Origin of the sequence: Myxococcus sp. AM011, from assembly GCF_013372595.1 — a bacterium.
Taxonomy (GTDB): Bacteria; Myxococcota; Myxococcia; order Myxococcales; family Myxococcaceae; genus Myxococcus; species Myxococcus eversor.
The window spans coordinates 1-41,705 of record NZ_JABXEM010000067.1 but is presented as its reverse complement, the minus strand read 5'-3'; the positions used below and the strand labels follow the sequence as shown (position 1 = coordinate 41,705).

Annotated in this window: 36 protein-coding genes and 1 pseudogene; 13 read left to right on the top strand and 24 right to left on the bottom strand. The window is 68.6% G+C overall.

Going from position 1 to position 41,705, the window contains the following annotated elements:
• Window positions 1–339: 339 nt before the first annotated feature.
• From HUW62_RS16335 to HUW62_RS16325, 3 genes are all read right to left on the bottom strand, one after another.
• Window positions 340–807 carry a nuclear transport factor 2 family protein gene (locus tag HUW62_RS16335; protein ID WP_176434989.1) on the bottom strand — a complete coding sequence of 156 codons (468 nt, stop codon included), beginning with the start codon at window positions 805–807 and terminating at the stop codon, window positions 340–342.
• 86 nt (window positions 808–893) lie between these two features.
• The gene (locus HUW62_RS16330) at window positions 894–2,342 is read right to left on the bottom strand and encodes an aldehyde dehydrogenase family protein (protein WP_176434988.1); all 1,449 of its coding nucleotides are present in this window, start codon (window positions 2,340–2,342) and stop codon (window positions 894–896) included.
• Window positions 2,332–3,978 carry an acetolactate synthase large subunit gene (locus HUW62_RS16325; protein ID WP_163865733.1) on the bottom strand — a complete coding sequence of 549 codons (1,647 nt, stop codon included), beginning with the start codon at window positions 3,976–3,978 and terminating at the stop codon, window positions 2,332–2,334. The genes HUW62_RS16330 and HUW62_RS16325 overlap by 11 nt, the downstream gene beginning before the upstream one ends.
• 102 nt (window positions 3,979–4,080) lie before the next feature.
• Here HUW62_RS16325 and HUW62_RS16320 point away from each other — a divergent pair, with 102 nt between their 5' ends.
• From HUW62_RS16320 to HUW62_RS16300, 5 genes are all read left to right on the top strand, one after another.
• Entirely contained in the window at window positions 4,081–4,965 is an 885-nt protein-coding gene (locus HUW62_RS16320) for a LysR substrate-binding domain-containing protein (protein ID WP_163865734.1), read from the top strand.
• 121 nt (window positions 4,966–5,086) lie between these two features.
• Window positions 5,087–5,470 (top strand): VOC family protein, encoded by a 384-nt coding sequence (locus HUW62_RS16315; RefSeq protein WP_176434987.1) that lies wholly within the window; start codon window positions 5,087–5,089, stop codon window positions 5,468–5,470.
• A gap of 162 nt (window positions 5,471–5,632) precedes the next feature.
• Window positions 5,633–5,965, top strand: a complete 333-nt coding sequence (locus HUW62_RS16310) for an AgmX/PglI C-terminal domain-containing protein (protein ID WP_176434986.1) — start codon at window positions 5,633–5,635, stop codon at window positions 5,963–5,965.
• Window positions 5,966–6,051: 86 nt separating this feature from the next.
• Window positions 6,052–6,306 carry a hypothetical protein gene (locus tag HUW62_RS16305; protein ID WP_163865737.1) on the top strand — a complete coding sequence of 85 codons (255 nt, stop codon included), beginning with the start codon at window positions 6,052–6,054 and terminating at the stop codon, window positions 6,304–6,306.
• Between the two features lie 92 nt (window positions 6,307–6,398).
• The gene (locus tag HUW62_RS16300) at window positions 6,399–6,647 is read left to right on the top strand and encodes a hypothetical protein (RefSeq protein ID WP_176434985.1); all 249 of its coding nucleotides are present in this window, start codon (window positions 6,399–6,401) and stop codon (window positions 6,645–6,647) included.
• 262 nt (window positions 6,648–6,909) lie between these two features.
• On the opposite strand, the gene HUW62_RS49985 is transcribed toward HUW62_RS16300, so the two are convergent.
• Window positions 6,910–8,016 (bottom strand): DUF6600 domain-containing protein, encoded by a 1,107-nt coding sequence (locus tag HUW62_RS49985; protein ID WP_368670424.1) that lies wholly within the window; start codon window positions 8,014–8,016, stop codon window positions 6,910–6,912.
• A gap of 303 nt (window positions 8,017–8,319) precedes the next feature.
• Between HUW62_RS49985 and HUW62_RS16295 the strand changes: the two genes are divergently transcribed.
• Window positions 8,320–9,009 (top strand): hypothetical protein, encoded by a 690-nt coding sequence (locus tag HUW62_RS16295; RefSeq protein ID WP_163865739.1) that lies wholly within the window; start codon window positions 8,320–8,322, stop codon window positions 9,007–9,009.
• A gap of 215 nt (window positions 9,010–9,224) precedes the next feature.
• On the opposite strand, the gene HUW62_RS16290 is transcribed toward HUW62_RS16295, so the two are convergent.
• Window positions 9,225–13,271: a CARDB domain-containing protein gene (locus tag HUW62_RS16290; RefSeq protein WP_217911362.1), complete on the bottom strand. Its 4,047-nt coding sequence runs from the start codon at window positions 13,269–13,271 to the stop codon at window positions 9,225–9,227.
• A 299-nt stretch (window positions 13,272–13,570) separates the two neighbouring features.
• On the opposite strand from HUW62_RS16290, the gene HUW62_RS16285 reads away from it, so the two are divergent.
• Window positions 13,571–14,368 carry a phytanoyl-CoA dioxygenase family protein gene (locus HUW62_RS16285; protein ID WP_176434984.1) on the top strand — a complete coding sequence of 266 codons (798 nt, stop codon included), beginning with the start codon at window positions 13,571–13,573 and terminating at the stop codon, window positions 14,366–14,368.
• Between the two features lie 296 nt (window positions 14,369–14,664).
• Here HUW62_RS16285 and HUW62_RS16280 read toward each other — a convergent pair whose 3' ends face one another.
• Window positions 14,665–15,366 (bottom strand): sigma-70 family RNA polymerase sigma factor, encoded by a 702-nt coding sequence (locus HUW62_RS16280; RefSeq protein WP_176434983.1) that lies wholly within the window; start codon window positions 15,364–15,366, stop codon window positions 14,665–14,667.
• A 32-nt stretch (window positions 15,367–15,398) separates the two neighbouring features.
• Between HUW62_RS16280 and HUW62_RS49980 the strand changes: the two are divergent.
• The 3 genes and pseudogenes from HUW62_RS49980 to HUW62_RS16270 all read left to right on the top strand — a co-directional run.
• Window positions 15,399–15,494, top strand: a pseudogene (locus tag HUW62_RS49980) (zf-HC2 domain-containing protein); the annotation flags it as partial.
• Between the two features lie 120 nt (window positions 15,495–15,614).
• Window positions 15,615–18,296: a serine/threonine-protein kinase gene (locus HUW62_RS16275; RefSeq protein ID WP_255203462.1), complete on the top strand. Its 2,682-nt coding sequence runs from the start codon at window positions 15,615–15,617 to the stop codon at window positions 18,294–18,296.
• A gap of 48 nt (window positions 18,297–18,344) precedes the next feature.
• The gene (locus tag HUW62_RS16270; protein WP_163865744.1) at window positions 18,345–18,938 is read left to right on the top strand and encodes a GNAT family N-acetyltransferase; all 594 of its coding nucleotides are present in this window, start codon (window positions 18,345–18,347) and stop codon (window positions 18,936–18,938) included.
• On the opposite strand, the gene HUW62_RS16265 is transcribed toward HUW62_RS16270, so the two are convergent.
• From HUW62_RS16265 to HUW62_RS16190, 16 genes are all read right to left on the bottom strand, one after another.
• Complete coding sequence (locus HUW62_RS16265; protein ID WP_163865745.1) at window positions 18,916–19,530, bottom strand: DUF3052 family protein; 615 nt, start codon at window positions 19,528–19,530, stop codon at window positions 18,916–18,918. The two genes, HUW62_RS16270 and HUW62_RS16265, sit on opposite strands and share 23 nt — an antisense overlap.
• A gap of 18 nt (window positions 19,531–19,548) precedes the next feature.
• The gene (locus tag HUW62_RS16260; protein WP_163865746.1) at window positions 19,549–20,085 is read right to left on the bottom strand and encodes an SRPBCC family protein; all 537 of its coding nucleotides are present in this window, start codon (window positions 20,083–20,085) and stop codon (window positions 19,549–19,551) included.
• Between the two features lie 51 nt (window positions 20,086–20,136).
• Window positions 20,137–21,105, bottom strand: a complete 969-nt coding sequence (locus HUW62_RS16255; RefSeq protein WP_163865747.1) for a sigma 54-interacting transcriptional regulator — start codon at window positions 21,103–21,105, stop codon at window positions 20,137–20,139.
• An 87-nt stretch (window positions 21,106–21,192) separates the two neighbouring features.
• Window positions 21,193–22,362, bottom strand: a complete 1,170-nt coding sequence (locus HUW62_RS16250; RefSeq protein ID WP_176434981.1) for a multicopper oxidase family protein — start codon at window positions 22,360–22,362, stop codon at window positions 21,193–21,195.
• A gap of 3 nt (window positions 22,363–22,365) precedes the next feature.
• A complete protein-coding gene (locus tag HUW62_RS16245) occupies window positions 22,366–23,604 on the bottom strand; it encodes a beta-ketoacyl synthase (protein WP_176434980.1) in 1,239 nt (412 codons plus the stop codon).
• Entirely contained in the window at window positions 23,601–24,656 is a 1,056-nt protein-coding gene (locus HUW62_RS16240; RefSeq protein ID WP_176434979.1) for a c-type cytochrome, read from the bottom strand. The genes HUW62_RS16245 and HUW62_RS16240 overlap by 4 nt, the downstream gene beginning before the upstream one ends.
• The gene (locus tag HUW62_RS16235; protein ID WP_176434978.1) at window positions 24,653–25,432 is read right to left on the bottom strand and encodes a cyclase family protein; all 780 of its coding nucleotides are present in this window, start codon (window positions 25,430–25,432) and stop codon (window positions 24,653–24,655) included. Before HUW62_RS16235 ends, HUW62_RS16240 begins: the two co-directional genes overlap by 4 nt.
• On the bottom strand, window positions 25,429–27,297 hold the full coding sequence (locus HUW62_RS16230; RefSeq protein WP_176434977.1) for a hypothetical protein: 1,869 nt from the start codon (window positions 27,295–27,297) through the stop codon (window positions 25,429–25,431). The genes HUW62_RS16235 and HUW62_RS16230 overlap by 4 nt, the downstream gene beginning before the upstream one ends.
• Window positions 27,279–28,376: a S9 family peptidase gene (locus tag HUW62_RS49675; RefSeq protein WP_163865753.1), complete on the bottom strand. Its 1,098-nt coding sequence runs from the start codon at window positions 28,374–28,376 to the stop codon at window positions 27,279–27,281. Before HUW62_RS49675 ends, HUW62_RS16230 begins: the two co-directional genes overlap by 19 nt.
• A gap of 7 nt (window positions 28,377–28,383) precedes the next feature.
• Window positions 28,384–30,606, bottom strand: a complete 2,223-nt coding sequence (locus tag HUW62_RS16220; RefSeq protein ID WP_163865754.1) for an SMP-30/gluconolactonase/LRE family protein — start codon at window positions 30,604–30,606, stop codon at window positions 28,384–28,386.
• The gene (locus HUW62_RS16215; protein WP_163865755.1) at window positions 30,593–31,096 is read right to left on the bottom strand and encodes a hypothetical protein; all 504 of its coding nucleotides are present in this window, start codon (window positions 31,094–31,096) and stop codon (window positions 30,593–30,595) included. The genes HUW62_RS16220 and HUW62_RS16215 overlap by 14 nt, the downstream gene beginning before the upstream one ends.
• A gap of 3 nt (window positions 31,097–31,099) precedes the next feature.
• Window positions 31,100–33,529: a hypothetical protein gene (locus HUW62_RS16210; protein WP_163865756.1), complete on the bottom strand. Its 2,430-nt coding sequence runs from the start codon at window positions 33,527–33,529 to the stop codon at window positions 31,100–31,102.
• Window positions 33,526–33,804 (bottom strand): acyl carrier protein, encoded by a 279-nt coding sequence (locus HUW62_RS16205; RefSeq protein ID WP_163865757.1) that lies wholly within the window; start codon window positions 33,802–33,804, stop codon window positions 33,526–33,528. The genes HUW62_RS16210 and HUW62_RS16205 overlap by 4 nt, the downstream gene beginning before the upstream one ends.
• 13 nt (window positions 33,805–33,817) lie before the next feature.
• Window positions 33,818–34,858, bottom strand: a complete 1,041-nt coding sequence (locus HUW62_RS16200) for a beta-ketoacyl synthase N-terminal-like domain-containing protein (RefSeq protein ID WP_163865758.1) — start codon at window positions 34,856–34,858, stop codon at window positions 33,818–33,820.
• Between the two features lie 16 nt (window positions 34,859–34,874).
• Window positions 34,875–35,702, bottom strand: a complete 828-nt coding sequence (locus HUW62_RS16195) for a hypothetical protein (RefSeq protein ID WP_163865759.1) — start codon at window positions 35,700–35,702, stop codon at window positions 34,875–34,877.
• A gap of 38 nt (window positions 35,703–35,740) precedes the next feature.
• Window positions 35,741–36,550, bottom strand: a complete 810-nt coding sequence (locus HUW62_RS16190; RefSeq protein WP_176434976.1) for a hypothetical protein — start codon at window positions 36,548–36,550, stop codon at window positions 35,741–35,743.
• Between the two features lie 797 nt (window positions 36,551–37,347).
• Here HUW62_RS16190 and HUW62_RS16185 point away from each other — a divergent pair.
• Window positions 37,348–37,689, top strand: a complete 342-nt coding sequence (locus HUW62_RS16185; protein WP_176434975.1) for a hypothetical protein — start codon at window positions 37,348–37,350, stop codon at window positions 37,687–37,689.
• A gap of 81 nt (window positions 37,690–37,770) precedes the next feature.
• Here the strand turns inward: HUW62_RS16185 and HUW62_RS16180 are convergent, their stop codons facing one another.
• A complete protein-coding gene (locus HUW62_RS16180) occupies window positions 37,771–38,292 on the bottom strand; it encodes a hypothetical protein (RefSeq protein WP_176434974.1) in 522 nt (173 codons plus the stop codon).
• A gap of 162 nt (window positions 38,293–38,454) precedes the next feature.
• Between HUW62_RS16180 and HUW62_RS16175 the strand changes: the two genes are divergently transcribed.
• Window positions 38,455–39,768 carry a DUF4105 domain-containing protein gene (locus HUW62_RS16175; RefSeq protein WP_176434973.1) on the top strand — a complete coding sequence of 438 codons (1,314 nt, stop codon included), beginning with the start codon at window positions 38,455–38,457 and terminating at the stop codon, window positions 39,766–39,768.
• Here HUW62_RS16175 and HUW62_RS16170 read toward each other — a convergent pair.
• Window positions 39,680–40,984, bottom strand: a complete 1,305-nt coding sequence (locus tag HUW62_RS16170) for a sensor histidine kinase KdpD (protein ID WP_176434972.1) — start codon at window positions 40,982–40,984, stop codon at window positions 39,680–39,682. The genes HUW62_RS16175 and HUW62_RS16170 overlap by 89 nt on opposite strands.
• On the opposite strand from HUW62_RS16170, the gene HUW62_RS16165 reads away from it, so the two are divergent.
• Window positions 40,977–41,531: a response regulator gene (locus HUW62_RS16165; RefSeq protein ID WP_176434971.1), complete on the top strand. Its 555-nt coding sequence runs from the start codon at window positions 40,977–40,979 to the stop codon at window positions 41,529–41,531. The two genes, HUW62_RS16170 and HUW62_RS16165, sit on opposite strands and share 8 nt — an antisense overlap.
• The last annotated feature ends 174 nt before the right edge of the window (window positions 41,532–41,705 follow it).

The window sequence follows — 41,705 nt, the reverse complement described above, 5'->3', positions numbered from 1 at the left end:
CCAGCACGCCCAACCCCGCCCACTGCCACAGCTCCAGTCCACCCCAGGAGCCCTCCGGCACCGGCACGGGCAACGGTGGCGCGGTCCCCGCCGCCGCCTCTGTGGGCGCGGCGGACAGCAACGACAGCAGGGTGCTTGAACGAACCATGGCTCGGACCTCTCGTGGCGGGACGCGTGCGAGCGGGAGCGCACCGGACGGTGTGCCCTCGCGGATGCCTCCACCCTCGGGTGAAAGTTTGAGGTCAAACCTACTAGCGGTATGCGCCGGTTCGGTCCAGCAACTTCTCCGGGCCTGGGTGCCCCACGGCCCACGGGGCACGAAGCGCGACGGCGAGCGAGCTACGGCTTGCCCGTCGGCGCGGGGGGCGTGGGCTTGGGGAGCCGAGAGATGTGGCTCGCGGCAATCCGCCAACGCCCTTCCCGCTTGATGAGCGTGTCGGTGAAGCGGAAGTCCGCATCGAAGGTCGAGCCGCCGGAGACGCCCTTGACGGAGGTGATGCCAATCACCACCGCGGTGTCGCCGTAGAAGCGGACCTTCATGTCGTGGTTGCGGAAGACCTCGTAGCGAGGCTCCTTCGCGCGGACCTCGGCCAGGGTGGCGGCGCGGTCCGTCACGTTCCCCGCCGAGTCCATCTGGGTGAAGCCGTCCGCGAGGAAGCCCTCCAGGAAGGCGACGTCACTCTTCCGGAAGGCCTCACATGCGGCCTGGAGTCCATCGAGCACGGCCTTCTCCTCCCCGCTCGGAGAGGCCGCGACGGACGGAGAGGACAGCGCGAGAACCACGAGCGTGAGCATCGACTTCAACATGGAGGGCCCTCCTGGGAAGGCCCCTGGCGTACAGGGGATGGCTCCTGCTGTCGAACCGTCGTTGCTCCTTGAAGTCCAGGCGTCGCTCAGTCGTCGCTCGAGGCCCGCTGACGCAGCACGAGCAGCCTGGGCTCGGTCATGTCCTCGATGGCGTACTTCACGCCCTCGCGTCCCAGCCCGGAGCCCTTCACGCCCCCGTAGGGCATGGTGTCGACGCGGAAGCTCGGCACGTCACCCACCACCACACCGCCGACCTCCAGTTCGTCCCACGCCCGCATCGCGCGCGACAAATCGTTGGTGAAGAGGCCGGCCTGCAAGCCGTAGCGGCCCTCGTTCACCATGCGAAGGGCCTCGGTGAAGGACGTGAAGGGCTGGAGCAACACCACGGGCCCGAAGGCCTCCTCCGCGCAGAGCGGCTCGTCGGCGGGCACGTTCTCCACCACCGTGGCCTCCAGCAGCGCGCCCTTGCGGCCACCGCCCGTGAGCACGCGAGCCCCGCGCGCCACCGCACCCTGAATCCAGCCTTCGAGCCGCCGTGCCGCGGTCTCGTCAATCATGGGACCGAGCGTCGTCGCCTCGTCCCGGGGATTGCCCGCGCGCAGTGCCCGGGCCCGCGTGACGAGCCGCTCCTTGAGCGCGTCGTAGTGCGACACGTGCACGAGCACGCGCTGCACGGAGATGCAGCTCTGCCCCGATTGGAAGAAGGCCCCGTGCGCCACCCGGTCGGCGATGACGTCCAACGAGGCGCCGGGCTCGCGGTCCACCACGCAGGCCGCGTTGCCGCCCAGCTCCAGCACCACCTTCTTGCGTCCGGCGCGGGCCTTGAGGTCCCAGCCCACCTTCTCCGAGCCGGTGAACGACAGGAGCTTGAGCCGCTCGTCCTCGATGAGCGGGCCGATGTCCGCGAGCGAGGGGGTGATGACGGAGAAGGCGCCTTCGGGCAGGGCCGTCTCCGCGAGCACCTCCGCGAGCAGCATCGCGCTCACGGGCGTGCGGTCCGACGGCTTGAGGATGAAGGGGCACCCCGCGGCGATGGCGGGAGCGACCTTGTGGGCCACGAGGTTGAGCGGGAAGTTGAAGGGAGTGATGAGAGACACGGGCCCCACCGGCACGCGACGGGTGAAGCCCCGGTAGCCCTCCGCGCGCGGCGACACTTCCAGGTCCATCACCTCGCCACCACCGCGCACCGCCTCCTCGGCCGCGGCCTTGAAGGTCTCGATGAGGCGCGTGACTTCTCCCCGGGCGTCGCGCAGGGGCTTGCCCGCCTCGATGCAGAGCACCTGGGCCAGCTCCTCCGCGCGCTCCTGGAAGCGGCGCACGCAGTGCTCCAGCACGGCCTGACGCGCGTGGGCTGGCAGCTTGCGCATGGGCTCGGCGGCGCGCACCGCCGACGCGATGGCCTCCTCCACGGCGGCGGCGTCCGCGAGCGCGACGCGCGTCACCACCTCCCCGGAGAACTTGTCGACGACGGGAAGGGCCGCGTTGGGTTGGCGGGGCCGGTTCGCCAGATAGTACGGGTAGCGTTCAGCCAACATGGAGCACCTCGATGTCCTTGTCCCCGACGCCGAGCGCGCGGGTGTTGTCCGAGTAGTCGATGGGCAGGTCGATGACATGCACGCCGCCCGCCTCGAGGCTGCGCGCCAGCGTGGCGCCGAACTCCGACGCGCTCGTGGGCCGGTGGCCCTTGGCGCCGTAGGCCTCCGCGTAGCGGACGAAGTCGGGGTTGCCCAGGGCCATGCCGAAGTCCGGCAGGCCCATCTCCCCCTGCTTCCAGCGAATCATTCCGTAACCATCGTCGCGCACGACGATGACGACCAGGTCCAGGCCCAGGCGCACCGCCGTCTCCAGTTCCTGCGAGTTCATCATGAACCCACCGTCTCCGCAGACGGCGACCACCTTGCGACGAGGATTCACGAGCTTGGCGGCAATCGCGGACGGCAGCCCCGCGCCCATCGTCGCCAGCGCGTTGTCGAGCAGCAGCGTGTTGGGCCGCCGCGTGCGGTAGTAGCGGGCGAACCACAGCTTGTACATGCCGTTGTCCAGGCAGACGATTCCGTCATCCGGCAGCGCGCGGCGCACCTCGGCCACCAGCCGCGCGGGGTAGATGGGGAAGCGGTCATCCGCGAAGCCCTTCGCGAGCTGCGCCTCCAGTCCGGCCCGAGCCTTCTCGAACGGCGCGAAGTCCCAGTTCGTGCGCGAGCCCAGCCCCTCGGCGATGCGCCACACGGCGTTGGCGATGTCGCCCGTCACCTCCAGCTTCGGGAAGTAGACCGGGTCGACCTCCGCCGAGGAGAAGTTGAGGTGAACGACGGCGCGGCGGCTGTCGCGCATGACGAAGGGCGGCTTCTCGATGACGTCATGGCCCACGTTGATGATGCAGTCGGAGGCTTCAATCGCGCGGTGGACGAAGTCGCCGTCGGACAGCGCGGCGGTGCCCATCCACAGCGGGTGGGACTCGTCGACGACGCCCTTGCCCATTTGAGTGCTGGAGAAGGGAATGCCCACCCGGTCCACGAGGACGCGGAGCATCTCCGACGTGAGCTTCCGGTTGGCGCCCGCGCCAATCATCAACAAGGGACGCTTCGCGGAGGCGATGGTCTCCACGGCCTGGGCGATGGAGCTCTCGTCCGCCACGGGCCGTCGCCAGGCGCTGGGGGCCAGGAGCGAGGCCTCGGTGGAGTCACGCGCCACGTCCTCGGGCAACTCCAGATGCGTGGCGCCGGGCCGCTCCTCCTCGGCGCGTCGGAAGGCCTCGCGCACCGCCGACGGGATGTGCTCCGCGGAGACGAGCGTGCGCGTCTGCTTGGTGAGCGGGCGCATCATCCCCACCACGTCGACAATCTGGAAGTGGCCCTGCTTGCTCGCCTTGATGGGCTTCTGCCCGGTGAGCATCACCATCGGCATGGCGCCGAGCTGCGCGTACGCGGCGGGTGTGACGAGGTTGGTGGCGCCCGGCCCCAGCGTCGCCAGGCACACGCCCGCGCGGCCCGTCAGCCGCCCCCACGTCGCCGCCATGAAGCCGGCCGCCTGCTCATGTCGGGTGACGACCAGGCGCAGGCCGGAGGCGCGCATCGACTCCAGCAGGTCCAGGTTCTCCTCTCCGGGGAGTCCGAAGACGCAGCGCACGCCCTCCGCTTCGAGTGCTTTGACGAACAGGTCCGAGGCCTTCATCGCAGTCCTTCCTTCCGTGACAAGGGAAGTTCTACGAGCCAGGGTCGATTCGTACATTCGTTTGTTCACATGGAGTCGATAGGCACCATCTATGATGGCCCCATGGAGCTCCGGCACCTGCGCTACTTCACCGCCGTCGCCGACACGCTGCACTTCGGCCGTGCCGCGCGGCGGGTCCACGTCTCCCAGCCCACGCTGTCGCAGCAGATCCGCCAGCTCGAGGAGGAGCTGGCCACGCCGCTCTTCGAGCGCGCGCGGACCGGAGTGCGGCTGACACAGGCCGGGGAGTTGTTTCGCACCTACGCCTCGCGGGCCTTGGAGGACGTGGATGCGGGGCGGATGGCGGTGGGCGCGCTGCGGGGGTTGGCGACAGGCGCGCTGCGCGTGGGTTATCCGCCGAGCATGCGGGGCCTCGTGGTGCCGGCGCTGGCCTCGGTGCTGCGTCGCCACCCGGGGCTTGTGTTGAGCGCGGAGGAGGCGGTGGTGCGGCGGCTGGAGCGGCGCCTGGCGGATGGAAGGCTGGACGTGGGGCTGGGGTATTCGCCGGCCCGCTCGCCGGACCTGGACACCGAGCCGGTGTTCGACAGCCGGCTCGCGCTCGTGGTGTCGCGAGGGCATGCGCTCGCGTCGGCGGAGTCGGTGGGGGCGCGTCAGCTCGCGAGCGAGCCGTTCGCCCTGCTCTCTCCAGGGCTGCGCGTGCGCTCGCGCGTGGATGCGTACTTCGCGACGCTGCGACTGTCTCCGCGCATCGCGCTCGAATCGAACGCGGTCGCCACGGTGCTGGCCATCGTCCGCGCGGGCCTGGCCGTCACGGTGCTCCCCGAGCCCCGGCTCGCGGACGTGGAGCGACTGGTGGTGAAGCGACTGGCGCCCGCGCCCCGCTCGGAGCTGGCCGCCCTCCTCTGGCGCAAGGGCGCGCCCCGCGCTCCCGCCGCCGAGCTGTTCGCCTCCGAGGTCCACACTCGCGCGAAAGAAACCGGCGACTGAGTGGAGCCACTTCAACGCACAACCAGATGGTTGACTGTCACGATGCCATCGCTATGCTCAACGAAACGGTTGAACGTCGTCCGGATGTCCCGTGGCGACGCACTCCATTCCCGAGGGAACGATGCGAATCCCCTTCTGCAGTCTGTTCGTCGATGACCAGGAAAAGGCGCTCAAGTTCTACACGGAGAAGGTGGGCTTCGTGGAGAAGGTGAACGTCCCGGCGGGGGGGGCGCGGTGGATAACGGTGGTCTCCGCCGAGGACCCCGAAGGCACCCAGCTCGTCCTGGAGCCGAACCAGCATCCAGCGGCGGCGACGTACCAGAAGGCGCTCGTCGCCGACGGCATTCCCGCCACGGCGCTCATGTCCTCGGACATCCAGAAGGACTATGAGCGCATGAGCGCGCTGGGCGTGGTGTTCCGGGTGAAGCCCATCCAGATGGGGCCCGTCATGGGGGCCATCTTCGAAGACACCTGTGGAAACCTCATCATGCTCAACCAGGTCTGAGGCAGGGCTCCGGGGGCGCACGTCGCGCCCCCGAGAAGGCCAGGCCATGGCAGCATCGCGACGATGAAGCGAATCGTCGTCCCTCTCTTGTTGCTCGGCACCGCTTGCCACGCTCCATCCACGAGGCCGCGTGTCTATGCTGCCACGTCCATGGAGGAGTTCATGAACGTAGGGGACCCAGAGGGACCTCTCGACAAGGACTCGATACGGCGAACCATCCATCTGAATCGCGGGCAGATCGTGACCTGCTACCGGCATCACCAGGTCGACCTCCCTGCGACGGGGGGCAAGGTCGTCATCCGCTTCGTCATCGCGACGAACGGCACGGTGTCGGAAGCAAAGGTCGCGACGACGACGACCCTCCATGATCCAGCGCTGGAGGCGTGCATCGTCGACAGCATGATGACGTGGAGGTTCCCCAAGCCGACGGAGACGCCTCAAGTCGTCGTCACTTATCCCTACATCTTCAAGCCAGAGTCACCGACAAAGCAGTGACCTTGACCAGCCCTGGTCAGTCCTGGATTTGTCTATTCCCGTCAGCTCTACTCCGACAGGCAACGAGTCAACCTGTGGAGGAACCCATGGCCAAGCAGCTTCTGACCTCTCTCGCTGTCGCGTCCATCTTCCTGACTTCCAGCCCGGCCAGCGCAAGCTATCGGGAGGCCGCTTACGTGACGACGCTCTACAGCGACGCCACCTACACGACAGTGGTCGGGCACATCTATCCCGATTGCGGGCTGCGCTACATCCAGTACCACCTCGTGGGCACCTACTCCTACTTCGGCACCGACGAGTTCGTCGGGTATTGCACCGAGAATGGCTGGGAGCCGCTCTGAGAGCGGGGGCATCCGGGCGCCAGATGAAATTGAATGAACACGGCGCCCGCCCATCGGTGGAATTGCCCCCATGCCCCGAGGCGAAGCTCCTGATGCTCATGCTCCCTGTCGCCGCGCCGAACCACCGCGCGCTCACCACCGTTCTCGCCGCAACCCTCCTGAGTGCATGTGCCAGTGGACGCATTGCGGCACGGGATGAGAGCGCGGAACGCATCGAGACGGCGATAGGAGTCCCCGCCCTCGAGGAGCCCTTCCCGGACGGCCTCCCCTTCTATGCCGAGAGTCCGCCCATAAGCGACGCGCTGGCGATGAACGAGGCAGAGGAGGAAGAGGAAGAATAGGCCGAGGAGCCGCCTCCCTCGGAGTTCATCGGCAAGGGCCATCCGCGCGGGAGCATGTGCACGCCAGCGAGCGATATTGGAACGTCAAGGGACTCCGGGAACCCAGCGTGCACCGTGATGCCTACCATCCGGTACATCTACGGCCCCGGGGCCTATCAGGGCCCGCGGCCGTGACGCGCGCTCCGGAGGCTCGCGAACGGCCTCCGGAGTTTCTCGTGGCGATTGGGCCGGCAGCGCATGTCTTTCGCCGCGGGAGACACGCTCAACGACCGTGATGTGGCTCGGAGTGTGGAGCGGGTGATGAGTGCGGAGCGGACTCTGGGCGAGGAGCAGGCTCCGAGTGCGGAACCGGCTCCGGGCGTGGCGCGGGCTCCGAGTGTGGAACCGGCTCCGCATGTGGCGCGGGTTCTGGACGTGGCGCGGGCTCCGCATGTGGCGCGGGTTCTGGACGTGGCGCGGGCTCCGCGTGCGGCATGGGCTCTGGGCGAGGCGCGGGCTCCGCGCGTGGCGCGGGCTGGTAGCCATCGGGCTTCGGCGCGTTATGCGTGGGAGTCTCGGGCCTCGGCGCGTTATGCGCAGGAGCCTCGGGCCTCGGCGCGGCATGCGGGGGTGAACCGGGCCTGGGCGGGGGCTGTTGTGGGCGCGGCATCGCCGAGCTCCCTCCCCTCGGTGTCTGCGGACCGCTGCGCGCCCGAGGCGGATGAGCCGTGGGAGGCGGCGCTATCCTCGACCGAGGCACGGCTCGCCCCGTCGTCTGCGCGACCCTGTTCGGCGCCGGGCCTCGGTTCCACTCGCCGACACGAGCCGGCACGCGCTCACCCACTCCCTGGGTCCGCCGGAGCAGCACTGGCACGCGCGAGCGGGGAACCACGAACTGGCCCACATGGGGACGCACGAAGTCGTTCACCCCCACGAAGTTCCACGACAAGCCGAGGTTGATGTCGATGCCTGGAGGACCCAGCGGCTGCCAGCCGACGAAGCCGTCCCCCCAGCGCCAGTCCACCCAGGAGGGTGCCCATTCATTGTCGGGCCACCACACCCAGTCGTTGGCCGCACTGAGGAACCAACGGCCATAGTGGAACGGCGCCCAGCCCCAGTTCCAATTCGTCTCGAACGTCCATCCCCAGTCGCTGTAGGTCCACTGGCCGCCGGTGGCGTAGGGAACGAAGTCGGAACCGACGATGGTCGGATTGGGGCGCCAGACCCAGCCGACGTCCGGGAGCTGTACCCATGTCCCGTAAGGCGACAGCGCGTCGTAGAACGTCGAGACGGAGTTCGTGGAGCTCGCGGTGACTTGCGGCCCGTAGGCGTCCTGGGCGCTCGCGCCGCCGAGAGGTACCAGGAGGGCGCTCGCGCCCACGCCTCCCATGCGCAGCCATCGCCAGGTTCGATGCCAGGACCTCATGTCTCCTCCTTCGGGGATGGAGGTACTGCCTCCTCGAAGGGTGAGGCTTCTCTCTCCAGAAGGGAGTGCCTCGTGCCGGCGCCGACAAGCCCTGGTTGCCTGTCGGCTTGCGTCACGCCATGGCCTCCAGGACGGGGCGTGCGCCGCGGCCAGGCCGCATTGGGCTCGCCCGCATGGAAAGCATGAAATTCATGTTAATATCGAATTTCGGCGCTCAGACTGAAGATGTCAGACGAGCGCTGTCGCGCCTTGCGCGGAAAGGCACCCATGTTCAAGCAACTCGGCAGTGTGCTGTGGATGGCGTCGCTTCTGGTGGGCTGTGGCAACCTGGAGCCGAAGCTGGAGGACGAGGCGTCCTTCGAGGCGTCGTCGGAGCAGGGCATCTGTGGCCTGGGCTGTCCGTCCGGTCAGTACCCCACGCGGTATTACTGCAACCTCGCGTGCAGTGCGACGTGCTTCTCCCCCAACGCGACGGACTGCTCGGCCGTACCGTCCTGTGGAAACATCTCGACGTGTGGCATTGGCTGTCCGACGGGGTACTCGTCCAACGGGACGTACTGTGACCTCAACTGCGGCTCGACGTGCTTCTCCAACAATGCGACGCGATGCGTGAAGACGTGCCCTCCCAATCCCTGCCCGGGCCTGCCGACGGGGAGCGTGGTGGACATGGGCTCCTCCGGAGGACTGCGCTACTTCGAGATGTACTACTCCTCCTTCACCAGCGGGAACCCGAGCATCGGGACGGCGAGCTTCAATTCGCTGAGCTGCGTCAACGGCTTCACCGTCGGGCAGATCTACTGCGACGGCTCGCCGGTGTCGGCCACCGTGACGTTCTCCAACACGCAGCAGATCAACATCACCATCCCCACGTCGGGTGTGGCGCGAAACTGCGTGGCCTACAGTTCCAGCACGAACACGCAGTACATCCGGTTCGACTTCGTCGCGCCCGCGAACTGAGCAGGGAGCCACGAGCCGGGGCGGGAGGTGCACCCTGCCCCGGCTGCGCCGTGCCTCCAGCGAAGCGCTTGGGCCCGGGGCCATCAATGATTCCCACCCGCCTCCGGCGCCTCGCGCACGGAACCCAGGGCCAGCGACAGCCAGCGCGCGCGACTGGCGTGTCCCGTCCTCGCTGGAGGGCCCCGTGTGGAAGCGGGGCCCTCGGAGATGCGTTGCTACGGGATGACGGCGAAGGGGACCACCACGAGATTGTTCGTCTCGTCCGTCTCGGCGACCCCGTTGTACTGGTCGACGGACAGGATGAGGTTGTAGCTGCCTGCGTCCAGCGTCGTGGGCAGCGTCACCGTCTGGGACACCGTATAGCTGGCCATCGGAGCCAGCGACGAGGTGCGATAGAAGGCCGTGAGGAGTGTGTCCCCCGAGCAGCACGTGGCGTCCGTGGAGAGGTACACGAAGTCAAAGGTGGACTCGGGCGCGCCGGTGTCCGCCGAGCTGTTGGTGACAGTCCACGACAGGGGGATGGACGTCCCTGCCCGGGCCGAGGCCGGTGCCGTCAGGCCGCCCGGGACGAGTTCGCTGGTTGTGAGGGTGATGGGCAGTGCGGTCCACCCGTTGTTCGTCTCGTCCGATTCGTAGAGCTGCTCGTAGAAGTCGCTCCGCAAAAGCAGGTAGTAGGTGCCCGCGGGAACGCCCGGCAGGCGCGCGGTCGTCGTCGCGGTGTAGCTGGCACCCGGGGCCAGGGAGCTGTTGCGCCCCTGGCTCGTCACTTCCTTGTCCCCGCTCCCATAGGTCGCATCCGTGGACAGGTAGACATGGTCATACCAGCCCGGTATCGCGGAGCCCGCGCCCGCGTTCGTGACGGTCCAGCTCAAGGGCACCATGCTCTGGCCCCCCGCGGCCGTGGGCGCCGTGAAGGCGGTGGGCTTCAGGTCGGGGTTCGTCACCGTGAGCGGAACAGCGCTCCAGGCGTTGTTCGCGTCGTCCTTCTCCCCCATGACGCCGGTGTTGTCGGCCCGGAAGAGCAGGTACCAGTCGCCGGCCGGCACCCCGGGCAGCGCGGCGGACTTCGTGGTGGTGTAGCTGGCGCCAGGCGCCAGCGTCGTGACGTGGGGCTCTTCAAACAGCAGCTTGTCGTCGTGGCTGTAGTACCTGTCCTGGGACAGGTAGACGCCGTCCCGCCACGTCGCCGGCGCGGGCTGCGTGCCCCCGTTAGTGACGGTCCACGTGAAGGACAGCGACTGCCGGGTCACCGCCGCCGTGGGCGCACTGAAGGCCGTGGGCGCCAGATCCGGGGCGAGGCTCGTGTCCGGCGCCCGCACGCAAACCACGCGCCCCTGGGCCGTCTTCGCTTTGTACAGGTTGCCGCCCGAGGACAGGTCGACGCCCATGGCATCGGTCGTCCAAAACAAACCGGTGGTCGCGCTCCAGAAGGACTCCGACGTCTTGAAGGCGAAGTACGCCGTCGCCAGGGTGCTGCCACTCACTGCTCCCAGCTCGGTGTCCGTAGGCAGCCGCCAGTCGCTGAAGCCGCCTTCGACCAGGTCGTGGCAGTAGTTCTCCGTCGAGATGTCCGGCCTGTCCGGCACCATTCCCTCGGTGTAGTCATTCAGGCGGGCGCCATCCGCGGCATCCGGCTGCGCGTTGCCCGCCAGCTCCGAGCCCCAGACGGCGGCGTTCCAGCTCTTCGACGCCACGGAGGCCTTGCTCCAGACCAGGCCGCTGGGGCGTGTGTCCATGCACCCCCCGCTCGCGGACACGAAGGTCTGCCCGCCATCCACGGGGATGCGGCAGGTGTGTTCGGGAGGGGGCGGCGCGCTGCGCACGCACACGGCCAGGTACTGGCCGGTGGCCTTGGAGGCGTAGTCACACGCACCGGACTGGAGGTTGCACACCACGGCGATGGTGGAGGTCACGCTCGTCGCGGTCCACGCATTGGCCGTGGAATAGGGGAAGTATGCGCCTGCCTTGGACGCGCTCGCGACGGTGAGCAGTTCATCCTCCGCGGGCAGCCGCCAGTCGCTGAAGCCTCCCTGGATGAGGTCATGGCAGAAGGCCGCAGGCGCGCTGTCCGCCCCCTCGGTGACGGGGTAGCCGCCCGGGTAGTCATTGAGCCGGCCGTAGTCACTGGCATCGGGAGCGGGACTTCCCGCGAGCGCCGAGTCCCACATGGCGTCGTTCCAGTTCATCGTGCTCGGGATGACGGCGAAGACGAGGCCGCTGCCGATGTCCTCACAGCCTCCGTTGGCCGACCGCATGAGCGGAGCGTCCGTTCCATACACGGGGCGGCAGCTGTAGCTCAGCGCCGGATCGGGCGGTGCGCCGGGCGCCGGGAGGTCAATGGCGATCTCCGCGCCCGCGAGCGGCAGCTTCAGCGCTCCCGAGCCCACCTCCATCCGCGGCGAGATGGGGACCGTAACCCCGGTCGCGTAGACCTTCACATCCCGGCTCGTCAGGACGTACGAAGTCGTCTCCGGCGCCATGCCCGGCGACGCGTGGAACTGGAGCGTGACTCCCTTCAGCCTCAGCTCGCGGAGCGAGACCTCGGAGCCGTCGTAGTGGGCCGGCTTCAGGCGCAGCGACCGGATGTCCTTCAGGTCGCGGTTCGTCAGCCAGCCGGTGAGCGGTGCCGTGGCAGTGGTTCCATACGCGCCGGACAGCTCCACCCAGTGATAACCCAGCGAGTGGACCTTGCCCTGCACGTCCGTGGCCGACACGTCCACGCGCACACGCCCGTGCGTGCTGCCGGCGGTGACGGCGGCCTCGAGGTCGAACCGGACGCTGTCGACGGAGCGCGCCACGGGCACGCCGGAGCCCTCGGTGACGGTCACCTGCGTGGTGGTTTCCCCCACCAGTCCGGATGTGTTGATGACCCGGGCCGTCACCGTGTACGTGCCCGCGATCTCATACGTGTGCGGCCACGCGTGGGTTGCCGGGTTGGACACGATGTAGAGCCGACCTTCCACGCGCCCGTCGCCCCAGTCGAGCTGCACCACGTAGTTCCCCGCGGCGTTGTGGCTTTCGTCCGGGTCGGTGATGCCGGGGAACAAGGAGACGGTGGCGCCCGCCACGCTCGTCGTCGCCGTGAGCGACGGCGCCGAGCACATGGCGACTCCGCCCACCCAGCCCACGCGGCAGTCCGGCTGGGTCTCTCCCTCAAGGGGGGCGGCGAGGAGCCGGTAGTGCGCCGGATCCGCGCGCTGGAGCATCCGCACGCCGAACTCTCCCACGCACGCTTCCAGCGTGGCATCCGGGTCCGGAACGTTGGCGAGGTACGCCGCCTTCTCCGTCTCGGTCCAGGTCCGCGAGGCGATGGCGTTCCACCGACCATACAGGTTTGGAATGCCGGAGAACACGCGCTGGACGGCGAGCGTCACCAGCCCGCGCAGGTAGCGCGCGTCCGGGTCGTTGTCATTGGCGTGGTACTCGTCGCTCAACGTGTAGCCGGCGGGAAACTCGTCGGGCTTCGCGTAGGGCGCGGACTGCAGGAAGACCTGCTGGTGGGCGCAAGCCCCGACAAAGCTGACGTAGTCGACGAAGTCATCGGGGGCCTGCTGGAAGAGCGAGTTGCCACCCTGCTCGACGGCGCTCGACAGCATCACGCCGAGCTGGTTGCCATGCCAGGGGGCGGCCTCCGGGTTCGGGGAAACCGGGCTCCCGCACTGGGGGAGGTAGTCGCAGACGCAGCCCATGGCACCGGGACTGGGGGGAAGGCACGGACCATAGGATTTCGCGAATGGGGCAGAGGAGTTGCCCTCGCAGTTGATAGGCCTCTCCGTATTGAAGGCTGAATGGCAGTACAGCTCGGTCAAGGGATTGTACTTGCAGCACTTCAACGTAGGTTCACCATTGCAGATCTTCTCGAAGGGAAGGCCCGGGTCGAAGAGCAGAATGTTGCTGTAGCTCCAGCTGAGCAACATGCAGCTGCCCTTCCAGATGATGTCCTTGTGGGAGCAGCCAGGCTCATTGAACCCACCGTCGCTGCACTTGTTGGCCTCCTTGACGAACATGGCCACGTCCCTGGCCCTTTCCATCCAGTCCATGACTTCGTGAGGCCAGGGCAGACTGCCCTCATCGGACGCGTCCAGGTCGGCGTACCCCGGCCCGGAGCGGCCGCCGAGCCCGGCCCTGGCCGTAGTGGCCGGAGCCGCTGGAGCCTCGGTGTCGGGGGCGGGCATGTCCGTGGTCGGCTGGCAGCCCAGGGCGCTCAGCAGGACGAGGACTGTCAGCGGGATATTTCGTTGGAGTTGTTGGAAGGGGGGCATGGGAGCCCCCATTTCTAGCGCACGGAATCACCCCGAGTGAGACCCGTTTGGCCTCCTCCCCCTGGCTTTCCTCGTGAGCCGGCAGGCGCTTCCTGTAGGGGCAAGTGACTGTCGATTCTGCGACAGTCGCCAGCGCGCGCGTGCTCTGACCGGGAGATGCTTGGTGGGTCATAGCCAAACCTCGCCCGGGACTTCGGCACGGCGAATCGCCAGCGAATCCTGAGCCGCTGGCAGTCTGTCAGGCCCAACGAACCTCATTCGTCGCGACGCTATCCATGACCACTCCCCACCCTGCCCCCATGTCTGTTCTGAGCGACGCCCAGGTCCAGCGATTCATCGAGGAAGGCTTTGTCCGACTCGATGACGCCTTTCCCGGACAGGTCGCGGACGCCGCGCGCGACATCCTCTGGCGCGACACGGGCTGCTCCCCGGATGACCCGGCCACCTGGACACGTCCCGTCATCCGGCTCGGCGAATATGCGCAGGAGCCCTTCCGACAAGCGGCCAACACCCCACGCTTGAGAGCCGCGTACGACCAACTCGTCGGCCCTGGGCGCTGGGCTCCTCGGATGAGCCTGGGCTCGTTTCCCGTCCGCTTCCCCAGCACCGAGAACCCCGGTGACGATGGCTGGCATGTCGACACCAGCTTCCCTCCCCCAGATGGAGGCACCGGCTCCTTCTTCGAGTGGCGCGCCAATGTCGCCTCACAAGGCCGCGCGCTCCTCATGCTGTTCCTGTTCTCCGACGTCGGAGAGCAGGACGCGCCCACGCGCATCCGCATCGGCTCCCACCGGCACATCGCGAGGCTCCTCGCACCGGAAGGCACGAAGGGACTGAGCTTCATGGAGCTCGCCCAGAAGCTCGAAGGAACCACCACCTGTCCTGAAGCGCTGGCCAGTGGTGACGCGGGAACCGTCTACCTGTGCCATCCCTTCATCGTGCACGCCGCGCAGCCCCACCGGGGCACCCGGCCACGCTTCATGGCCCAGCCGCCACTGTTCCCCTCCGGGCCCATGACGCTCGACGGCCACGCGGGTGACGACTTCCCCATCACTCAAGCGATTCGCCGCGCACTCAGCGAAGCCCCGTCGCGCTGACGAAGTCCGCCATCGACTCGACTTCGGAGAGCACGGACGCACGTCTCGCGGCGTTCGAACAGGGAGCGTGGAGCGACCCCCCGCGGGTCGGCTCCACGCTCCCCTCGAATCCCAACCGCAACGCTCAGCCCGCCCCGGACCCGCGCGTGGGGTGTGAGGAAACAAGGCGCGCTCCGGGGTGCATCTCCCTGGAGACACAGCCCGCGAAAAGGTGGCGCATTTCTCGCGAGCGAATCTCCTCCCGCGTCACAACCCCCTGGTTTCCCAGCGCTTCCGCCCCGAATCCTCCGGAGAAATCACGAGGGCGTCGCGTCCTTCATCACGCTGCGGATGCTCAAGTCCAACTGACTCTGCAGCACCCGAAGCAAGCTGCTGAGCCCCTGCGAGTCCTCCCCCAGGCGGGCAGCCAGACGCTGGCGCACATCATCGCGCAGTTGCTCCCGGGCCTGGGCCAGCCACCGCTTCACCGTGGAGCGGTCCACCTGGTACGCGCGGGCAATCTGCGCCGTCCCCAATCCTTCCACCAGATGCAGGCGCAAGAGCGTGCGCGCCCGAGGCTCCAGCGCCTTGAGCGCCTCCTGGAATACCGCCGCGAAGTCCTCGCGGTAGTGCTCCTGGATGAACCGCCGGTCCGCGTCCACCTCCTGCACGCTCGTTTCCACGAGCTTGGAGTCATCCAAGTCGAACGAAATCTTTCGCTCCCGCATCAGGTTGAGCGCGGTGCGCAGCGCGGCGACACGCAGCCATGCCAGCAGTGCGCCCTGTCCCTCGTAATCCACGATGCGCGGGGCTCGCTCGCCGCTGGGGAGAAAAAGCTTCACGCGCAGCACCTGGAGCGCCTCGTCCGCCACCGAGACGTCCAGCCCCCGGTGCAGCAGCGCCTTGCGGAGCTGCGGGGTATAGCGCGCCTCGAACTCCGCGAGCGCCTGGGTGTCGCCGCGCGCACAAGCCCGCGCGAAAGCCACATCGTCTTCATGGTCGGCGCCATTCATCGTCATGACCGCCCCCGTCGGTTATCGTCGCCGGCGAAATGGAATGCCTCGAGACGCGACGACTCTTCGCCTTCGCACAGGGTGAACTGGACGCCGAAGCGACGCGCCAGGTGGAACAGCATCTTGATTCCTGCGCCTCCTGTCGAGCACTCGTGGCGGAGGCGGCTCGCGCGGAGGACGGGGAGGCAAGCCCGGAGTCCCCACCTTCGTCACCCACCGGCGTGGCGCTGTCGTGGCTCGAACGAGGCGCCCTGATGGGTCGCTATGTCGTGCTCGAGCGCATTGGCGCGGGAGGCATGGGCGTCGTCCACGCGGCATACGACCCGGAGCTGGACCGCCGCGTCGCGCTCAAGCTGATTCGCATCGACTCGACGACTCCCGCGCACCTGGAGCGCGCGCAGGCCCGGCTGCTGCGCGAGGCCCAGGCCACCGCGCGCGTCATCCACCCCAACGTCATCACCATCCATGACGCGGGCCGCTTCGGCGAGCATGTCTTCCTCGCCATGGAGTTGGTGGACGGCACCACGCTGCGCGCGCACATCCGCTCGCGCAAGGGGCGCGGCGACTGGCGCGAGACGCTGAGCCTGTTCATGCAGGCCGGACGCGGCCTCGCCGCCGCCCATGCGCAGGGACTGGTCCACCGCGACTTCAAGCCGGACAACGCGCTCGTCGGCAAGGACGGCCGTGTGCGCATCACCGACTTCGGGCTGGCGCGCATCGTCGAGGGCGTCGACGACACGCCCACCCCGCCGGGCCCCACCGTGCCCGCGCCCCTGCGCTCGGAGTGGCACACGCGCTCCGACATGGTGCTGGGGACGCCGGCGTACATGTCTCCCGAGCAGAAGCGCGGCGAGCCCTCGGACGCGCGCAGCGACCAGTACAGCTTCTGCGTCGCGCTCCATGAGGCGCTCTACGGCCAGCGGCCCTTCGTCACGCAGGCGGTGGCGAAGCCCGCGCCAGACGCGCCCCGAGCCGCGCCAGGCCCGCGCCCGCCGCAAGGCTCGAACGTTCCCGCCTGGGTGCATCAGGTGATTCTCCGCGGCCTGTCCGCCGCGCCCGACGCACGCCACGAGTCCATGGAGGCGCTGCTGCGCGGGCTCTCCCGCGCTCCGGGGGAGACATGGCGTCGCGCCGTCTTCGCCGCGAGCGCGGGGCTGTTGCTCCTGGCGGGAGGCGCGGCCCTGCACCGCTCCACCTCCGGAGACCCGTGCGCGGGCAGTGAGCAGGCGCTCATCGGAGTCTGGGACCCCGCGCGCAAGGACGCGGTGCGCGCGGTCTTCACCGGCAGCGCCCTGCCCTATGCCGCCGGTGCCTGGAGCGAGGTGCAACACACGCTGGATGGCTATGCGGGAAGCTGGGTGGCGGAGAGCCACGAGGCCTGCATCGCCACGCGCGTGAAGGGCCAGCAGACGGAGCGCCTGCTCGAGCGCCGCGTCATCTGCATGGACCAGCGACTCAAGGATTTGGGCGCCGTCGTGGACACGCTGGCGACCGGCGACAAACAGGTCATCCAGAACGCGTCACGCATGGTGCACGGCCTGGAGAACCTGTCGGTCTGCGCGAACCTCTCCGCGCTCGCCGCGCCGGAGCCGCCGCCCACCGATGAGGCGAGCCAGAAGCACATGGAGGCCATCCGGACGCAGCGCGCGCAGGTCCGCGCGAAGCTCACCGCCGGGCAGGTGGCCCTCGCGCTCAAGCTCGCGACCGAGGTGGCCCGCGAGGCCCACGCGCTGGGCTACGGCCCCCTGGAGGCCGAGGTGCTGGATTTGCTCGCGGAGTCCCAGGGGAAGAACCTGGCCCACCGCGAAGGCATCAAGACGTTGCATCAGGCCATCCAGGTGGCCACCGCGAGCCGACATGACCGACAGGCCGCCGAGTCGTGGGCGGGCATGATTCGCCTGCTCAGCCTGGTGGGCCCGGAGGTGGACCCCGACGGGATGGCCCCCGCCCACGCGGAAGCCGCGCTCAGGCGTCTCGGAGGCGACGCGCGCATCGAGGCGAGGTACTTCCGGAACCTCGCCAGCCTGCACCGCGTCCGGGGCCGAAGGGAGGAGGCCCTGGCCGCGAGCGAGCGGGCGGTGGAGCTGGCCCGGAAGCTCTACACGGGGAACGACCCGGAGCTGGGCACGGCGCTGCTCACCATGGGCCATGCCCTCTACGAGTTCCAGCGACACTCGGAGGGCTTGCGCTACCTGCTCGAGGCGGAGGCCGTCTATCGGAGGACCTATGGCCCCGAGCATCCCTATCTGGCCACCGTCTTGAGCAACCTGGCGGTCTTCAGCGTGCGGCTCGGCGACCACGAGAGCGCGCTGAAGTACGGACGTGAGTCCCTGAAAATCAATGCGCGCGTCTACGGAGAGGAGAGCGAGCCGACGGCCAGCGTGTACTTCAACCTGGGGGGCTTCCTGATGGAAGCGGGCCGCCCGGAGGAGAGCATCCAGCACTACGAGAAGGCCGTGCGCATCCGCGACAAGGTGCAAGGGACAGAGCACGCGGACCTCGTCGTACCCCTGTCGAAGATGGGAGAGGTGCAGGCCTCCGTGGGGCGCTTCGACGAAGCGCTGAAGACACACCAGCGAGCCCTCGCCATCGCGGAGAAGACCTCCGGGCCCGACAGCGCCTTCGTGGCGAGGGATTTGAAGTGCCTCGGCGAAGACTACCTGGGGCTCCAGCAGCCGCGGAAGGCGCTCCCCCTCCTGGAGCGAGCGGTCCTCCTCTTCGAGCGGCTGACCGCCGAGAAGGACCGGGACCATCAGTCCGATGCGCGCTTCGCGCTCGCACGAGCACTGGTGAGCACCTCCGGAGACCGCAAGCGGGCAGTGCGGCTGGCCACCGCCGCGCAGGCCTACAACCAGGGCGACCTCAAGTCCCGTGAGAACGAGTTCAAGACCGTCTCACAGTGGCTGGCGACCCACGGAGCGCCCGGCTCCCACTGAAGCGCTGGGGAAGACACATGCGCCAGGACTCCACTATCCTCCCACGGCATGGCCAGCCCCTATGACGTGACGTCGGTGCGCAGCCCCTCGGAGCTGCCGCGCATCCTCGACCTCCAGCGAAAGAACCTGCCCAAGGCCATCAGCACGGATGAGATGCGCTCGCAGGGCTTCGTCACCGTGGAGCATGACGTGTCCGCCCTGGAGCGGATGCACGCCCTGGCCCCCAGCATCATCGCGAGCCACGAAGGTGAGCTGGTGGCCTATGCGCTGACGATGCCTCGGGAGTGCCGCGCGCTGATGCCCTTGCTCGTCCCCATGTTCGACCTGCTGGACACGCTGGAGTACCAGGGCCGTCCGCTGACGGAGCAGCGGTTCTACGTCATGGGGCAGGTCTGCATCGACAAGGCCCACCGGGGCAAGGGCGTGTTCGAGCAGCTCTATGCCAAGCACCGCGAGCTGTATCGCGAGCGCTTCGACCTGCTCGTCACCGAGGTCTCCACCCGCAACACGCGCTCCATGCGCGCCCATGAGCGCGTGGGCTTCAAGCCGCTGCACACCTACCGCGACGCGACGGACGAGTGGGCCGTGGTGGCCTGGGATTGGAGCGAGCCCGCGCCCGTCAGCGCTGGCTCAGCGGGATGACGAGCTTCTCCGCGGTGTGAGTCTCGGAGAACTTCGCCACCTTCACCACCGACAGGCCCTGCGCCTTGGCGGCGGCGATGACCTCTCCATCCGCCAGCTTCGACGCCTTGCCCTTGGGCCGTATGACCCAGATGCCCCCGTCGCGCTTGATGCTCCGCTGCAGCGTCCCCAGGCGATCCAAATCCTCGGGGCCGTCCACGGCGACGAAGAGCAGGTCACACTCCTTGGGCGCGCGGCCCGTGTGGACCTCGCCCACCTTGCGCTCCAACTGCGCGAGGAAGTCCTCGTCCTTCACCCCGAGCACGCACAGCTTCTGGCCCGCCTTCACGCCCAGCTTGTCCAAGAGGCCGCGAGGGTTCTTCAGCTTGTTCGCCCACTTCTCCGCCAGCTCCGGCCCCAGCGAGAAGCTGGCCAGCCCCTCCGCCGTGGACACCTTCAGCACGCCTCGGGAGACCTCCACGTTGGACACCGCCTTCACCGGGATGTCGAACCGGAACGTCCCCCGGAAGGTGACCTTCTCGCTCTCCAGATAAGCCTTTCCCTCCGACGTCTGGCCCTGGAAGGACACCTTGCACAGCACTTCGGACCCCATGCGCGCTCCTCGCTCCGCTCAGCCCGGCTCGACGGCCTCGCCAAACCGCTGCCCCAACGCCTTCAGGTACGAGTCCATGTTGCGGTGATGGCCAAAGACGAACTTCGACATGAAGCGGAAGAACGGGTTGTACACGGAGCCATTCTCCGTGATGGACACCCGCACGCCCGACTCCACCGGCTCCGCCTTCCACGTCCACGTCCCGCCGAAGGGCAGCCCCGCTTCCTGGATGCGGGTGACGAGCGTGGCCTTCGGCGGAGGTGCCTCCTCCAACACCTCCGAGGGCAACGAGCCGTTGGAGTCCTCCACCATGAACACCGCGTGCCCGTCACGGTCCGGCTGACGCTCCACCCGCTTGAGGCCCTTGTTCCAAGAGGGCCACGCCGCGATGTCGGAGATGACCGGCCAGACGGTGTCCAACGGCTGCTTCAAGATGATGCTGCGAAAGGCGACGTGGTCTCTTGGCAGCAATGTCCCGATGCCAACAACCACCGCCGCGAGCCCCGCCACCGAGCCCAGTGCGCCCACTATCCACATGCTCTTCCTCGTCTTCACGGCGAGTGTACTAAGTCGTCCCAACTCCAGACGTCAACCATTCCCACCCTGTCAGCGCATCGCACTGCCATGCAGTCCATGTTTGCGCATCAGCTCGAAGAAGGCCCTGCGGGCCTTTCCACTCGCGCGCGCGGCGCGTGAGATGTTGCCTCCATTGCGTCGCAGCGCCTCGGTGATGTAGCGCCGCTCGAAATCATCGATGAGATTGCGTTTCGCGCGCTGGAAGGCCAGGTCCAACCGGAGCCTTGGGGCCAGCTCTGGATGAGAGGACTCCGGGTCCAACAAGTCGATGTCCGGCGGTTCCACCGGACGGCCCAACTGGAGCGCCGTCAGGTAACGGACACAGTTCTCCAACTCGCGGGCATTGCCCGGCCACGCATAGTCTTCCAACCAGCGCAGGGCGCCTCGTGAGTACTCGACGGGCGGCAGGCCATAGGCCGCCGCGTAGTGGTGGGTGAAGGAGTCCAGGAGGGGGAGGATGTCCGCGGGGCGCTCGCGCAGGGGCGGCACGCGGATGGGCACTACGCGCAGGCGGAAGAACAGGTCCGCGCGGAAGCGCCCGTCCCTCACGGCCTCCAGCAGGTCCGCGTTCGTCGCGGCGACGATGCGCACATCCGCGCGCCGCATGCGGTTCTCTCCGAGCCGTCGGTACTCGCGCTCCTGGATGAAGCGCAGCAGCTTCACCTGGCTGGCGAGGGCCAGCGAGTCCACCTCGTCGAGGAAGAGCGTCCCCGCCTCGGCGCTGGCAATCAAACCCTCGCTCTTGAGGTGCGCCCCGGTGAAGGCTCCGGCGACATGGCCGAACAGCTCGTTCTCCAGCAGGTCCGGAGGCAGCGCGCCGCAGTTGATGGCCACGAAGCCGCCGCCGTGCTGTCGGCTCTGTTCATGCAGGTAGCGGGCGTAGCGCTCCTTCCCCACGCCCGTGGGTCCGGTGATGAGGACTTCCGTCATGGTGGGAGCCACCCTCGCGAGCTGGGCGAGCAACCTCTGGTGCTCCAGACTCCGGCCAACGATTTCCATGATGGCCATCCATTCAATGGGCCCGCCGCGCGGCGGGGGCCGTGGGCGTCACGAGCAAGTCTTGATGGATAGAACGTTCGAATCTGATCACGGACGTGCCGACTTTTCCAGGTCGGCCCTCAGCGCGCGCGCGGCCGATGCCCGCCAGACCTCGCGCAGTGAACGTATGCCGGGCCTCACGGGCCCCTCGCCTTCGCGGGGGAAGCGATCATCCCCCACCTGGAAGTGGGCCATCATCCCTCCGGGGTACTTGCCCGCATTGGTGACATGGGGCGAGGAATGACAATGCAGGGGCCAGTCCCCGGGATTGTTCGCCACGAAGACGACGTCCACGCGCTCCCCCGGCCCCAACGACACCGTGTCCATCAATGCGGGCTCCGACAGGGGCTGGCCGTCCTTGTGGGTGACCAGGAACTCGTGGCCATGCAGATGCATGGAGTGCATCAGCGCGCCGGCATTGATGAAACGCAGCCTCACCACGTCGCCCAGGCGCGGCTGGAAGGACTCCGTCTCCGGGTAGGAGCGACCGTTGAACGTGAAGATGTCGTAGCCCGCCATCTGCTTGGGATGACCCGGTGTCCCCAGCTCCGCGTAGTCGCGGTTCCACTCGTCGAGCAGCAGGACGATGTCCTGGTCCACGCGCGGCTCGGGAAGCCGGGGCAGGACGATGAGCGCGCCGCTCATGCCCCGGTCCAGGTGCTCGTTCGTGTTGACGTGACAGTGATACCAGTGCGTCCCCGCGGGGCGCGCGATGTAGTCATAGGTGTAGCTGCCACCAGGAGGGATGGGATTGGCCCATGCGGGCAACGCCTCGGCCTTGGCACCGCCGTGGCCCGCGTGCTCGCCCGCGCCGGGAGGATGCGGGTGCGGGGCACCGTCCATGCGGTGCGGCACCCACAGGCCATGGGAGTGGAGCGAGTGTGGGTTGGACGTCTCGTTCACCACGCGGATGCGGACCCTGTCCCCTTCCCTGGCGATCAACGTGGGGCCGGGCGTGCTGCCGCCGAAGGACCAGACCTTGTAGTACGTGCCGTCCACCAGCCGGAGCTTGCGCTCGCTCACCACCAGCTCGTATTCCCAGACGGCCTGTCCCTGCTCCAGCCTGGGCTTCACCTTCTGCAGCAGCAGGTCCACCCGCGCCGAGGGAGGAGGAAGCGTCTCCTCCAGCACCGCGTCTTCCTGCGCGTGCCCCGGTCCCCCGGGAAGCAGCAGACCCATCACTGAGACCAGCACCGCCACTGTCTCGAGGGCGCGCATGGCTCAGAGCGCCGCCATGAGCAACGCCGAATGGATGCCGGAGAAGCCGTTGCTCAGCTTCAACAGGTGGCCGCAGGAGGCGACTCGTTCGACCTGGGGCACGTAGTCCAAATCACACCCCGGACCCGGCTCCTCCAGGTTGATGGTGGGGAAGTGGCGCTGGTGGTGCAGGGACAGCGCGCTCGCGGCGACCTCCAGCGCGTTGGACGCGCCCAGCGCATGGCCCAGCATCGACTTCAGCGAGTTGACGGTGATGCGTCGGGCGCGCGGGCCGAGCACCGCCTTGACGGCGTTGGTCTCACACAAGTCATTCTGCGGCGTGGAGCTGCCATGGGCATTCACGTGGTCCACCGCCTCCGGAGCCAGGCGGGCATCGTCGAGCGCCTGATGGATGCACCTCGCGAGCGACAGCCCGTCCGGCGCGAGGTTCGTCATGTGGAACGCGTTGCTCGTGGACGCGGCGCCCACCAGCTCCGCGAGGATGCGCGCCCCCCGTGCCCGCGCCCGCTCCAGGTCCTCCAGCACGAGCATCGCGGCGCCCTCGGCCAGGACGAAGCCGTCCCGCTGCGCGTCGAAGGGCCGTGACGCCGCGGTGGGGATGTCATTGCGTCGCGACGTCGCGCCGATGACGTCGAAGGAGGCGAAGACCATGGGGGTGAGTGGAGCCTCGGCGGAGCCCGTCACGGCGATCTCCGCCACGCCGGAGCGCACCAGGTCGAACGCGGTGCAGATGGCATCGAGCGCCGCGGTGCAGCCGGTAGACACCGTGAGCACCAGCCCGTCGGCGCCACAGCGGGCTGCCAGCTCGTCCGCCACGGTATGGAAGGAGAGCTGCCGGAGGAAACCACCGGGCCCGTGTCTCTCCTCACCCCGTGTTCGAAAGACATACGCGGCCTCGGTCTCCATGGGCGCGCCCACCGCGTTGCCCACGACGACCGCCGAGCGCGCTCCCTCCAGATTCCGCAAGTCGGCGTCGCGCAGCGCCAGGTCCAACGCGAGCTCGGCCAGGAGTCCGCGACGGTCCGTGGTGCGCCGCTCGTCCTCGGGCAGCAGCGTGTCTGGAATCACGCCCGCCATGCGGGAGCGCAAGGTCTCCAGGGGAAAGCCTCCCGGCAATGACGTGAGCGCCCGCGTTCCCGAGCGGCCCGCGAGGAGCGCCTCCCAGAAGCGCTGTCGCCCCACGCCCACGGGCGACACGGGACCCACTCCGGTGACGACGACACGACGGCGGCGCGAGCTCATGGACGACGGTCTCCCGGAGAGGCGGACTCTCCGCTCAAGGTGAGGACATGCTCCGCGAGCAGCTCGATGTCCGCGCGCCCCAGCACCGAGCCCCACGGCGGCATCAACGTGGACTTGCCCACCGCGCTGCCTCCCGAGCGGATGGCGGTGATGACGCTGTCGCGAGTCAGCCCGCTCATCTCCTGCGACGAGCGATGGTTGCGGGGAGCGACGAAGAGGGAGCGCGCGTTGATGCCCCGGCCATTGCCCAGCACGCCATGGCACTGCGAGCACAGCAGGCGATACAGGTGCTCCGCCCGGCCCTTCGGCTTCGGCACCGGAGCGATGGCGACAAGAGGCAACACCTCCACGGTGGCCCGCGCCGGAGTCGCCGCCTCCTCACGAGGCCGCAGGAGGAACTGGACGATGGCGGCGAGCTGGTCCGCTCGAGCATCGGTGCGAGGCATCAACCCCTGCTGCCAGTACCCAGGCTCCGACAGGAAGGCGCCCATCCACTCGGCATCCAGCCGGGCTCCGGACGTATGCAGCTCCGGCCCCGACATGCCGCCCTGCCCCGGCGCCGCTTGATGACACCCGCCGCAAGGCAGGAGCTTGGAGAAATGAACCTGCGCGCGGATGGAGGGATTGGGCTCCACCAGCGGATGGGGATTGGGCTCGCGCTTCAGCGTGGCGAGGTACGCCGACGCCTTCCGCGCCTCCTCGGGTGACAACGGGGGGTGCGCGGGAAGCCGGGCCACGTCGACGCGGTCTCCCGCCTCGGTCGGGACGACGTAGCGATAGGGCAACCACCCCGCGGGGCGAATCCTCGCGGGCGCCGTGAGCCAGGACTCCACCCACTCCGGCCGAAGCCTCGAACCCGCGAAGGAGAGGTCCGGGCCTTCCACCTCCTCCAGAGACAGCAGGTCGTCACCGCCGGGTGGACGGGCCAGGTGACACTTCTCGCAGCGGGCCTTGAAGAGCCGCGCGCCCTCCGCCTCGCCTCCTGATGAAGGGCTCGCGGCCTGGGCACCCGCCGCCATCAGTGACACCACCAGCGCCACGACGCGCTTCACGGCGTCACCCCAGGCCGGAGAAACGCCACGGGGCGAACCCAGCCTCCGCTGCCCCGGTGGACCTTGATGGGAAAACACGCCACCCAGAAGCCGAGGGGCGGCAGCGTCTCCAGGTTGCAGAGCTTCTCCAGGACACAGAACTCCACCTCGCGACCCACGAAGTGCGCGGCCCACACGGACTCCGGGCCCAGCGTCCCCATTCGCTCGCGCATCACGTCGTAGGGCGGGTCGATGCTCCACGCATCCGTGCCGAACACCCGCACGCCCCGCTCATGCGTGAGCAGGCGCACCAGCTCCACCGACAGGCCGCGGCCCTTGTCCGAGTAACCCTCCTGCCCGAAGTACGCTCCCGCGCCCGTGTGGAAGAGGACGATGTCGCCCTCCCCCACCCGATGGTCCACGCGCCGCTCCCACGCCAGCAGCTCCTCTGGCGCCACGGGCTGTCGTTGAGGCCCCTCTTCCACGGGGATGCAGCAGCCCGGGCGGTAGAACCAGTCGAGCGGCATCTCGTCGATGGTGCGCGCGGGCCGCCCCGCCACGGTGGGCGCGTAGTGGAACGGCGCATCCATGTGGGTCCCCGAATGGGTGATGGCGGTGATGCGCTCGCTGGCCCAGGCACGGCCCCCTTCGAGACAACACGGGTCCATGCCCACGAGCTGCGCCAGGTGCGCGCCGCCGGCCTCGTGAGACAGGCGCTCAATGGCGACAGGCACCCGCTCCCCGGGATTGGGGCCGAACGGCACACCCAGGTCCACGAGCCGGGGGGCGACGTTCATGGCGCGCTCACCCGCACCGCGAGCACCGCGCCCGGGCTCTCCGGAGCCTTCACCACGTACTGCCCCGGGTTCTCGAAGCGGAAGGTGAAGCGCTCCCCCGCCTTCAGCACGCCCGAGGACAACATGCGTCCCTCGGCCGCCTCCACCACCAGCTCGTGCGTGGCGGTGGACACCGTGTGGCCCGTGTTGGGCGAGTCATACCGCCACCGGACGCTGTCGCCACTGCGGATGACCAGCTCCTTGCGGTCGAAGTACGGCGGCTCGTCGAGCACACGCACGTCCACGCTGCCCACGGAGTTCTCCGCCAGGTAGTCGATGAGCCGCTGATAGGACTCCAACGGGAAGGGACGGAAGCGACCGCTGACCTCCGCGAGCGAGCCCCGGATGCGCACCAGTCCGTCGCGCGCATCCTGTTCGCCCAGGCGCTCCGCGTCCGTCACCAGCTTCTCCTTCGCGGCGCGGCCCTCGTCGTCCGAGGGCTCCAGGCGGCGCAGCGCGTGCAGCAGCGCCAATCGCCCAGGCCGATACTCGAAGGAGGACTCCACGGAGGACTCCTGGCCGGCGCCGTCCACCGCGCGCACGGTGAGCTTGTGCGGCCCGGGGGCCAGGTCCACCAGCTCCAGGAAGCCCTGCACGGGCTTCACCGCGACGGAGTCGATGGCGTACTCGACGCGCTGCACGCCGGAGACCCGGTCGGTGATGCGCGTGGACAACATGGTGCGCCCGCCCTCGACGACACCAACGGGAGACAGCACGACGACGGTGGGCGGCGACAGGTCCAGCACGCCCAGCTTCCCCGCGTACTGCTCGGAGAACCAGAGGTTGCCCTGCTTGTCGAAGCCGAGGCCGAACGGCCGCGAGCTGCGCGCCACGGGTGGCACCGATGGCTCCTCATCGGGTCCTCCCGTGGGCAGCGGGAACGAAGTGAAGGAGCCCGTGGAGGGCCGGTAGCGCAGCGCCAGGTTTCCATCCAGCGCGAGCATCCACACGTCACCGGACGGCGACACCGCGATGCCCGCGGGACGCCTCGCCTCCGGAGGCACGTCGATGACACGAGGCTCCTTCGCTCCCGGCGCGAGGTGCCCCAGGCGTCCCTCCAGCTTCGCGAACCAGACTCCACCCTGCGCATCCACCGCCAGCCCCGCGGGGCCGCTGACGACGCCGGTGCTCTCCGCGCTCAGCTTCCACTCGCGAATCTCCTCCGTCGCGGGGTCCAGTCGGCCCACGGTGTCCGTGAAGCCCTCGGTGAACCAGACGAGCCCGCTGCGCGGGTCCACGCCGAGCCCAGCAGGGCCTGAGCTGCGATTGGGCAGCGGGTAGTCCCTCACCTTCCCCGTGCTCGGGTCCAACCGGCCAATCGCCCCGGCGAAGCGCTGGGTGAACCAGACGGAGCCCTCCGGCCCCAGGGCCACGTTGAACGGCCAGGAGTTCTTGCCCTCCAGCTTGAACTCCTGCGTCCGCCGCGTGGCGATGTCGAAGCGGATGAGCTTGTTGTCATAGCTCGCCGCGACCCAGACGCTCCCGAAGTGGGGCGTGCCCGGAGCGCCCACCGCCACGCCCACCGGGCGGCTCTCTGGACCAAAGGCAAACATCTCCAGACTGCCATTGGAGTACCGCGCCAGCTTGCCCGTCTTGGCCAGGGCCACCCAGACGGCGTCCTGGTCATCCACCGCGACGATGGCGGGGCCACTGCCTGGATGGTCCAGCGCGAACTCCTGGAAGTACGCCACGGGCGCGGCGGGAGGTGGCTTGGGCGCCGGTGCTCCGGGGCTTCGCGTCCCCGCCTCGCAGCCGAGCACTCCCACGCACAGCAACACCACCGCCCACCGCGTCGACAGCCCTTGCATCAGCTCGTTGCGACCCATGAGTTTGCCCCCGTGAGCTTTGTGTTCGCTTCGGCGTGGATGCGCTCGTGCAGCCAGTCCGCGGCGAGCGGGAGCCAGTCGTGCACGCGGCTGGTGCCCACGTGCTCCGCCTGCCAGCTCCGCATCTCCACGCGCTCGCCGCCCCACGCCAGGAAGGCGACCGCGTGCTCCGGCCCGAACAGCCGGTCCTCCTCCATGTGCATCACCAGCAGCGCGCCCTCCGGCGGCTCCAGCCCCTCCAGTCGAATCGCGGACGCCAGCGCATCCACCGCCGCGCCCTCCGGCAGGTCGAACGCCAGCGCCACCATCCTGCGCATCCGCTCCAGCCCGATGAGGGGACCGTCCAGCGTGGCGTTCGGTGACACCGCCACGCCCGCGACGAAGCGCGGGTCTCCCGCCAGTGCGCGGGCCACCATGTGCCCGCCGAAGCTCACGCCAAAGGCACCCAGTCGCCCTTGCAGCACCCCGGGCTGTCGCGCCGCCCAGTCGGCCAGCGCCGGAGCCACCTCCTCCGCCGCGTAGACTGGCGCGCGGGGGCGCAGTCCGAAGGCGGCGGGAAGGTCCGCGGCGAACACGCCCAGTCCTCGTGACAGCAGCGCGTCTCCAAAGGCATGCAGCTCCACCTCGCAGAGCGAGTCCAGGCCGTTGAACACCACCACCAGCGGCGCCGGCCCGCGCGGAGGCAGTCGCAGATAGCCACCCACGTCGCCCCGGGGCGTGGGCACTCGCACCCACTGCCCCATGGACGCATCCAGCCTCAGGGCCCGTCGGTAGGCCCCCTGCGCCAGCCGACGCAGGCGCAGCGTGGGACGCCGCCAGGGCAGTCCGGGCCCCAGCAGGTGGAGCCCGAGCGAGGCCGCATGGAATCCGCTCGCCGCCCAACGCCAGGCCTGGGCGGCGGAGCCACGACGTCCCTCCCGCGTCGCCCGCGCGGCGAGGAGGCCCAGCTCCCTGGCGGACCGCTCGAACGCGGGCGTCCACTCCGCGCCCGCGTCCATTCGTCGGCACGCCGCCTCCAGCTCCCCGAAAGGCAGCCCGGAGAAGGCCACGCGGAACAACATGAAGCGCCGCGGGTCCATGACTGGCCTACCTTCCCGCGCCCATCACCGCGCCGGGCACCGCCTTGTCACCGAGCCGCACCGTGGACACGCCCTCGATACACAGGCGCCCGAGCTTGTTCGCGAACTGCTCGGTGAACCACAGGCAGCCCTCGCTGTCGCGGGACAGGCCACCCATCCACGCGCCCTCGGAGGGAATCTTGTAGACGGACACCACCTGCTTCTTCGCCAGGTCGAAGCGGAGTATGGCGTTGTAGAAGACGGTGGACACCCAGATGGCGTTGGAGGCCCGGTCATAGTTGACCTTGAAGGGCGCGGACTGCACCGGCAGCGCGTACTCGGAGATCTTCCGAGTCTTGGGGTCGAACATGCCCAGCTTGTCGCTGCGCATCTCCGCGAACCAGATGCGGCCCTCCCCGTCTTCAATCAGTGACAGCGGCCAGCCCATGCGCGTGGGCAACTCCCACGTCTCCACGGTCCACGCGTCCTTGTCGAGCTTGCCGATGCGATTGCCTGTCTTCTGCGCGAACCAGACCTCGTTCTGCTTGTCGACGAAGACGGTGCGCGGCTCGGCCTTGGGATGGGGCATGTCCAGGAAGCGCCACTCCCCGTCGGGTGAGAAGCGCGCCAGCTTGTTCGCGTCACTCAGCGCCACCCAGACGTTGTGGTCCAGGTCCACCGCGATGCCCACCGGCAGCGCCTTGGGCACGGGGATGGTGTACTCGGTGATTTTGAAGTCGCGGATGCGGGCAATCTTGTTCGCCGCGCGCAGTGTCACCCAGACATCGTCGCCGCACGGGTCCAGGCCCAGTGACGTGGGGCCGGACTCGGGCGTGGGGGTCTTCAGCTCGTGGAGCTTGCCGTCCTTGTAGTAGCCCACCGCGCCGCCACCCGGACCTGGAGGAAAGCCAGGACTCACCCAGCCGCCGCCCATCTGGGTGAACCAGACGGTGCCCCGGCCATCCACCTCGACGATGCCCGGCACGGACTGCGGCGTGGGGACCTCCATCTCCACGATTTCGTGGCGCGCGTTGACGATGCTCGGCGTGGACGCGGGCCCGGCTGTCTCGCCCGCCAGATAGGACAGGTCCGTGCGGACGATGACGCCCACCACGTTGGTCCCCTGCTGCGCGAACCAGACGTTGCCCTTGGAGTCGAGCGCGATGCCCGCGGGTAGACCGTCCTTGCCTGGCAGGGAGAAGTATTCGAACTGGCGCTTCTTCGGGTCGAAGCGGCCCACGCGATTGGAGAACAGCTCGCTGAACCAGATGTCGCCTCGCTTGTCGGCGACGAGGAAGAAGGGCCCGCCGTGCCGGCTGTCGGTCGCGAACTCCTGGACGGTGCCGTCCTCGAGGTACAGGCCAATCTTCCCGGCGTTGCGCATGGAGAACCAGACCTGGCCCTGGCCATCCACCACGAGGCCACAGGGCTTGGACTCGGGCGTGGGCAGGCGGAGCTGCTCGAAGACGCCTGTCTTCGGGTCGTAGCGCCCCAGGGAGCTGACGTCGCGCATCGCCACCCAGACGCGGTCCTGCGGGTCCACCGCGATGCCCGTGGATTTCGTCTGCCGCGCAGGCAGTGGAATCTCCGTGACGGCGCCCGTCTTCCCGTCGATGCGGGCAATCTTGTCCGCCATGGTCTCCGTCACCCAGGCATTGCCCTGGGAGTCGAGGACGATGGCGGTGGGCCATGCGTCAGGAGTGGGCAGCGGATAGCGCACCACGGAACCATCCGGCTTGCGGCGGGTGACGCGGTTGGCGAGCCGCTCGGCCACCCACAGGTCTCCGTGCGCATCGAAGATGAGGCCCATGGGGCTGGAGCCCTCGGTGCCAGTGGTCCACTCGGTGATGGTGCCACCCTGGTCCAACCGGGCCACCTTGTTCACCGCGGGCACGTCGATGAAGTTGCGCGCGAAGCGACCACCGCTCTCGGAGAACCAGACGCGGTCCTCGCGGTCGATGGCGATGATGTGCGGCACCGCGTTCGGCGTCGGCACCGTGTACTCGAACAGCGAGAAGGCCCGGTCCGCGCTGGAACGGAGCTGGTGCAGCCGCGCCTGCGTCTTGGTGACGGCGGACTCCGCGTAGACATCGGGAGCTACCACTGACGCGGCGGCGGTGGTGATGGCGGGCTTCGCGGTGGGCGTGACGGCTCCCGACGCGGGCTCGGAGACCAGGGACAGCCGCGACGCGGGAGCGGTGCAGCCCCCCACGCCGACCAACAGGAGCACGAGCAAGTCACGGAAGCGCATGGGCCACCTCGGAGGACTGCTGCTCCATGCGACGCTTGAGCCCGAGCATCGTCTGGAGGCTGTTGTTGCGGATGAGGTCGATGAGCTGCCGCTTCGCGTCGTCGTCGCTGGAGGACGGCGCGCCCGTGGCCGCGAGGTAGCGGTGGGCCACCTCCACGTCGAACTCCGTCATGTGACGGCTGGTGATGACGGTGCCGCCCGCTTCGCTTGCCAGCTCCCAGAAGCCGTAGTGCCGGTGCAGGAAGGAAGGCGGCTCCGGCTGATAGTAGAAGATGGAGTTCCCCTGGAGGATGCGCACCGTCTTGAAGGTGTCCGTGCGCCCCCGGCTGTGGACCGTCATCAACAGGACCTGGACCTGGGGGTCCGAGTAGATGATGTCTATCTTCCGGACGTGAGGCGCCACCGCGGGCCATTCCTCCAGGTGCCAGAAGGCCGCCAGCACGGTGCTCACATCCCGGGAGATGTGCACTTCAATCTCAAACGTCTCCATGGCTCATGGACCTCGTGGGGTGAGACGGGAAAGGAGGTTGGCGTTCTGCTGCGTGAACCAGACACCGTCGGCGGTGGCGAGGATTCCCCGGGGCTTCGCTCCAGGTGTGCGCATGGGAATCAACTCGAAGGCGCGTGTGCGCGGGTCGAAGACAGCCAGGCGGTTGCCACCCACGCCCCCGAGGCCGCCTCCGTCGGTGAGCCAGATGCGGCCCTCGGAGTCCTTCGAGAGTCGCACCGGCTCCGCGTCGCTCGCGGGCACCGTGAACTCCTCCCAGCGACGGGAGCTCAAATCCAGTCGAGCAAGCTTCCCCGCGCCCCCCTCCGCCACCCAGAGCGCGTGCTCATCCACCAGGACGCCAATGGGTGAGCAGTCCGGGGTCGGCATGTCGTGGACTTCAAATGCGCGACGGCCCGGTTCGAACCGCGCCACGTAGTTGCCACTCTCCTCGGAGGCGGAGATCCACAGTCCCCCCAGTCGGTCCGCCACCAGATGCAGCGGGCTGCTTCCCTCGCGTGGCATGTCGAACAGCTCGAAGCGCGAGGTGGCCCGGTCGAAGCGGGCGATGCTGTTGGCGCCCAGCAAGGTCAGCCACACCTGGTCGCTCGGGTCGACCGCGACGCTGGAGGGCAGTGCCGCGTCGATGGGGATGGGGTACTCGTCCACATGGCCGGAGCGCGGGTCCAACCGCGCGAGCCCGTTGGTGCGGAACTGGGCAATCCAGAAGTGGCCCGCCCGGTCCATGGCCATGCCGGACGGCATGCTGGCTACGCTGGGCAGCCCGAACTCCTGGAAGCGCCCGGTGCGCCGGTCGAACGCGGCGATGCGATTGCCGTAGATCTGATTGAACCAGAGCAGCCCGCGCGCGTCCTCGATGAGCTCGTTACCGGGGCCACTGCCCGCCTGGGGCAGCGCGAAGTCACGCATCTGGAAGCGCGTCTGCGGCGCGGACGGTGGCGCGCTGGGAGTCTGTCCGGTGGGCGCTGATGGCGCGGCGGAGGGAGCCCGCGGAGGCTCCGCGCCAGGAGGTCCCTGCACGGAAGGCGGCGGTCCGTTGCCTGGTCCGGCGAAGGCGGGCCGCTGGATGGGCACCGGCACCGGATCCGGGTACTTCGCCAGCTCGTCTGGCAACAACATCCCAATCTTGTTGCCGAGCTGCTCGGTGAACCAGATGCGGCCCTTGCGGTCCACGGTGAGGCCACCGGGGCGGCTGTCCGGCGTGGGAATCTTGTACTCGAGAATCTTGCCGGTGCGCGTGTCCATCATCCCGATGGAGTTGCCGAACACCTGGGTGAACCAGAGGCGGTCCTTCGCGTCCGCGACAATCTTGAACGGCGCGGAGAACCGCGTGGGCAGCGAGTACTCGACAATCTGGTCGCCCACCACCTTGGCGACCTTGTTTCCCACCATCTCCACGAACCAGATGGTGCCGTCGCTCGTCTCGGCGATGCCGGTGGGGCGCGCGTTCTCCGTGGGAATCTTCAGCCGGACGAAGCGCTTGCGGCCTGGCTCGTAATAGCCAATTTCGTTCGCGGTGCGCGCCGTGTACCAGACGCGCTGACGACGATCGACGAAGACGGTGCGCGGCTCGGAGTCCTTGGCCGGCAGCTCCATCCGCGTGAGCTTCCCATCGGGCGTGAGGTAGCCGATGTGATTGTCATGGCGTTCGGCGAACCAGATGCGTCCCTTCTTGTCCAGGTCCACACCGAGCGCGCCGCCCTTGGGGTTGGGGAGCTGGATTTCTCGGATGCCGCCCCTCGGGTCCAACCGGCCGATGCGATTGGTGAGCCGCTCGGTGAACCAGATGATTCCCTTGTCATCCATGATGAGCGAGTCCACGCCCACGGTGCTGCCGTCCCCTCCCGGGGTGGGCGTGGCGAACTCGACGATGCGGCCCGTGTCGTCGAGCTGCCCCAGCTTGTTGTTCGCGGGGATGTTCTCGAAGCCGTAGAAGTCTCCGCCGCCCTCGGTGAACCACATGGAGTCGTCCACGCGGCTGGGGATGATCATCCGGGGCACGGCCTTCAGCGTGGGGATGACGAACTCGCGGAAGGCGGACTGGTATGCGTACTCCGGCGCGAAGTTCGTGGAGCCGTCGGCGTTCTCCACCGTGACGCTGCCGCGCATGAAGTGGTGGCGGAAGCAGAGGTAGGGGTACTCGCCAGCGCGCTTGAAGGTGTAGCTCCACTCCGCGCCCACGGCGATGTCGCCGGAGAAGAGGATGAGGGCCTCGTCGGTGATGGAGTGGACCATCTCCGGCCCGTGGTTCTTGAAGACAAGCGTGTCGCCCACGCGGGCCCGCACCGCCAAAGGCGTCATGTACGGCGGCGCATCCGAGAGGTTGATGACGTGTGTCTGGGCGCCCCATGCGCTGAACGCGAAGAGCAGCCCCACGAGCAAGGCCTGGCGCGAGCCCGGAGTGGACGCGCTCACGGTGACCCCGCGGCGACCGCGAGGTGGGAGTCCCGGGCCAGCAGCGGCTCGATGCGCGCGGCCAGCTCCGCGACGGTGTGGACGTTGCGCACGTCCGGGGCGAGGTGCGGCGGCAGGCCCAGCCGTCCGCAGACGGTGGCGGCCAGCTCCACCGTCTCGATGGAGTCGATGCCGAGTTCGTCCTGGAGGTGGGTGATAAGGCTGACGCTCCCGGGCGCGTGCCCGAGTGCGTGCAGCGAGATGAGGAGGGTCTCGGTGACGCGGGAGGTCTTCATCGGCACGGCTCCTTCACGAGTGAATCCACAGGAGGTCCACGCACTGGTGTCCCCACGAGAGGACGAGCACCGAGCGAGGAGGAGAAGGTGGCGTGAGCACCTCGCAGGCGAGCGCCGCGGCGACGCCACTGCTGGCACCCAGCGAGTCGCCCAGGGTGCGGCACGGGCTCAAGCGAGGGACGTCTTCCCCCAGCGCCCGCGCCGCCAGGGTGTGCAGGTGTTGCTCCGCCTCGCTCCACGGCTCCGCGTTGCACACCACCGCGAGCAGGGGCGGAAGGCCGCGTTGCCGGTCCAGGAAGGCCGCCAGCCGCTGCTCCAGGCCGAGCCTGGAGACGAAGCGGAAGCTGGCATGGGCCCCCAGGAAGCGGGCCCCGGAGGACTCGGGCGCGCCGCGCTGGAGCAGCAACAAGCCCGCGGCTTCCGCGAGCCAGGTGACTCGGTCCCCTTCGCCAGAGAACGCGGCCTCGACGAACGGCGTGGTGGGTGACTCGACGCCACCCGCCAGCAACGAGCCCGTCGCGCCCTGACGGAGCCGATGGAAGGCCATGCCGATGGCCTGACCTCCGGAGCAGCGGTCCGTGGTCAGCGTTTTCGCGAAGCCCCGCATGCCCAGGGAGATGGTGGCGTGTCCCTGCGCCGCCGCGGGGAACCAGGCCGTGGCGAGGTAGGGGCTGACGGCGCCCGCGCCCAGCGTGTGCAGTGCGCGGAGCTGGGGTTCCGCGAAGGACCAGCCCGCCAGCATGTTGCCGACAATCATCCCGCACGCCTCGCGCTCGGAGGGTCGCAGGGGATGGTCCTCGAGCGTCTGGGACACGGCGGCGAGCATCAGCAAGGAGAACCGGTCGACCTTCTTGGACTCTCGCGGCGAGAGGTGGGCTCTCACCGCGAGGTCCGCCGTGTCGACACAACGGTCCCGCGTGGGCTCGAAGCGCTGACCGCTTCGTACCGCCGCGAGGAGTTCCTCCAGCGTCCCCCCACGTCCGCACACCACGGCCTGGGCATGGACGAGCACGGGGTATTCGTCTTCCTGGCGCGCGGGGGCGGGAGCGTTCATGGGGGCGTGTCTGGGTTCAGCGCTGAGGGGTGAAGCGGCCCTTGGTGGACGCGCCTCCGGGGGTGGGCCCGTAGTTCGCGATGACGCGGAAGATGTAGAAGCGCGCGGGGACCTGGAGCGAGCCGTAGAAGACGCGAGCGAGCGCGGCGATGCGGGGGTCCTCGATGGGACCGTGGCGCTGGACGTAGGAGTTCTCGGCCGCCTCCAATGACTCGTATTCGCCGTAGTTGATGGACATGCGCGAGGCCTCCACCGCGCGAGGCGAGTACGGCGTCTGCACCTCCGGAGAGGGCGCGGTGGTCTCCACGAGCAGGTCGTCGCCGAAGTAGCCCGCCGGCTTGCGACCGCGCGTGACGACCTTCACGTCGTAGAGGGCCTTGCGGTACTGCTCCCAGTACTGGGGGAACGGGACGAACAAGCCCAGATGGGCCACGTGGTTCGTCTTGCCGACGCCGAACTCGGTCCCCTTGGGTTTGTTGGTGATGGCCCCCGGAGTGAAGGCTTCGGTCAGCGATGCGATGTGCACTTCCGGCGCGCGGCGGACGTAGGGCGCCACGGCGGCGAGGCGCGCCTGGAGCGTCTTGTCTGAGCCCACCGCGGTGCTGAACCGGGCATACGTGAGGTACTTGAGGGCCAGCGGGTCCAGGCTGTCCAGCACGCGCTCGTTGATGAAACCGGGCTCCTTCAGATAGGCGTCGCGGGTGGTCTCCAGCGCCTTGACGAACTGTTGCTTCGCCTCGGGTGCGACGTCGTAGACGATGACCTGGGCAACGGGCTGCGCGGAGGCCTGGGCGCACACGAGGAGCACCCCGGCCAGGGTGAACAGGGGAATCAGCTTTCGCATGTGAGGGATTCCTTGCGGTTCGTGGTCAGGAGACTGCGTCAGCGCGCCATGTAGTTCTCGACGACGACGCCAGTGGCGATCCCCGTCGTGGCGGCGCCGGTGCGTTGGATGCGCGTGGACTTCAGGGTGGCGGGCAGCTCGTAGTACTCGGTGTACGCGACGTGCCCGGAGCCATCCGCCAGGGCGATGAGGGCGGTGCCAGACATTCCAGGCCGGGCGAGGATGGTCTTGCGAATCTCCTCGACGGGCGTGGCGGTCGCGAAGAACTCCACGCTGGCCGTCTGCCCGACGTAGCCAATCTTGAAGAAGTTGAGCGAGGCGATGTGCTGCTGAAACACCTTCGCCTCGTCCTTGTAGGGCATGGCGGAGAGGAACGTAGGCGCCGCGGACTTGGTGCCAGCGCCCTTGACGCGATTACGCTCCCAGGCCCAGTCACTGAGGACTACATCCACGAGTCGCCCTTGCAGACGTGCCGGAGTGGCGCTGGCGACACGGTCCGTCGCGGGCTGTCGCTGACGGGTCATGACAGTGGCCAGCTCGCCGTCGAAGTAGCGGCTGAGGATGATGTACTGCGGGTCCGCGTCGCGGGTGGCGGGGAGGACTTCGACGACCTTCTCGCTGCCGAAGCCCGTGGCCACCCTGTCATAGGGGCCCGAGCGCAGCGAGCTGGTGAGGAAGGCGCCCTCGGTGCCTTTCTTCACGGTGTAGATGTCGATGGCGAAGTAGCTGGCGCGTGCGGCGGCTTCCATCTCGTAAACGGGCTCATCCGCGTGTGCCAGGGGCATGCACAGCACGGTGGCCAGGCCAAGCAGCGCCTGAATCCAGGCAGGACTGCGGTGGTTCTTCATGGGGGTCCCTCCGTTCGGAATGGGGACTGCGATGGGCTGGCGAGCTGTGTGTGCTGCCCACTGCTGAGCAATCCCGGGACCAACTCCTGTCACCGCGCTTCCACGTGCGTTTCCAGGGAGTTGGCTTCACCGACGGAGGCCAGAGCGGCCCGCCAGGTCGGATGTTTTTCTCCGAGGGGTTTCACGGCCCGGCCAGATGCAGTGGGCGGCTGCCGCGAAACTCACTGGAGTGACCCGGCTCTCGCGCCTGCCGAGGAGCTAGGATGTTTTTGGCCTGGCACCGGAGAGCTGACTACGCATGTCGGACAAGGTTGTGCAGCGAACTGCACACGGACGCAGCCTCCGCGTGAATGAGCGCGGCGCATCCCATGGAAACTCCTGAAGGCAGCGAATGGGTCCATCGCTTGCACCGGCGCGCTCACATGAAGATCTTCACGTCCCGACACCTGTTCAAGTGGCCCCTGCTGTTCTCGCTGCTGTTCCTCACACCGGGCCTCGCGATTGCGGCCATCGAAGAGGCTCCCTTGGAGGCCCTCCCAGGCACACAACCGCGGAGGGCCCTGCACTTGATGGACCCCGCACCCGCGGCAGCCGAGCCCGAGGAGGTCAAGTCGGAGGCGCTCGCGGCACTCCACACGAGCGCACGCATCGCGGCGGAACTCGGAGCCATGTCGTTGACAGCCTTGACCATGGGCCTCACGGGCGTCTTGGTCGGAGCCGTGTACTGTGACGCCAATAACAACAGGCCCAGCAGAGTCCCCTCCTCGGGCGTACTGGGTTCCTGCACAAGCGAAAGGGTGTATGGCTTCCTGGTGGGCGCCGCGGTGGGCGCTCCCATCGGCGTCATGTGGGGGGCGCGCATCCTGGGAGGAAAAGGGACGTGGACCGGAACACTCCTGGGCGCCGGCGCGGGGGCGGGAGCAGGAACCGTGACGGCGCTGCTTCTCAGAGACGTCAAACCCGGCGATGCGGCTGTCCCTTTGGGTGCCCTGGTGGGCTCGCTCATCGGCTCCGTCGTGGGCTACGAACTGTCTCACTCCGCCAACAGCGCGCGTCCAGAGCCAACGGAGAGCCGCGTGCTGCCTTCGGTGGCGGTGTCTCAGGGAGGAATGATGCTGGGCTTGAGCGGAGGCTTCTGAGCGACTCCCGAGTCCTCGTGTAAACGCACGCGGCCCGAGCCCCCTCGCGGGACTCGGGCCGTCGTTCAGGGAGAAGCCGCGTTAGAGCGCGGTGGCCCAGCGCGTGTCGTGGTCGCTCCAGAAGCGGTGAAGGTAATTGCCGGCCTGCTGGACGAGGACCGCCTCCGTCCCGTCATCGAGGATGGCCGTCACGGTGATGCCGTTCATGTTCCAGTTGTCGCCCGTGGCGAAGGGGTCAGGCTGGCCGGAGGTGAACTGGATGCTGAACTCCTCGACGTTGGCGAGCAGCACGCCCGTGGGCGTCGTCATCGTCACGGTGTGCGTGGACCCGTTGCCCCAGTTCGCGCCGTTGTTCAGGTTGATGCTGGTCGTGAGCAGGTTGCCGGACAGCCCCACGTACTTGAGCGAGGCCACCGCATGGCTGGCATTGCGCAGGTCGTCTCCGCCCGTGACGACGGTGATGCGCAGCTTGGTGATGACACGCATTCCGTCCTCGGCATGCGCCATGCCGGGCAGCAGGAACAGCACGACGGCGGCCAGCAGCGCCGTCAGGGTCGAAACAAAGCGGGGCGTCATCGCACTCGGAACAAGGGCAGCGTTCATCGTCGTCTCCTCTAGGGGTGGGTCGAGCTCGTGGGCATGGCGCGGCCAGCGGGGCCGCTTCGCTCACGAAGCGAAGCCAAGGTGCCGCGAAGCCAGGAGGCTGCCCACTGCCAGATTTCTTGCCCTGCCCCGGATGACAGCGAAGTGGAACCCTCCGCGCCCATGGGAAGACTCGCGACACTGCTCCTCGGGTTGCTCTGGAGCACACCGCTCCTCGCCGCTCCCGCCGAGGACTTCGGCTCACGGCCCGAGGCGCTGCGCATCCAGGTGGTGACCTTCGGTCCCGGCCCGCACGTCCAGGAGCGCTTCGGGCATACCGCCATCTGGGTGGAGGACACGCGGCTGGGCACCTCCGTGCTCTACAGCTATGGCGTGACGTCCTACGGCCCCGGCTCCGGGGTGCGCTACCTCCTGGAGAGACCCAGGTACTGGGCCGCCCGGCTCTCGGTGGAGCATTCCTTCTTTCTTTATCGCGCACGAGGCCGCTCCATCCTCCTCCAGGAGCTGGACCTGCCCGTGGAGCAGCGACGCCGCCTCTTCGCGCGCCTCGAACGGGACGTGAATCCCGCCACGCGCGAATACGCGTATGACCCGCTGCGGAGCAACTGCGCGACTCGCCTGCGGGATGCACTCGACGAAGCCCTGGGCGGAGCATTGAGTGCCCAGCTCGCGGGCCGTGCTTCACTGACCTGGCGCGAGCACCTCCGCCGCTACACCCGCGAGGTTCCCCTGTTCCAGTGGGCGCTGATGCTCTGGACGAACGACACGGTGGACGCCCCGATGACCCGGTGGGAGGAGGCCGCCTTTCCCGTGGAGCTGGCCCAGGCGCTCGCGGAGGGCTCCTTCACGGACGAGCACGGCACCTCGACTCCTCTCGTGAAAAGCAGTCGCGACGAGCACCTGACCACCACCCGCCCTCCCCCGCTGGCGCTGGGTCCTTCCTCGCTGACGCGCGGGCTCCTCGCCCTCTTCACCGCGGGAACGCTGCTCCTGCTCGCGGTGCCCCGCGCGGCCACGCACCGCCGCGCCTTCCGCATCGCCTTCGGGCTCTACCACGCGCTCGTCGGCGCGACGCTCGGGTCGGCGGGCGCCATCGGCTTCGTCCTGATGGTCGGCTCCGTCCACCCCTACTTCGGCTTCAACGAGAACCAGTGGATGGCCCATCCCCTGTCATTCGCGCTGCTTCCCCTCGGCCTGGGCATCGCTTCCGGGAACGAGCGCTCCGAGCGACGGGCACGTCACTATGTCGGAGTGCTCGCCCTCGGCTCCCTGCTGGCGGTGGTGCTCAAGCTGTCGCCCACGTTCCAGCAGGACACCCGCGAGCCGATGTCCGTCCTGCTCGTCGCGAACCTCGGCCTGGCGCTCGTCCATGTGAAGCGGTGGCGTGTCACCCTCCCGCGAGGAGCATCACCTCGACCCGAGCCCCACCTTCCGGGAGATTCGACGCACGCAGCGTCCCTCCACTCGCCTCGATGAGCCCGCCCACCAGCCGCATCCCCAGGCCCGAGCCCTCCGACTTCGTCGTGCCTCCTGTCGGCCGAGCCCCGTCCAACAGCCCCGCCCGGAAGCCCGGCCCATCGTCACTCACCCGCAGCAGGATGTTCCGCGTGCCGCCCTCCGGCTCCACGCTCACCTGGACGATGCCCGCGCCTCGCTGCCCATCTCCTTCACACGCATTGACGAGCAGGTTCGTCACCACGTGCAAAAGCCCCCGCTCGCCGCCGACCACCCAGACGCGCGGCCCCTGCCCCGCGGGTGCCCCGGGCCCGAGCAGGATTCGCACATGCGAGTACCGCGTCTGCACCACCGCCGCCGCGTTCCTCAAGGTGGTGGAGACCTCGACGGGGGTCGCCTCGTCAATCATCGCCAGTTCGCCCAGGGCGCGTGACTTCACGCTCTCCACGAACTCCCACAGCTCCCGCAGGTCGGACGCCAGGCCCTGCATGTGCCGGGAGCACGAGGCGCCGCCCGGGTCTCTCAGGAGCAGGTCCGCGCGAAGCCTCGCCGCCGACAGGAGCGTCCTCGCGTCGTGGTGCTCCCGCAGGATGACGCTCAGGTTCGTCCGCGCCCGCCGGATGCGCACCCCCTCCGCGCCGGACTTGAGGACCATCCGCCGCGCCACGCCACAGGCAATCGCGGCCACGCTGCCCGCGCTGCCGACGAAGATGACGAGCAGCGCGACTTCGGACAGGCCATAGGTCACATGGCTGGCGTTGAACCGGAAGTCGAGGACGACGAGCCCGCCCAACAGCAACAGATTCGCTCCCGTGCCCAACCAGGCCACACGCGGTGACAATCGCAACGCGGTGATGAACACGACGGCGATGACGGCGGAGGGGTCCGGCATCCGCAGCAGCCCCGTGTAGCTGGGACCGTGCCACAACAGCGTGGACAGGAGCGTGCCCTGCGCGACGACGGCGTCCAGGAGCGCGGAGGCCACGAGCATCCGGGGACCGAACAGCCTGCGCCTTCCCGCCCAGAGCGCGGCGACCGACAGCGTCATGCCGGTCAGCAACAACGCCAGCTCCAGCACCGCGGCCGGAAGACCTCCCTCCGCGGCCACGCCCCCCAGCGCCAGGAAGCGCGCCAGGACGAGCGCGCAGAAGATGATGCGCACCGCGCTCACCAGCACCTCGCCCTCGTTGGACGCGTCGGTGAGGACCTTGCGTGTTATGCTTTCCTGTATGGCCATGGTCCAACACCTCCTGCTGATAGAGGACTCGGTCAGCCTGGCGCGCGTGCTCGAAGACGTCCTGCAATCCCGCGCTGAACGAATCACTCACGTCACCACCCTCGCCGCCGCGCGCGCGGTGCTTCGCACCCAACCTCCCGACGCGGTGCTCCTGGACGTCAGCCTGCCGGACGGCACCAGCGACTCACTCCTGGACGACCTGCTCGCGGTGGAGCCCCTGCCGTATGTCATTGCCATCAGCGGCAGCGCGACGGCCGAGCAGGCCTTCCGACTGGCCGCCAGCGGCGTGCGCGCCTTCGTCCCCAAGCCGCTGGACCTCGCGCGGCTGGAAGCCGTGTGGACCCAGACGCTGGCGCGCCCTCCCGAGCTCGGCCCCGCGTTGAGGGCGAGCGCCGGCAAGGTGCCGCTGCATCACTTCGAGAGCCTGGTCCGGGACACCCTCGTGGACGAGGCCCTCGCAAAATCCGGTGGCAGCGTGCGCGGCGCCGCGAAGCTGCTCCAGATCTCCCGCCAACTCCTCCAACACATCCTCAACGCCCGGGACTGACCTTCTTCCCCCTCGCCCTGGGACAAACGGCGCCCGCCCACAATCTTCAAGCGGCGTACCAGAAGGGCACGGCCCGCCCCCGCCCGAGACCGCGTCTCAAGCGTGGCCCCCAAGGCAACCTCGCGGCGCCTCCCGTTGCCTCGCGAGCCACGGCCCCCCCGCTCGATTCTTCCC

Coding starts and splice junctions, on each gene's coding strand:
- HUW62_RS16335 (WP_176434989.1), bottom strand. CDS start 807: ATGTTGAAGTCGATGCTCACGCTCGTGGTTCTCGCGCTGTCCTCTCCG.
- HUW62_RS16330 (WP_176434988.1), bottom strand. CDS start 2,342: ATGTTGGCTGAACGCTACCCGTACTATCTGGCGAACCGGCCCCGCCAA.
- HUW62_RS16325 (WP_163865733.1), bottom strand. CDS start 3,978: ATGAAGGCCTCGGACCTGTTCGTCAAAGCACTCGAAGCGGAGGGCGTG.
- HUW62_RS16320 (WP_163865734.1), top strand. CDS start 4,081: ATGGAGCTCCGGCACCTGCGCTACTTCACCGCCGTCGCCGACACGCTG.
- HUW62_RS16315 (WP_176434987.1), top strand. CDS start 5,087: ATGCGAATCCCCTTCTGCAGTCTGTTCGTCGATGACCAGGAAAAGGCG.
- HUW62_RS16310 (WP_176434986.1), top strand. CDS start 5,633: ATGAACGTAGGGGACCCAGAGGGACCTCTCGACAAGGACTCGATACGG.
- HUW62_RS16305 (WP_163865737.1), top strand. CDS start 6,052: ATGGCCAAGCAGCTTCTGACCTCTCTCGCTGTCGCGTCCATCTTCCTG.
- HUW62_RS16300 (WP_176434985.1), top strand. CDS start 6,399: ATGCTCATGCTCCCTGTCGCCGCGCCGAACCACCGCGCGCTCACCACC.
- HUW62_RS49985 (WP_368670424.1), bottom strand. CDS start 8,016: ATGGGAGGCGTGGGCGCGAGCGCCCTCCTGGTACCTCTCGGCGGCGCG.
- HUW62_RS16295 (WP_163865739.1), top strand. CDS start 8,320: ATGTTCAAGCAACTCGGCAGTGTGCTGTGGATGGCGTCGCTTCTGGTG.
- HUW62_RS16290 (WP_217911362.1), bottom strand. CDS start 13,271: ATGCCCCCCTTCCAACAACTCCAACGAAATATCCCGCTGACAGTCCTC.
- HUW62_RS16285 (WP_176434984.1), top strand. CDS start 13,571: ATGTCTGTTCTGAGCGACGCCCAGGTCCAGCGATTCATCGAGGAAGGC.
- HUW62_RS16280 (WP_176434983.1), bottom strand. CDS start 15,366: ATGACGATGAATGGCGCCGACCATGAAGACGATGTGGCTTTCGCGCGG.
- HUW62_RS16275 (WP_255203462.1), top strand. CDS start 15,615: ATGGGTCGCTATGTCGTGCTCGAGCGCATTGGCGCGGGAGGCATGGGC.
- HUW62_RS16270 (WP_163865744.1), top strand. CDS start 18,345: ATGGCCAGCCCCTATGACGTGACGTCGGTGCGCAGCCCCTCGGAGCTG.
- HUW62_RS16265 (WP_163865745.1), bottom strand. CDS start 19,530: ATGGGGTCCGAAGTGCTGTGCAAGGTGTCCTTCCAGGGCCAGACGTCG.
- HUW62_RS16255 (WP_163865747.1), bottom strand. CDS start 21,105: ATGGAAATCGTTGGCCGGAGTCTGGAGCACCAGAGGTTGCTCGCCCAG.
- HUW62_RS16250 (WP_176434981.1), bottom strand. CDS start 22,362: ATGCGCGCCCTCGAGACAGTGGCGGTGCTGGTCTCAGTGATGGGTCTG.
- HUW62_RS16245 (WP_176434980.1), bottom strand. CDS start 23,604: ATGAGCTCGCGCCGCCGTCGTGTCGTCGTCACCGGAGTGGGTCCCGTG.
- HUW62_RS16235 (WP_176434978.1), bottom strand. CDS start 25,432: ATGAACGTCGCCCCCCGGCTCGTGGACCTGGGTGTGCCGTTCGGCCCC.
- HUW62_RS16230 (WP_176434977.1), bottom strand. CDS start 27,297: ATGGGTCGCAACGAGCTGATGCAAGGGCTGTCGACGCGGTGGGCGGTG.
- HUW62_RS49675 (WP_163865753.1), bottom strand. CDS start 28,376: ATGGACCCGCGGCGCTTCATGTTGTTCCGCGTGGCCTTCTCCGGGCTG.
- HUW62_RS16220 (WP_163865754.1), bottom strand. CDS start 30,606: ATGCGCTTCCGTGACTTGCTCGTGCTCCTGTTGGTCGGCGTGGGGGGC.
- HUW62_RS16215 (WP_163865755.1), bottom strand. CDS start 31,096: ATGGAGACGTTTGAGATTGAAGTGCACATCTCCCGGGATGTGAGCACC.
- HUW62_RS16205 (WP_163865757.1), bottom strand. CDS start 33,804: ATGAAGACCTCCCGCGTCACCGAGACCCTCCTCATCTCGCTGCACGCA.
- HUW62_RS16200 (WP_163865758.1), bottom strand. CDS start 34,858: ATGAACGCTCCCGCCCCCGCGCGCCAGGAAGACGAATACCCCGTGCTC.
- HUW62_RS16195 (WP_163865759.1), bottom strand. CDS start 35,702: ATGCGAAAGCTGATTCCCCTGTTCACCCTGGCCGGGGTGCTCCTCGTG.
- HUW62_RS16190 (WP_176434976.1), bottom strand. CDS start 36,550: ATGAAGAACCACCGCAGTCCTGCCTGGATTCAGGCGCTGCTTGGCCTG.
- HUW62_RS16180 (WP_176434974.1), bottom strand. CDS start 38,292: ATGAACGCTGCCCTTGTTCCGAGTGCGATGACGCCCCGCTTTGTTTCG.
- HUW62_RS16175 (WP_176434973.1), top strand. CDS start 38,455: ATGGGAAGACTCGCGACACTGCTCCTCGGGTTGCTCTGGAGCACACCG.
- HUW62_RS16165 (WP_176434971.1), top strand. CDS start 40,977: ATGGCCATGGTCCAACACCTCCTGCTGATAGAGGACTCGGTCAGCCTG.
- HUW62_RS16170 (WP_176434972.1), bottom strand. CDS start 40,984: ATGGCCATACAGGAAAGCATAACACGCAAGGTCCTCACCGACGCGTCC.